Source organism: Hydrogenophaga sp. FW305-3-2-15-A-LB1 (genome assembly GCF_058787875.1).
On sequence record NZ_JBYTAE010000009.1, the window covers coordinates 1 to 55,336 of the forward strand.

The 55,336-nt window shown below is 69.5% G+C and carries 51 protein-coding genes (1 of these 51 cut by a window edge); 25 read left to right on the forward strand and 26 right to left on the reverse strand.

Annotation, left to right across the window (positions count from 1 at the left end):
• The 5 genes from AC3WPZ_RS04180 to AC3WPZ_RS04200 form a co-directional block, all read right to left on the reverse strand.
• Positions 1-700 (reverse strand): Bug family tripartite tricarboxylate transporter substrate binding protein (locus AC3WPZ_RS04180; protein WP_492438316.1); only part of this gene is annotated, 700 nt, incomplete at its 3' end.
• Positions 697-1,890: a DUF5624 domain-containing protein gene (locus tag AC3WPZ_RS04185; protein WP_492438318.1), complete on the reverse strand. Its 1,194-nt coding sequence runs from the start codon at positions 1,888-1,890 to the stop codon at positions 697-699. The genes AC3WPZ_RS04180 and AC3WPZ_RS04185, both read right to left, overlap by 4 nt.
• Complete coding sequence (locus AC3WPZ_RS04190) at positions 1,887-2,960, reverse strand: hypothetical protein (RefSeq protein ID WP_492438320.1); 1,074 nt, start codon at positions 2,958-2,960, stop codon at positions 1,887-1,889. Before AC3WPZ_RS04190 ends, AC3WPZ_RS04185 begins: the two co-directional genes overlap by 4 nt.
• Positions 2,957-3,850, reverse strand: coding sequence for an amidohydrolase family protein (locus tag AC3WPZ_RS04195; protein ID WP_492438322.1), 894 nt, complete (start codon positions 3,848-3,850; stop codon positions 2,957-2,959). Before AC3WPZ_RS04195 ends, AC3WPZ_RS04190 begins: the two co-directional genes overlap by 4 nt.
• Entirely contained in the window at positions 3,847-4,674 is an 828-nt protein-coding gene (locus AC3WPZ_RS04200; protein WP_492438324.1) for an HpcH/HpaI aldolase family protein, read from the reverse strand. Before AC3WPZ_RS04200 ends, AC3WPZ_RS04195 begins: the two co-directional genes overlap by 4 nt.
• Positions 4,675-4,957: 283 nt before the next feature.
• Between AC3WPZ_RS04200 and AC3WPZ_RS04205 the strand changes: the two genes are divergently transcribed.
• From AC3WPZ_RS04205 to AC3WPZ_RS04215, 3 genes are all read left to right on the forward strand, one after another.
• Entirely contained in the window at positions 4,958-5,998 is a 1,041-nt protein-coding gene (locus AC3WPZ_RS04205) for a porin (protein ID WP_492438326.1), read from the forward strand.
• 111 nt (positions 5,999-6,109) lie between these two features.
• A complete protein-coding gene (locus AC3WPZ_RS04210) occupies positions 6,110-6,499 on the forward strand; it encodes a nuclear transport factor 2 family protein (RefSeq protein ID WP_492438328.1) in 390 nt (129 codons plus the stop codon).
• A gap of 116 nt (positions 6,500-6,615) precedes the next feature.
• On the forward strand, positions 6,616-7,023 hold the full coding sequence (locus tag AC3WPZ_RS04215; protein ID WP_492438330.1) for a YybH family protein: 408 nt from the start codon (positions 6,616-6,618) through the stop codon (positions 7,021-7,023).
• 3 nt (positions 7,024-7,026) lie between these two features.
• On the opposite strand, the gene AC3WPZ_RS04220 is transcribed toward AC3WPZ_RS04215, so the two are convergent.
• Genes AC3WPZ_RS04220 through AC3WPZ_RS04230 form a run of 3 tightly spaced genes read right to left on the reverse strand, consistent with a single transcriptional unit; the run spans position 7,027 to position 9,464 of the window.
• Complete coding sequence (locus tag AC3WPZ_RS04220; protein ID WP_492438332.1) at positions 7,027-7,740, reverse strand: Crp/Fnr family transcriptional regulator; 714 nt, start codon at positions 7,738-7,740, stop codon at positions 7,027-7,029.
• Between the two features lie 45 nt (positions 7,741-7,785).
• Complete coding sequence (locus AC3WPZ_RS04225) at positions 7,786-8,979, reverse strand: acyl-CoA dehydrogenase family protein (protein ID WP_492438334.1); 1,194 nt, start codon at positions 8,977-8,979, stop codon at positions 7,786-7,788.
• Positions 8,976-9,464: a flavin reductase family protein gene (locus AC3WPZ_RS04230; protein WP_492438336.1), complete on the reverse strand. Its 489-nt coding sequence runs from the start codon at positions 9,462-9,464 to the stop codon at positions 8,976-8,978. Before AC3WPZ_RS04230 ends, AC3WPZ_RS04225 begins: the two co-directional genes overlap by 4 nt.
• 189 nt (positions 9,465-9,653) lie before the next feature.
• Here AC3WPZ_RS04230 and AC3WPZ_RS04235 point away from each other — a divergent pair, with 189 nt between their 5' ends.
• From AC3WPZ_RS04235 to AC3WPZ_RS04315, 17 genes are all read left to right on the forward strand, one after another.
• Positions 9,654-10,844 carry an ABC transporter substrate-binding protein gene (locus tag AC3WPZ_RS04235; protein WP_492438338.1) on the forward strand — a complete coding sequence of 397 codons (1,191 nt, stop codon included), beginning with the start codon at positions 9,654-9,656 and terminating at the stop codon, positions 10,842-10,844.
• 3 nt (positions 10,845-10,847) lie between these two features.
• Positions 10,848-11,891 carry a branched-chain amino acid ABC transporter permease gene (locus tag AC3WPZ_RS04240; protein WP_492438340.1) on the forward strand — a complete coding sequence of 348 codons (1,044 nt, stop codon included), beginning with the start codon at positions 10,848-10,850 and terminating at the stop codon, positions 11,889-11,891.
• On the forward strand, positions 11,881-13,635 hold the full coding sequence (locus AC3WPZ_RS04245; RefSeq protein ID WP_492438342.1) for a branched-chain amino acid ABC transporter ATP-binding protein/permease: 1,755 nt from the start codon (positions 11,881-11,883) through the stop codon (positions 13,633-13,635). Before AC3WPZ_RS04240 ends, AC3WPZ_RS04245 begins: the two co-directional genes overlap by 11 nt.
• A complete protein-coding gene (locus AC3WPZ_RS04250; protein ID WP_492438344.1) occupies positions 13,629-14,354 on the forward strand; it encodes an ABC transporter ATP-binding protein in 726 nt (241 codons plus the stop codon). Before AC3WPZ_RS04245 ends, AC3WPZ_RS04250 begins: the two co-directional genes overlap by 7 nt.
• Complete coding sequence (locus AC3WPZ_RS04255; protein ID WP_492438346.1) at positions 14,347-15,957, forward strand: amidohydrolase; 1,611 nt, start codon at positions 14,347-14,349, stop codon at positions 15,955-15,957. Before AC3WPZ_RS04250 ends, AC3WPZ_RS04255 begins: the two co-directional genes overlap by 8 nt.
• 87 nt (positions 15,958-16,044) lie before the next feature.
• Positions 16,045-16,461 carry a Zn-ribbon domain-containing OB-fold protein gene (locus tag AC3WPZ_RS04260; RefSeq protein WP_492438348.1) on the forward strand — a complete coding sequence of 139 codons (417 nt, stop codon included), beginning with the start codon at positions 16,045-16,047 and terminating at the stop codon, positions 16,459-16,461.
• 17 nt (positions 16,462-16,478) lie between these two features.
• A complete protein-coding gene (locus AC3WPZ_RS04265; protein ID WP_492438405.1) occupies positions 16,479-17,624 on the forward strand; it encodes a thiolase family protein in 1,146 nt (381 codons plus the stop codon).
• The gene (locus AC3WPZ_RS04270) at positions 17,624-18,436 is read left to right on the forward strand and encodes an IclR family transcriptional regulator (RefSeq protein ID WP_492438350.1); all 813 of its coding nucleotides are present in this window, start codon (positions 17,624-17,626) and stop codon (positions 18,434-18,436) included. The genes AC3WPZ_RS04265 and AC3WPZ_RS04270 overlap by 1 nt, the downstream gene beginning before the upstream one ends.
• The gene (locus AC3WPZ_RS04275; protein WP_492438352.1) at positions 18,433-19,590 is read left to right on the forward strand and encodes a CaiB/BaiF CoA transferase family protein; all 1,158 of its coding nucleotides are present in this window, start codon (positions 18,433-18,435) and stop codon (positions 19,588-19,590) included. The genes AC3WPZ_RS04270 and AC3WPZ_RS04275 overlap by 4 nt, the downstream gene beginning before the upstream one ends.
• Positions 19,591-19,620: 30 nt before the next feature.
• Positions 19,621-20,466, forward strand: a complete 846-nt coding sequence (locus AC3WPZ_RS04280; protein ID WP_492438354.1) for an alpha/beta fold hydrolase — start codon at positions 19,621-19,623, stop codon at positions 20,464-20,466.
• A gap of 2 nt (positions 20,467-20,468) precedes the next feature.
• Positions 20,469-21,809, forward strand: a complete 1,341-nt coding sequence (locus tag AC3WPZ_RS04285; RefSeq protein WP_492438356.1) for a metal-dependent hydrolase family protein — start codon at positions 20,469-20,471, stop codon at positions 21,807-21,809.
• A gap of 30 nt (positions 21,810-21,839) precedes the next feature.
• Positions 21,840-22,805, forward strand: a complete 966-nt coding sequence (locus AC3WPZ_RS04290) for a Bug family tripartite tricarboxylate transporter substrate binding protein (RefSeq protein WP_492438358.1) — start codon at positions 21,840-21,842, stop codon at positions 22,803-22,805.
• Between the two features lie 14 nt (positions 22,806-22,819).
• A complete protein-coding gene (locus AC3WPZ_RS04295; protein ID WP_492438360.1) occupies positions 22,820-23,611 on the forward strand; it encodes a short-chain dehydrogenase/reductase in 792 nt (263 codons plus the stop codon).
• A 10-nt stretch (positions 23,612-23,621) separates the two neighbouring features.
• Positions 23,622-24,494, forward strand: a complete 873-nt coding sequence (locus tag AC3WPZ_RS04300; RefSeq protein WP_492438362.1) for a fumarylacetoacetate hydrolase family protein — start codon at positions 23,622-23,624, stop codon at positions 24,492-24,494.
• A 28-nt stretch (positions 24,495-24,522) separates the two neighbouring features.
• Positions 24,523-25,485, forward strand: coding sequence for a Bug family tripartite tricarboxylate transporter substrate binding protein (locus AC3WPZ_RS04305; protein ID WP_492438364.1), 963 nt, complete (start codon positions 24,523-24,525; stop codon positions 25,483-25,485).
• Positions 25,486-25,496: 11 nt separating this feature from the next.
• Positions 25,497-26,771, forward strand: a complete 1,275-nt coding sequence (locus AC3WPZ_RS04310) for an MmgE/PrpD family protein (RefSeq protein WP_492438366.1) — start codon at positions 25,497-25,499, stop codon at positions 26,769-26,771.
• A complete protein-coding gene (locus AC3WPZ_RS04315; protein ID WP_492438368.1) occupies positions 26,768-27,736 on the forward strand; it encodes a zinc-binding dehydrogenase in 969 nt (322 codons plus the stop codon). The genes AC3WPZ_RS04310 and AC3WPZ_RS04315 overlap by 4 nt, the downstream gene beginning before the upstream one ends.
• Before the next feature lie 79 nt (positions 27,737-27,815).
• Here the strand turns inward: AC3WPZ_RS04315 and AC3WPZ_RS04320 are convergent, their stop codons facing one another.
• Positions 27,816-28,382 carry a DUF4148 domain-containing protein gene (locus AC3WPZ_RS04320; protein WP_444688856.1) on the reverse strand — a complete coding sequence of 189 codons (567 nt, stop codon included), beginning with the start codon at positions 28,380-28,382 and terminating at the stop codon, positions 27,816-27,818.
• 213 nt (positions 28,383-28,595) lie between these two features.
• Here AC3WPZ_RS04320 and AC3WPZ_RS04325 point away from each other — a divergent pair, with 213 nt between their 5' ends.
• On the forward strand, positions 28,596-29,546 hold the full coding sequence (locus tag AC3WPZ_RS04325; protein ID WP_382322453.1) for a LysR family transcriptional regulator: 951 nt from the start codon (positions 28,596-28,598) through the stop codon (positions 29,544-29,546).
• Positions 29,547-29,556: 10 nt separating this feature from the next.
• Here the strand turns inward: AC3WPZ_RS04325 and AC3WPZ_RS04330 are convergent, their stop codons facing one another.
• The 9 genes from AC3WPZ_RS04330 to AC3WPZ_RS04370 all read right to left on the reverse strand — a co-directional run bounded on the left by AC3WPZ_RS04330 (position 29,557) and on the right by AC3WPZ_RS04370 (position 41,875).
• Positions 29,557-31,566, reverse strand: coding sequence for an acetoacetate--CoA ligase (locus AC3WPZ_RS04330; protein WP_492438371.1), 2,010 nt, complete (start codon positions 31,564-31,566; stop codon positions 29,557-29,559).
• 2 nt (positions 31,567-31,568) lie between these two features.
• On the reverse strand, positions 31,569-32,684 hold the full coding sequence (locus AC3WPZ_RS04335; protein ID WP_444688858.1) for a porin: 1,116 nt from the start codon (positions 32,682-32,684) through the stop codon (positions 31,569-31,571).
• 191 nt (positions 32,685-32,875) lie between these two features.
• Positions 32,876-33,922 (reverse strand): phosphotriesterase family protein, encoded by a 1,047-nt coding sequence (locus AC3WPZ_RS04340; RefSeq protein WP_492438374.1) that lies wholly within the window; start codon positions 33,920-33,922, stop codon positions 32,876-32,878.
• Complete coding sequence (locus AC3WPZ_RS04345) at positions 33,919-35,211, reverse strand: aspartate aminotransferase family protein (RefSeq protein ID WP_492438376.1); 1,293 nt, start codon at positions 35,209-35,211, stop codon at positions 33,919-33,921. Before AC3WPZ_RS04345 ends, AC3WPZ_RS04340 begins: the two co-directional genes overlap by 4 nt.
• Positions 35,212-35,237: 26 nt before the next feature.
• A complete protein-coding gene (locus AC3WPZ_RS04350; protein WP_492438378.1) occupies positions 35,238-36,734 on the reverse strand; it encodes a M81 family metallopeptidase in 1,497 nt (498 codons plus the stop codon).
• The gene (locus AC3WPZ_RS04355; RefSeq protein ID WP_492438380.1) at positions 36,731-38,368 is read right to left on the reverse strand and encodes an ABC transporter ATP-binding protein; all 1,638 of its coding nucleotides are present in this window, start codon (positions 38,366-38,368) and stop codon (positions 36,731-36,733) included. The genes AC3WPZ_RS04350 and AC3WPZ_RS04355 overlap by 4 nt, the downstream gene beginning before the upstream one ends.
• A gap of 2 nt (positions 38,369-38,370) precedes the next feature.
• Positions 38,371-39,312: an ABC transporter permease gene (locus tag AC3WPZ_RS04360; protein ID WP_382327902.1), complete on the reverse strand. Its 942-nt coding sequence runs from the start codon at positions 39,310-39,312 to the stop codon at positions 38,371-38,373.
• A gap of 22 nt (positions 39,313-39,334) precedes the next feature.
• Positions 39,335-40,276: an ABC transporter permease gene (locus AC3WPZ_RS04365; protein WP_492438382.1), complete on the reverse strand. Its 942-nt coding sequence runs from the start codon at positions 40,274-40,276 to the stop codon at positions 39,335-39,337.
• Positions 40,277-40,297: 21 nt separating this feature from the next.
• On the reverse strand, positions 40,298-41,875 hold the full coding sequence (locus AC3WPZ_RS04370) for an ABC transporter substrate-binding protein (RefSeq protein ID WP_444688861.1): 1,578 nt from the start codon (positions 41,873-41,875) through the stop codon (positions 40,298-40,300).
• Positions 41,876-42,153: 278 nt separating this feature from the next.
• Between AC3WPZ_RS04370 and AC3WPZ_RS04375 the strand changes: the two genes are divergently transcribed.
• Entirely contained in the window at positions 42,154-42,897 is a 744-nt protein-coding gene (locus tag AC3WPZ_RS04375; RefSeq protein ID WP_382322444.1) for a TetR/AcrR family transcriptional regulator, read from the forward strand.
• Positions 42,898-42,970: 73 nt separating this feature from the next.
• Here AC3WPZ_RS04375 and AC3WPZ_RS04380 read toward each other — a convergent pair whose 3' ends face one another.
• Genes AC3WPZ_RS04380 through AC3WPZ_RS04390 form a run of 3 tightly spaced genes read right to left on the reverse strand, consistent with a single transcriptional unit; the run spans position 42,971 to position 45,724 of the window.
• Complete coding sequence (locus AC3WPZ_RS04380) at positions 42,971-43,630, reverse strand: hypothetical protein (RefSeq protein WP_382322443.1); 660 nt, start codon at positions 43,628-43,630, stop codon at positions 42,971-42,973.
• Between the two features lie 48 nt (positions 43,631-43,678).
• Positions 43,679-44,419: an SDR family oxidoreductase gene (locus tag AC3WPZ_RS04385; protein ID WP_492438385.1), complete on the reverse strand. Its 741-nt coding sequence runs from the start codon at positions 44,417-44,419 to the stop codon at positions 43,679-43,681.
• A 48-nt stretch (positions 44,420-44,467) separates the two neighbouring features.
• Positions 44,468-45,724, reverse strand: a complete 1,257-nt coding sequence (locus AC3WPZ_RS04390) for an FAD-binding oxidoreductase (protein WP_492438387.1) — start codon at positions 45,722-45,724, stop codon at positions 44,468-44,470.
• 258 nt (positions 45,725-45,982) lie between these two features.
• Between AC3WPZ_RS04390 and AC3WPZ_RS04395 the strand changes: the two genes are divergently transcribed.
• Complete coding sequence (locus AC3WPZ_RS04395) at positions 45,983-47,872, forward strand: hypothetical protein (RefSeq protein ID WP_492438389.1); 1,890 nt, start codon at positions 45,983-45,985, stop codon at positions 47,870-47,872.
• Positions 47,873-48,217: 345 nt separating this feature from the next.
• Here the strand turns inward: AC3WPZ_RS04395 and AC3WPZ_RS04400 are convergent, their stop codons facing one another.
• Positions 48,218-49,195, reverse strand: coding sequence for a Bug family tripartite tricarboxylate transporter substrate binding protein (locus tag AC3WPZ_RS04400; RefSeq protein ID WP_382327906.1), 978 nt, complete (start codon positions 49,193-49,195; stop codon positions 48,218-48,220).
• Between the two features lie 134 nt (positions 49,196-49,329).
• On the opposite strand from AC3WPZ_RS04400, the gene AC3WPZ_RS04405 reads away from it, so the two are divergent.
• Positions 49,330-50,280 (forward strand): LysR family transcriptional regulator, encoded by a 951-nt coding sequence (locus AC3WPZ_RS04405; RefSeq protein ID WP_382322438.1) that lies wholly within the window; start codon positions 49,330-49,332, stop codon positions 50,278-50,280.
• Here AC3WPZ_RS04405 and pcaB read toward each other — a convergent pair.
• The 4 genes from pcaB to AC3WPZ_RS04425 are packed head-to-tail and all read right to left on the reverse strand — an operon-like array spanning position 50,246 to position 54,573.
• Positions 50,246-51,592, reverse strand: a complete 1,347-nt coding sequence (gene pcaB / locus AC3WPZ_RS04410) for a 3-carboxy-cis,cis-muconate cycloisomerase (RefSeq protein WP_492438391.1) — start codon at positions 51,590-51,592, stop codon at positions 50,246-50,248. The genes AC3WPZ_RS04405 and pcaB overlap by 35 nt on opposite strands.
• A 44-nt stretch (positions 51,593-51,636) precedes the next feature.
• Complete coding sequence (locus tag AC3WPZ_RS04415) at positions 51,637-52,467, reverse strand: HpcH/HpaI aldolase/citrate lyase family protein (protein ID WP_382322437.1); 831 nt, start codon at positions 52,465-52,467, stop codon at positions 51,637-51,639.
• 15 nt (positions 52,468-52,482) lie between these two features.
• A complete protein-coding gene (locus tag AC3WPZ_RS04420; RefSeq protein ID WP_444688868.1) occupies positions 52,483-53,682 on the reverse strand; it encodes a CaiB/BaiF CoA transferase family protein in 1,200 nt (399 codons plus the stop codon).
• 30 nt (positions 53,683-53,712) lie between these two features.
• Positions 53,713-54,573 carry an HTD2 family dehydratase gene (locus AC3WPZ_RS04425; protein ID WP_382322435.1) on the reverse strand — a complete coding sequence of 287 codons (861 nt, stop codon included), beginning with the start codon at positions 54,571-54,573 and terminating at the stop codon, positions 53,713-53,715.
• Between the two features lie 207 nt (positions 54,574-54,780).
• Between AC3WPZ_RS04425 and AC3WPZ_RS04430 the strand changes: the two genes are divergently transcribed.
• Positions 54,781-55,336: the 5' end (the start) of a 4-oxalomesaconate tautomerase gene (locus tag AC3WPZ_RS04430; RefSeq protein ID WP_492438393.1), read on the forward strand. It continues 1,451 nt past the right edge of the window; the window shows 556 of its 2,007 coding nt (coding positions 1-556); the start codon lies at positions 54,781-54,783; the stop codon falls past the right edge of the window.

Consider the following 55,336-nt stretch of genomic DNA (forward strand, 5'->3'; position numbering starts at 1 on the left):
CGTCGGGCAGGGCGGGACTGCGCTTGCTTCCCGTGTAGGCCAGGGCACGCACACGACCGGATTTGATGTTGGGCAATGCCGAGATGGGGGGTTCGAAACCCAGCATCACTTGTCCGCTCATGAGATCGGGCAAGACGCCTTGCTTGTAGGGCACGTGCAGCATCTCGATGCCGGCCGCCTCCTGGATCAACTCGAAGCCGAGGTGCGAGGTCGTCCCCAGCCCATAGGACGCAAACGAGATTTTGCCCGGTTGCGATTTGGCCAATGCCACCAGTTCCGCCATCGATCGCGCGGGCAGCGTGTTGCTCGCGACGATGAACGATCCGCCTCTCAAGGCCTGCATGACGGGGATCAGGTCTGTCTTCGGATCGTAGGGAATCTTGGGCAAGAGGAAGGGCACGGTCGTGAACGGATTGCTGGTGGAAAACAGCAGCGTGTATCCATCGGGCGCGGCTTTGGCGACCGTGTCGGTGCCCAGGGTGGCGAGGGCGCCGGGCTTGTTCTCCACCACCACCCCCACATTCAAGGCCTTGGTCAACTTGTCGGCATAGGCGCGGGCGAAGGCGTCCGAGCCCACCCCTGCCGGTGTCGGCGTCACGATCTTGATCGAGCGGCTGGGCCAATCGGTCGTCTGGGCCCAGGTGGCTGCACCCACCAAAGTCATGCTGGTCGCGAGCAGCAAAGCACGGGGGAATTTCATGGTTTGTCTCCTGTTGTGGGATATGAAGTGCCATCGAGGCCGGGTACGGTGACGCGGCCGGGGTCGTTGCCATGCGCGACCAGCTGGTCTACCGCATAGTCGGTCACGCAGCCCGAGAGCAGTTGGCGCGGGTCTTCCAGCACCACCCGCAATCGGGTGTTCAGCGCACGCCAGTCCTCCGGCCCGCCGATCTCGGGCATCTCACTGACTTCCAGCGTGTGTTCATCGAGCACGGGCCGCGACTGGCCGGAAGCGGCGTACCGGGCGTAGCCCTCGTACATGAGCGGGCCGAGTTCGCTGACCGCGCGGGTCTGGCACCAGAGCTGGCGCAGCGGCGTCTCGAACGCGCGCACGGTCGCGTCGTCCATCGGCTGCTGTGGCGCGGCGAAGCCCGGGGCATGGGGGGCGATGTAGAGGCGGTCCAGGCCCAGCCGCTGGCGCGAGGCGCCCAGCAGCATGGCGCACACCGAGTTGCTGGTCCAGGTCACGCCGGCGGTGGGCCGGCCCTGGCGCCCGACGATCAGCGCCATCGCGCGCGACCAGTCGATGTCATGGCGGTCGAACCAGGTGATGACGCGGTGGGCGATGTCCATGCCCACCAGGAAGAAGGTGGCGATCATCACCTTGTTCATGGGCACCGTGGCGCCCACGGCGGTGCCGGTGGCTTCCAGGAAATGCACACGCAGGTCGTCGCGCGTGAAGCACGCGGGGTCGGCCAGCACGCGCTCGATGTAGCGCTCCGTCACGATGCAGGCGTAGTCCACCATGTCGGCGATGCGCTGTTCGCGGCCTCGGTAGGCCTCCACCGCGATCTGGTCGCGCCACAGCTCCATGGAATTCGCGGCGCGCGCGACGCGCGTGCTCTCCAGCAGGCGCTGCGCCTCGGTGCGCCAGAGCGTGCCCTGCGGATCGATCTCCCGCATGCGCAGCAGCGTGGCCACGGCCGGGCCGTGGTGCGAGATGCCGGCCAGCTCCTTGAAGCCGCGCGTGCCGAGCCGGAAGCCCACGACCTCGGGCGCCCGGCCGCCGCCGGGGTAGAGCATGAAGTCGCCGCTGGTGGCGACGATCAGCGGGTCGTTCTGGGTGGCGTTGGCCGTCAGCGCGGCCAGGCGGGCGCCCATGCTCTCGGGGCCGGCCGTGTAGGTCTCGAACAGGCGCAGCAGTTCGGGGTTCTGGTAGGGCTGGTTCATGGCGTGTAGACCTTGCTCGGTGTGCGGAAGCGCACCTCGGCGCTGAGGCTTTCGGTCACCACCAGGTAGGTGGTGCCGTGGTCCGTGAAGTGGGTGGCATCGGTGCCGCCCAGCGTGTCGAACCATTGATCGACCACCAGCTGCCCGTTCTCGAAGCGGTAGGTGCAGGACTGCAGCGCGGTGATGGGCGCTTCGCGCGTGCCGAGCAGGAAGTTGACCTGCACCAGGCGCCCGCCCTGGGCCGTTTCGATCCAGCAGAACTCGCGCCCGCCGGGCCCGCTGAGCACCTGGTGGACCACGAAGCGGCCATCGACCCAGCGGTGCAGCAGCGTCTGGCCGTGCAGGTTCGCGAAGGCCAGCCACGACTCACCTTGCGCCTCGAAGAAACAGAAGGCGCGCCCGCTCTGGCCTTCGAGTTGTTGGAAGGGCTCGAAGGCGCGGCCATTCCAGCGCAGCAGGCGGGAGGGCTCCACATGGTCGGCGTGCGCCAGCAGCGTCTCGCCGCCCACCTCGAAGAACGCCCAGTTGTAGCCCCAGGCGGAAGGCACGGTCTGGAACGGCACGAATTGCGCGCCGTCCCATTCGAAGACGGTGGATTGCGTGTGGGGGTGCTTGGCCGCCACCCCGTCCATCTTCACGCCCAGCGCGAGCGCGAGGAACTCGCGCTCGCCGATGCGGAAGTGCTTGCACTGTTTCGCGGCGAAGGTGGGGATCTGCTGGAAGGGCACGAAGCGGCCGTCGATCAGCTCGAAAATCGTCGACAGCGCGTCCAGCGAGTACGGGCCCGCGCCGGTGCGCAGGCTGGCGGTGGCGAGGAAGGCGCGGTCGCCGATGGTGAAGAACTCGGCGTCCTCCCCGCCCGGCACCGGCAGCGTGCCGTGGGGCTGGAAACGGCCGCCTTCCCAGCGGTAGACCAGGGCCTCGGTGTCGCTGTTGCCCAGCGTCATCTGCGCGGGCTGGCCGGGGATGTCGGTGCACAGCTGAGGCACCACGAGGTAACGCACGCCGCCGTGCACGAAGGTTTCGGCCGCGCGCGCGCCGCTGGTGTCGAGGGTCTGGACGAGGTTCATCGCTGCGGGCTTTCGAACCCGAACAGGCGCGCCGGGTTGTCGCTCAGGATGCGCTGGCGAGCGTCCTTCTCGGGCACCCAGTCGCCCAGCAGGTTGAGCAGCTCGCCAGTGTCGCGCCCGCCTTCCGGGATGTGCGGCCAGTCGCTGCCCCAGATCACGCGGTCCGGCACCGTCTCGACGATCGCGCGGGCCAGCGGGCGCAGCTTGGCGTAGTTGCCGTCCTTGGCCAGCCGGTAGGGGCCGGAGAGCTTGAACCAGCCGCGCCCGTCCGCCACCGCCCGCAGCAGGCGGTCGAAGTCGCTGCGGTTGAGGCCATCGCTTTCCAGCATGTAGCCCATGTGGTCGATCACGAAGTCGCACTCGACATCGGCCAGGTAGGGGATGAGGTCGCGCACCACCCAGCCCGGCGTGTAGAACTGCACGTGCCAGCCCATGGCGCTCACGCGCTTGACGCTGCGCTGGATGTAGGCCGCGAGTTCGGCCGTCGGCAGGGGCGAGCGCAGGAACAGGTCGAGCCGCAGGGCCCGCACGCCCAGCCGGTGCATGTCTTCCAGCTCCGCGTCGCTCACGTGGTCCTCGACCATGGCCACGCCGCGCGCCTGGCTGCCCGCGATCTTCAGCGCGTCGAGCATGCAGCGGTTGTCGGTGCCGTAGAAGCTGGGCTGCACGATCACGAAGCGCTGGATGTCCAGCGCCGAGAGGGCCGACTGGAGCTGCGGCAGGTTGCCGTCCGGCAGGGTGTAGTGGGGCCGGGCCACGTGCGGGTAGCGGTCGGCCGGGCCGAACACGTGCACATGGCTGTCGCAGGCGCCAGCGGGAACGGGGAAGGTGGGGCGCGTGAGCGTGTGCGCCGCGCGCATGGGTTTGGAGGTGAGGACGTCGTGGCTCATGAGGAGGTCGAAGGAGAAGAGGCCAGGGCCTGTTGGACGCGTTCGTGCAGCGCCGCCAGGAGGATGTCGCTGTCGATGCCGGTCATCAGGAAGGGCGCCGCGCCGCGCTGGATCAGCTCGGCGGAATAGGCGTTGTCCGGGATGCCGCCGATCGCCAGAGGCTTGCCGGCGCGCGCGCAGGCGGCCAGCACGTGCTCATGGGCTTCGCGCACACGGGGGTGCTTGTGCTCGCCCGGGACGCCGAGTTCCGCGCACAGGTCGTTCGTGCCCATGCCGACGATGTCGACCCCGGGGGTGGACGCGATCGCTTCCGCGTTCTGCACGCCCAGCGGGCTTTCGATCAGCACCTTGAGCGCGGTGGCGCGGTTCATGGATTCGTACAGCCGCGCGGCCGCCACCTTGCGAAAGCCCAGCTGGGGCAGCGAGCCGATGGCGGAGCGGTGGCCCAGCGGCGGGAAGCGGCAGGCGGCCACGAGGTCGGCGGCCTGGGCCGCGGTCTCGATGCGGGGCGCGATGATGCCGAGCGCCCCGCCGTCCAGCAGGCGCCCGATCACGCCGTATTCGCGTTCGGGCACCCGCACGAAGCCGACCAGGCCCAGGTCCAGCGCGGTGGAGCAGATCTGCGCGGCGGTGTCGATGGCCATGCTGCTGTGCTCCAGGTCCACCCAGATGGCGTGGTGGCCGCTGGCGTGCGCGTAACGGGCGATGTCGCCGGTGCGCGAGGACCGCACGCCCAGGGCCAGGACCGGCTGCCGCCGGGCCAGGCGCTCCAGCACGGGGTTGAGGGACCGGGCCGCCAGCCAGGTGTCGAGTTCGGCGTTCATGGAAGGTGGGGGGAGGGATGGGACATGCGGGCATCCTAGAGAGGACCATCCATATCTGCAAATACCGAATACAGATCGGCATCCATACGCATCGGGTATCAATTGGCGGCGGCCGATCCATCTGACAGGTTTCCATGGGGTCGGAAACCAGTCATACGAACGAAGTATCGATACCTGCCTAAAAAGAGTATTGGTCGATACGGATCGCCCCTCCTAGGATTCGCCAGCCCACCCTGTTCCGCAGAGACGGTGAGGCCCATTCCCCTTATCCCTTGGAGACAAAATGAACCAACCCACATGGCCCCGTGGCCTCACTTTCGCTCTGGCCGCGGCCGCCTGCGCCGCGCTCAGCCCGGCGGCCCTCGCCCAGTCTTCCGTGCAGATCTTCGGCACGGTGGACCTGAACCTGACCTCCACCAAAGCCGGTGGCACCTCCAACAACGCGATGGACCAGGGCGCGAACATCTTCCCGAGCCGTTTCGGTTTCCGGGGCACGGAAGACCTGGGCGGGGGCCTGTCGGCGAGCTTCTGGCTGGAGTCCGCCTTCCTGGCCGACACCGGCCAGTTGCAGGGCGCGTTCTTCTCGCGCCGCTCCACGCTCAGCCTGGCCAGCCAGAGCCTGGGTGAGCTGCGCCTGGGCCGCGACTACACGCCGACCTTCTGGAACCTCTCGCAGTTCTCGCCCTTCGGCACGGTGGGCGTGGGCGGCTCCAGCAACATCATCGAAGGCTGGCCCTTCGGCGTGGGCGGCGCGCGCACCCTGGTGCGCTCGGACAACTCCATCGGCTACTTCACGCCCAGGACCCTGGGCGGTTTCTACGGGCAGGCCATGATGACCCTGGCCGAAGGCATGGCGGGCGCGAAGTACCGCGGCTTTCGGGTGGGTTATGCCGCCGGTCCGTTCGACGTGGCGGGCGCCTACGCCACGACCGACACGCCGGCGGGGCGCTACAAGACGGCCAGCCTGGGCGGCACCTACGACTTCACGGCCGCCAAGCTGTTCGCGAACTACTACACGCAGCAGGTGCCCAACGACAAACAGGTCAACCTGATGGTGGGCGTGTCCGTGCCGGTGGGCGTGGGCAGCATCAAGCTCTCCCTGGCGCGCTCCGACCGCTCCGGCCCCGGCCTGGAGGCGGACGACGCGAGCCAGCTCGCCGTGGGCTACGTGCACCGGCTGAGCAAGCGCACCTCGGTCTACGCCATGCACGGCAACATCCGCAACAAGGGCGGGGCGGCCTACGTCACCGCCGACAGCTCGCCCGCCGCCACCCCCGGCGGCTCGGCCCGCGGCACGCAGGTGGGCATCTCGCACAACTTCTGATCGCCCCCGATCCCTGGCCGTGTCTCGAACACGGCCAGGCTGGTATCGGGCGATACAGCCGGGTGGCTTGAAGCTGCGCAGAATCGGCGCACCTTCTTCTAGAGACCCACCATGAACGAACTCGAGCTGGCGCGCCAAGGGATCGGGCGCTTCATCCAGGCCGTCAACGACGGCGATGCCCCGCGCGCGCAAGCCTGCCTGGCGCCGGGCGCCCGCCTGGTCTTTCCCGGCCCCACGGTGTTCCACCAGGTGGCCGACTTCCTCGAATGGAGCGGGCCGCGCTACGAAAAGGTGCTGTACACCTACGGCCCGATGGAGCTGGTGGCGGGGGCCGGCCGCACGGTCGTGTATGCCCAGGGCGCCGTGTCTGGTGTCTTCGCCGGTGGCGTGGGCTTCGAAGGCGTTCGTTATGTGGACCGCTTCGAGATCGAGAACGGCCTGATCGTGTCCAAGGAGGTCTGGTCGGACATGGGGGACCGGCTGCGCAAACTGGGCCGCTGAGCGCCGCGCGCGGCACCTCGTTGCCCGCCTGGTATCTGTCGATACAGACGCCCGGGCGTTCAGCCAGCACCATGGGCTGGTGCGGAAAAGGCCGCACAGCAACCATTGGAGATTTCATGAACACCCATCAGGACGCCGTCGCGGCGATCACCCAGCGTTACCAGGAATGGATGAAGGCCATTCGCGATCGTGACCTCGAGACGATTCTTTCCATCTACGCCGAAGACGCCACCTACATGCCGCCGGGCCGTCCCCTGGCCACGGGGCGGGAGCACCTGCGCGCCGTCTGGGGCGGGTACCTGCAGCGCAAGGACTTCGTGGCCGAGTACACGCCGACCCTGCACGTGTCCGACGCGGGCGACATGGCCTACGACATCGGCCACTACCGCATCCGCATGACCAAGGACGAAGGCCCCGTGAGCTTTGTCGGCAAGTACGTGGTGGTGTGGAAGAAGGTGGCGGGCCAGTGGCGCGCCATGCTCGACATGGACAACGACAACGGGCCCGCCCCGACCCAGGCGTAAGCCTCAGCGCGTGTTGGAGGCCTCGGCCCGGGTCTCGGGCCAGGCCTCCGCGCCGGACGCGCTCGAGCCGTCGGGGGGGATGACGAAGCGCTGGTCCCGGACAAGGAGCTGCGCGCGGCGGCGCAGGCGGTTGATGACCCGCGTCACCGTCACGCGCGACGTGCCCGTCATGCGCCCCACCTGCTCGTGCGTCAGGTGGACCGTGATCTCCCGGCCCTCGGGCGTCGTGGTGCCGAACGTGGCCGCCACCCGCCGCAGCAGATGGAAGATGCGCTCCTCCGGCGGGTAGGAGAAGGCGTACTCCAGGCGGATGGCCAGCACCCGCTGCTTGATGCTGACGATGCGCAGCAGCGACAGCGCCAGCTCCGGGTGGGTGGCGAAGGCGTCGCGCAGGCGCCGCGCGTCGTAGCGCAGCACCTCCGAGTCCCGCAGCGCGACGGCGGTCGAGAAGCGCGGCAGGCCATCGAAGGCGGGGGCGTCGCCGCAGAGGGCATTGGGCCCCATCACTTCGATGGTGATCTCCTGGCCGTTTTCCTCGAAGCACGACACCCGGACCTCGCCCGAGACGATCAGGAAGAAGTGGGGCGAGACCTCCCCCTGGCCGTACAGCAGGTTGCCCTTGCGGATGCGCAGGCGGTCGGCCAGGTAGTCGTGGCGGTGCCACAGCGCCACGTCGTCGGGCGACAGCCCCCAGGTTTCGTGTCGGCGTTCGTTCATGGAGGGGTAATCTAGCCGTCGGGCCGCCGCACCGTCAAACATGGTTCACAGCCGGGTGTGGGGGGGAAGTTCCAGGCCGTACAGCGCCTTGCCGTACAACTCGCCGCCGACCTCGGCCTGCAGCAGGAAGTGCGAGGCCATGCCGTGCAGGTCGTGGAAGAAGCGCTGCACCGGGCCGTGCGGCAGGATGGCGCCGCCGCAGGTCGCCACCAGCCGCGTCGAGGCCGCCAGGGCCATGCGCGAGGCCAGCGCGGCATCGGCGCGGTACCTGGCGCGCTGCTCCACCGTGAACGGCACCTCGCGCGTGGCCTGCTCGTGCATCTCGTCCACGTCGGACAGGATCAGGCGGTACGCCATGTGGATCTGCGCCGCCCCCTGGCCGAGCTCGATCTGGTTGTAGCGGTCCTCGGCCTGGGCGAGGGAGGTGGCGTTGGCGATGCGCTTGCGGCCCAGTTCCACGACCGCGTCGAGCAAGCCGAACGCGCCGCCCACCACGCCCATGGCGGTGCACAGCGCGAAGACGGCGTTGAGCGGCATGCGGTACATCGGCCCGGCGTTGCGCACCGCACCGGGGTAGATGCCCCGCTGCGCGTCCGGCCAGGACAGGGTGCGGTAGAGCGGCACGCGCACGTCGGACAGGGTGACGTCCTTGCTGCCGGTGCCGCGCATGCTGGACACCTGCCAGGACGCTTCGTCCACCTCGAAGGCCGACCGCGGCACCGCGGCCAGGCGCTGTTCGACCTCGCCGTGGGCATCGGGCACCGGCACCATCACGCACAGCCAGTCCGCCACGTCCACGCCGGAGGCATAGAGCCAGCGGCCTGAGAGGCGGATCGCCTGGTCTTCCCGCGCGACCTGCACGCCGCGCCCGACCCCGCCGCTCAACACGGGCACGACGGCGTCGCGGCCCTGCGCGAACACCTCGTCCTGGAACCGGGGCTCGAACATGCCCAGCAGCCAGGGGTGGACACCGGCCAGGCAGAGGATCCAGCCGCTGGCCGTGTCGGCCCGCGCGATCTCGCGCGCCACCTCGAACAGCGCGCGCGGGTGCATGTCCCAGCCCGCGCAGGCCGCGGGTTGCATGATGCGGAACAGGCCGGCCTCGCGCATGGCGGCGATGGCTTCGTCGGACACCCTGCGCGACGCCTCGTGCCGGGGCGCCCAGGCCCGCAGCAGCGGTGCGAGCGCCCGGGCGCTTTCCACCAGCGCCGGCAGTGTGGGTGGGCTCGCCGTGCTCATGCCGTGACCCCCGCCAGTTCGTGGTAACGACCGCGCAGGAAGACCAGCGCGTTGTGGTCCGTGTCCGACTCGCGCATGGCCGTGACCCTGCCGATCACGATGGTGTGGTCGCCCGCCGAATGCAAGGTGCTCACCTCGCAGACCAGCGCGGCGCTGGCGCCTTCGAGCACCGGTGCCTCGCTGGCGCCGTCCCAACGCGCGCCGCAGCCGGCATCCGGCCGCCCCGCATAGTGCTGCGAGATGCGCTGCTGGTCGGCGTTCAGCACGTTGACCGAGAAGTGCCCATGGGCTTGCAGGCAACCCAGCCACCGGCTCGCGTTGCGCACGCACACCAGCAACAGGGGCGGCTCCAGGCTCACCGATGTCACCGAGTTGGCCGTCATGGCCGCGGGGGCCTGCGCCGGGCCGCAGGCCACGATCGTCACACCGGTGGGCAGGCGGCCCATCACGGCCCTGAAATTTCTGCTGTCCTCTTTCGTTTCCATCAATAGACCTCCGTTCTGCTTGAGATGGTGGACAGCAGTCTCGCCAGCGGGGCCCGCGCTGTCTGTATCGGTCGATACGTCTTGCGCCGCGTGGGCTAGGGCATTCCCCAACGCCGCTTGTATCGGCCGATACCGCCAGAAAACCGCGCGCCTCTTAACGTTGCGGCCTCAACCATGAGGAGCATTTCGATGAAGAACATCTTGCGCACGCTGACCACGGCCTTGCTGGCCGTGTCGGCCCATCTGCCGTCCACCGCCCAGACCCCCGACAAGCCGACGCTGGTGATCGGCGTGGTGGCCTCCGCCAGCGGACCCGCGGCGGCCCTGGGCCTGCCCGAAAAGAAGGCCGTGGAGCTGGTCGAAGACCTGGCCCGGTCGCGGCCGGACCTGCCCTTCACACCGAAGTTCATCTACCACGACGACGGCTCCGACCCGACGCGGGCGGTGAACGCCGTGCGCAAGCTCGCCGGCGAGGATGCCGCGGCGGTCGTGATCTGCTGCACCACCACGCCGGCCTCCATGGCGGTGCTCGACACCGTCAAGTCGTCTGGCGTGCTCAACATCTCGATGGCGTCGGCGGCCACGGTGGTGGAGCCCGTGGGCGAGCGCTTCTGGACCTTCAAGACACCGATGACGGACCGCATGCAGATCGCCTTCACGCTGGACCGGCTGAAAAAAAGCGGCGCCCGGCGCGTGGCCTATTTCGGGCTGGAAGACGCCTACGGCGAAGCCGGCTGGAACGAGCTGCGCAAGCTGGCGCCCGAGCACGGCATGCAGATCGTGGCCAACGAGCGCTTCTCCCGCGCCGACACCAACTTCACGCCGCAGGCGCTGCGCATCCGCCAGTCGGGCGCCGACGCCGTCTACCTGCACGCCATCCCGCCGGCCAGCGTGCTGGCGCACCAGGCCCTGATCCGGGTCGGCATCGATCGCCCGATCTTCCACAGCGCGGGCGCGGCCAACGCCGGTTTCCTGTCGCTCGCCAAGGGATCGGTCGACGGGGCCTACGTGGTGAGTGGGGCGCTGCAGGTGCACGACCAGCTGGCGGCCTCGCACCCCCTGAAGGCGCCGCTGCAGCAGTTCATCCAGGCGTACGCCCGGAAGTACCCCGGTGAGTCGGCGGACCTGTTCGCGGGCCAGGGCTGGGACGCGGGACAGCTGGCGCTCAGCGCCTTGTCCTCGGCCGTGCGCGCCTCGCCGCCGGGCACCGCGCTGCCCGCGCTGAGGGCCTCGGCTCGGGACCACATGGAGCGCATCCGCAACCACCCCGGTGCCAACGGCATCTTCAACCTGTCGAAGGACGACCACCTGGGCCTCGACAACGTGGGCCTGGTGATGCTGCGGGTCGAACAAGGCCGCTTCAAGCTGCTGGAGAACTGACCCGTGGCGGCTTGGGACACCTTTCTGTTTCTGGCGGTGGACGGGCTCACCAGCGGCGCCGTCTACGCGCTGCTGGGCCTGGGGATCGTGCTGATCTACCTGGTCACGCGCGTCATCAACATCGCCCATGGCGACTTCGCGATGCTGGCCGCGATGACCCTGGTCAGCCTGGAGCAGGGTCGCCTGCCCGGCACCAGCTACCTGCTGGTGGCGGGCGTGTCCCTCTGGGGGCTGCTCGCGATCTGGTCGCGGCGCCGCGCGGGCTGGGCGGCTATGTGCGCCCCGGTGCTGCCCACGGTGGCGGTGGCCGCCGCGGCCGTTCTGCTGCCGCTGGGGCTGGCCGCGCTGCAGGCGCCCGCGCTGTTGAACGCGGCCGCCGCGGTGCTGCTGGTGGCCGCGCTCGGGCCGGTGTTCCACCGCATCGCGATCGAGCCGATCCCGCGCGCCAGCGTGCTGGTCTACATCATCGTCACGCTGGGCATGCACCTGGTGCTGCAGGGCCTCACCTTGCAGCTGTGGGGGCCTCAGGCGCATTCGGTGGCGCCCTTGCTCAGTGGAAGCTTCAGCCTGGGCATGGTGGTGGTGAGTTACCAATCCCTGCTGGTCTTGGCCAGCACCGCGGTGCTGGTGGCGGCGCTGTACCTCTGTTTCGCCCACACGCTGGCGGGCAAGGCGCTGCGGGCCTGCGCGGTCAACCGGACCGGGGCCGACCTCTGCGGCATCCAGGTCGCCAGCGCGGGCCGGCGGGCTTTCTTCCTCGGCGCCGGGCTGGCCGCGGTGGCGGGCGTGCTGATCGCGCCCGTCGTGGGCGTGCACTACGAGATGGGCTTCCTCATCGGGCTCAAGGGTTTTGTCGGCGCCACGCTGGGCGGGCTGGTCACCTACCCGGGGGCGATCCTGGGCGGCTTGTTGATCGGCAGCTTCGAGTCCTGGTTCTCCTACCTCAGCAGCGCCTACCGCGACGCGCTGGTGTTCCTGCTGATCATTCCCCTGTTGCTGATTCAGACCGCGCGGATGAAGCGCCGTGGAGCCGTTCATGAGCATTGAAATGCGCCTGCTGGCGCTGACCGCCGCGCTGCTGGGGGCGCTGGCGCTGTTCGGCGCCGAGTTCCACGCTTCCGTGCTCGCCACCATGGGCATCTACGGTTTGCTGGGGCTGTCCCTGGTCGTGCTGGCCCTCTCGGGCCAGGTGTCGCTGGGGCACGCCGCCTTCATGGGCCTGGGCGCTTATGCCAGCGCGCTGCTGGTCCTGCGCACCGGCCTGCCGGCCTGGGCCGGTCTGGCCGCCGGGGTCGCCATCGCGGCGCTGGCGGCGCTGCTGATCGGCGGCGTGACCAGCAGCCTGCGGGGCCATTTCCTGGCCTTGACCACCCTCGCCTGGGGCATCGCGCTGGCGGTGTGTTTCCGCGCGGCCGGCGAATGGACCGGCGGGGCTTCGGGCTTGAGCGGCATACCACCGCTCACCGTGTTCGGCCAACCGTTGAATGGGCCACGTTCCATGGCGGTCCTGAGCTGGGGCTGCGCGCTGCTGGTCGTCTTCGCCGTGGTGCGCGTGCAGCGATCGCGGGTCGGCCGGGCCCTCAGCGCGGTGCGCCAGCAGGAGCTGATGGCCGAGAGCTTCGGCATCTCCGTGGGCGGCATGCGGTTGCGCGCGCTGGTGGCCTCGGCCATGGTGGCCGGCCTGGCGGGCGGTCTGTACGCCCACTACCTCGGCTTCATCAGCCCCTCGCCGTTCGATCTGTCCGGCTCGATCAAGGGGCTGATGATCGCGGTGGTGGGCGGTGAGCTGAGCGCCTTCGGTGCGCTGGCCGGCACCGGGATCGTCGAGGGCCTGAACTGGGTGCTCCAGTCCGTGCTGCCGGCGGTCTCGTCGTCCGCCAGCGGCCTGGAGCCCTTGTTCTACGGCCTGCTCATCATGGCGGTGATGCGGTTCTTCCCGGAGGGCCTGTGGACGCGCATCGACCGCGCGCTCGCGGCGCGCTGGGTGCCCGCCACAGGCGTTGCGCTGCCGGCCCGGGGCGTGGCCAGCGCCACCGACGAGGTGGTGCTGGAGGTGGACCGGGTGGGTGTGGCCTTTGGCGGCGTGCAGGCCCTGGCGGACGTGAGTTTTCGCTTGCGGCGTGGCGAGGTGCTCGGCCTGATCGGCCCCAACGGCGCCGGCAAGTCCACCTGCTTCGACGTCATCAGCGGCGTCAACCCCGACCACGCCGGGCAGGTGCGCCTGCAGGGCGCCCCGCTCGCGCAGGCGCGGCAGGCGGGCCGGCTGGCCCGCAGCTTCCAGCACACCCGCCTGCTCGAAGACCGGTCGGTGCGGGACAACGTCATGCTGGGCGCCTTTCGCCGCACGCGCACGGGCTGGCTCGCGGCGTTGACGGGTCGGGATGCGGGCGACGAATCCAGGGTGGCCGCTTCGGCGCACCGGTGCCTGGAGCAGGTGGGCCTGGCGGCGCACGCGGCCCGCACGGTGTCGACGCTGTCCCTGGGCGAGCGGCGGCTGGTGGAGGTCGCGCGGGCCCTGATCGCGGACCCCGACGTGCTGCTGCTCGACGAGCCCGCCGCGGGCCTGCGGCGCGCCGACCGGGTCCGCCTGGTGGAACTCATCCGTGCCCTGCACCTGCAGGGCCGCACGATCGTTTTGGTGGAGCACGACATGGACATCATCATGGCGCTGGCCACCCGGGTGGTCGTGCTGGACCGCGGGCGGGTGATCGCCGATGGCGCGCCCGCCGAGGTGCGGCGCCACCCGCGCGTGCTCGATGCCTATCTGGGAACAGGAGATGCCCCATGCTAGTGGTTCGTGAGCTCAACGCCGGCTATGGGCGTTCCGAAGTGATCCGGGGCCTGTCCCTGCGCGTGGACGCGGGCGAGGCCGTGGCGGTGATCGGCCCCAACGGCGCCGGCAAGACCACGCTGCTCAATGCGGTGATGGGCACCCACGCCGAAACGGGCGGCGAGGTGCAGGTCGACGGCCGGAGCCTGGCGCGGACGACGGGCGCGCGCCTGCGCGCCGGCATGGCGCTGGTGCCCGAGCGCCGCGAGTTGTTCGGCAGCATGTCCGTGCGGGACAACCTGCGCCTGGGCGCCTACCTGCGCAGGCGCACGCCGTCGGAGCGCCTGCGCGAAGACATCGCTTTTGTCTTCTCGCTGTTTCCGGTGCTGCAGGAACGCCAGACCCAGTGGGCGCAGACCCTCTCGGGGGGTGAGCAGCAGATGCTGGCGATTGGCCGCGCGCTGATGTCGCGGCCTCGGCTGCTGCTGCTGGATGAACCGTCCACCGGCCTGGCCCCGCGCATCACGCTGCAGATCCTGCAGGCGCTCGATCGTCTGCGGACCAGCCAGGGCCTGTCGCTGCTGCTGGTGGAACAGAATGCGCGGCTGGCCCTGCAGTTCACCACCCGCGCCTATGTGCTGGAGATGGGCGAGGTCGCGCTCGACGGGCCATCGCACGAACTGAGCCAGGACCCGCGCGTGGTCGACAGTTACCTGGGAAGTGAAGCCAGCCATGCCTGAACCGCGTGCCACCGCCCCGCACCGCCTGCTGATCCACAACGCGCGGATCTACCCCGACGCCTCGGGCGCCACGGCGGCGGCGATGCTCTTCGAAGGTGGGCGCGTTCGCTGGCTGGGCCAGGCGGGTGATGCGCTGCCACCGGCGGAACAAATCATCGATGCCCAGGGCAAGACCCTTCTGCCCGGTTTGATCGACGCCCACGCGCACCTGCTGTGGATGGCGATCGACCGCTTGACGTGGAACCTGGCCGGGCCGCACGGGCCCCGCTCCCTGGCCGAGCTGCTGGATGGGCTGCGGGATCGCCGGCTCGATGCGGGCGAGTGGATCGTCGCCAATGGATTGTCGGAAGCCCGTCTCGCGGAACAGCGGCTGCCCACGCGGTGGGAACTCGATGCGGTGGTGCCGGACCGGCCCGTGGTGCTGCGCCGCGCGTGCGGCCATGCCGCCGTGGTGAACAGCGTGGCCCTGCGGCGCGCGGGGTACCGGGACGATGCGGTGGACCCGATGGGCGGGCTGCTGGAGCGCCGCGAGGATGGGGTGCCCAATGGGGTGCTGCGCGAGGCGGCCGCGGCGGTGCTGTACCCGATGCTGCCGTCACCCGCGTGGGCCGAGGTGCAGACCTCCCTGGGCGCCGTGGCGCAGGACTGCCTTGCGCTGGGCCTGAGCACGGTGGTGGAGGCGGCGGTCGGCTTCACCTACGGGTTCGAGACCGAATGGACGCTCTGGCATGCCTTGCGCGCTGCGGCGCCGTTTCCGCTGCGCATGGGCTTCATGCTGGCCATCGGCCCGACGGAAGCGGCGATGCGGGGCCTGCGGCCCACGCGGGATCCCGACTGGCAGGTGGCCACCCTCAAGTTCTTCAGCGACGGCACCCTGGGCAGCCGCACGGCGGCCCTGCAGGCGCCCTACTGCGCGTGCGGTCAGCGCAAGGGCCTGCTCATGAACGCGCCGCAGGCCCTGCGCCGCCACGTGGCCCAGGCCGCGCGGGACGGCTGGCAGGTGGCCGTGCATGCCATCGGAGACCAGGGGGTGGAGGAGGCCGTCGCGGCGATCGAAGGCGCGCCGGCGCCGCAGGGCATGCCCCATCGGCTGGAGCACCTGGGGCTGGCATCGGACCGGCTCTGCGACCGGCTGGCGCAAGCCCGCATCGCGGTTGTCACGCAGTCGAGCTTCATCGAACGCATGGGCGACAGCTTCGAGGCGGCGTTGGGCCCGCAGCGCAGCCAGGCGCTGTACCGTGCGCGCGCCTTGCTCGAGCGCGGCGTGCTGCTGGCCGGCAGCTCCGATGCGCCCGCGGGGGCGCTGTCGCCTTTCGTGTCCATGGCCGATGCGCGGGAGCGCCGCACGGCGCGCGGCACCGTGCTGGGCGCGGACGAACGCTTGAGCGCGTCGCAGGCGGTCCGGTGCCACACGGAAAACGCGGCGGCGGTGCTGGGCAGGGCCGAGGACCTGGGCCACCTGCGGGTGGGCGCGGCGGCGGACGCCATCCTGGTGGACACCGACCCCTATCGGGCCGGTGCCGGCGAGGTGCGTGAGACCCGGCTCCTGCTCCACGTGCGCGGCGGCGCGGTGGTCCTGGAGCGGGCCACTTCGACTGAGTGAAACGGAGGGTTTTCCACGGTTTTCATGAGGGTTGCCTGCTTTTAAGATTCCTTTCAGAGGAAATGACTTCCACTGAATGGAACCTGAATGAATCGCTCTCTTTCTCCCTCGCCGGCCCGGCCGGCGCACCACGGCGCCACCGTGGGACCGGCCCAGGTCGTCGAAGCCGACGGCGTGTGGTCGCTGCGTGCCAGCCGCTGCGCGGACTGCCAGCGCGCCGTGTTTCCGCCCGCGCCGCGCTGCCCGTTCTGCGCGTCAGAGGCCTGCACCGGCGAGGCGCTCTCGGGCCCCGGCACGCTCTACAGCTTCACGCGCGTGCACATCGCGCCGCCCCATTGGCAGACCCCGTACCTCGTGGGCTACGCCGACTTCGAGGGCGACGTGCGCGTCTTCGCCAAGCTCGACCCCGAGGTGGACTGGGCCTTCGGCGCGCCCGTGCGCCTGCGGGTGCAGTCCCTCGCTGACGGCGCCGCCGGCTTCCACTACTTCCTGGGGGCGGCATGAGCACCGGCATCCAGAACCTGCGGCCGGTGGACGTGATCGGCACCGGCATCGTGCCCTTCGGCAAGTACCCCGACCTGACCCTGCCGCGCCTGGCCCAGCCGGCCGTGCTGGAGGCGCTGCGCGAGTCGGGCCTGGCGCGCGAGCGCGTCCAGAAGCTGTACTGCGGTTCGGCCCTGGGCGGCTGGATGGCGGGCCAGCGGGTCGCGCGCGAAACCGGCCTGAGCGGCATCGCCGTGGTCAACGTGGAGAACGCCTGCTCGTCGAGCGCCACCGCCTTCCACGAAGCGGTGATCGCCATCGGCAGCGGCCTGATCGACTACGCGGTGGTGGTGGGCGTGGAAAAACTCTCGGCCCTGGGCGGCGGCACCCTGCCGCTGGACCACGAGGACCACGAGGTGGCCAACGGCATGGTGATGCCCGCGCTCTACGCAATGCGCGCGAACCGCTACCTGCACGAGCACGGTTACACGCCGAAGGACCTGGCCGCCGTGTCGGTGAAATCGCGCCGCCACGGCGCGCTCACGCCCTACGCGCAGTACCGCGAGCCGGTGACCATCGAGCAGGTGCTGGCCTCGCGCCCGATTGCCGACCCCATCACCCTGCTGCAGTGCTGCCCGGCGAACGACGGTGCCGCCGCCGTGGTGCTCGGCCCGGGCGACGACCGCCACCGGCCGGGACCGCCGCGCGTGCGCGTGCTCGGCAGCCACCTCGCCTCGGGCCGCTACACCAGCGGCTTTCGCGACATGACCTCGCCCGAGATCACGGTGCGCTGCGCCGCCGAGGTGTACGAAGAGGCGGGCCTGGGCGCGGCGGACATCGACGTGCTCGAGTGCCACGACGCCTTCAGCGTGGCCGAGCTGCTGTATTACGAGGCGCTGGGCCTGTGCGCGAGCGGCGAGGCGCCGCGCCTGCTGCACGAAGGCGCCACCTCGCTCGGCGGCCGGGTGGTGGTCAACCCCAGCGGCGGCCTGCTGTCCAAGGGGCACCCGGTGGGCGCCAGCGGCGCGGCCCAGATCGTGGAGATCGTGCGCCAGCTGCAGGGCCGCGCCGACGCGCGCCAGGTGCGCGGCGCGCGGCGCGGCCTCACCCACGTCACGGGCGGCGGCACCGCGGGCTTCGACCACGGCGCCTGCTGCATCAACGTTTTCGGGAGCATGGACTGATGGAACGAGAAACCGGCACCACCGCGCGCGTGCTCATGGTGCTGCGCGCGATCGCGCAGGCGCAGGGCGAGCCCACGATGAAGGAGCTGTCCGACCAGCTCAACCTGCCCCTGTCGACCATGCACCGCCTGCTCGAAATGCTGGCCGAAGAGGGCATGGTGGAGCGCGACGACCTGACCCGCGCCTTCCGCCCCGGCCCGGACTTCTTCCGCATGGCCGCGATGGTGGTCAACCGCATGCCGATCCGCACGGTGGCGCGGCCCTTCCTCGCCGCCGCGATGCGCGCCGCCGACGAATCGGCCTACCTCTGCCTGCTGGACGCGGGCAGCGGCCGCATGACCTTCGCCGCCACCGCGCCCTGCAGCCACATGCTGGACTACCGCGTGCCCATGGACACGCCGTTCAGCCTGGTGGTGGGCGCCTCGGGCCTGTCCATCCTGGCCTGGCTCGACGACGTGCACCGCGCCGAGATCGTGCGCGCCGAAACCGCCGCTGGCGCGCTGCTGGACCGCGCCGCGCTGGCCCGCCTGCCCGAGGCCCTGAAGCAGATCCGCGCCGACGGTTACGCGCAGACCTTCGGGCAGCGCATCAAGGGCGCGGTGGGCGTCTTCGCGCCGGTGTTCGACGCCTCCTCGGCGGTGTGCGGCAGCTTCGGCTTCACGGTGCCCGAGGTGCGTTACCAGCCCGCGATGCAGAAGAAGCTGGCCTCGGCGGCGGTGCAGCAGGCGCTGGCGCTTTCGCGCGCGCTCGGTTACCCGGGCGAGCAGGCCCAGGCCGTGGCGGTGCGGCGACCCGGAGGGCGGCGCGCATGAGCCACGCTGGACCTTTGCACGGCCTGCGCGTGCTGGACTTCACCCAATTCCTCTCGGGCCCGTTCGGCACCATGGTGCTGGGCGACCTGGGGGCCGACGTGGTGAAGGTCGAGCCGCCCGCGGGCGAGCTCTCGCGCACCATCCCGCCGCACTTCGTCGGCGAGGACAGCGTGTACTACCTGAGCGTGAACCGCAACAAGCGCAGCGTGGTGGCCGACCTGAAGAACCCGGTGGACCTGGAGCGCATCCGCGCGCTCGCGCTCACGGCCGACGTGGTGGTGGAGAACTTCAAGCCCGGCGTGCTGGAGCGCCTGGGCCTGCGCTACGAAGACCTCGCGGCCGAGCGGCCCGGCCTGGTGTGGTGCTCCATCAGCGGCTTCGGCCAGACCGGCCCGTGGCGCGACTGGCCGGCCTACGACATGATGGTGCAGGCCCTCTCGGGCGGCATGAGCCTCACCGGCGAACCGGGCCAGCAGCCGGTGCGCTCGGGCATTCCGCTGGCCGACATTTCGGCCGGGCTGTTCGGCGTGATCGGCATCCTGTCGGCGCTGCACGAGGCGCGCACCACGGGCCAGGGGCGCTGGGTGGACGTGGCCATGCTCGACTGCCAGCTCTCCATGCTCAGCTACCAGGCCGCCTACCACCTGCATTCGGGCGTGGTGCCGGGGCCGCAGGGCCGGGCCCACGATTCGATCCCCACCTACCGCGCCTTCGCCGCGGGCGACGGCGCGAGCGTGGTGGTCACCGCCAACACCGAGTCGATGTGGCGCGAGATGGCGCGCGTGCTGGGCTGCGCCGACCTGCTGACCGACCCGCGCTACGCGAGCAACGCGGACCGCTTCCAGCACCGCGAGGCCTTGTGGGCCGTGCTCGACGCCGCCTTCCTCGCGCGGCCCGCGCGCGAGTGGGTGGAGCGCCTGCTGGCGGTCAACGTGCCGGCCGGGCTGGTGAACACGCTGGACGCGGCGCTGTCCAGCGAGCACGCGGGCGCGCGCGGCATGGTGATGCCGCTCACCGACGAGCAGGATCCCGCGCGCCAGATCCGCGTGGCGGGCAACCCGATCCGCTTCGAGGGCGAGCCGGCGGCCCCATCGCGCTTCCCGCCCTGGTTGGGGCAACACACCACCGAGGTCGCCAGCGACTGGCTGGGCTGATTTTTTTTCATTCAAGCAAAAGGTCTTTCGATGATTTCCTATCCCGTGGCGGTTGACGGTGTCGTCAGCCGCGTGCTCCAGGCCGGTGCGGCCGGAACCCCCGTCGTCTTTGTGCATGGCACGGCCACGCGCGCGGACCGCTGGGCGATGAACCTCGATGCGCAGGCGGCCGCGGGCCGGCGCGCGTTCGCCATCGACCTGCCCGGCCACGGCTTCGCGCAAAAGGGTGCTGGCGTGTCCTGCAGCGTGCCGGCCTATGCCGAGTTCGTGGGCCGCTTCATCGCCGACACCTTCGATGGCGAGCCCGTGGTGCTGGTGGGCACCTCGCTCGGCGGCCACGTGGCCGCGCGCCTGGCGGTGGCCCGGCCGCAGGCCCTGCGCGGCCTGGTGCTGGTGGGCAGCATGGGCCTGGCACCGCTGGGCGACGAGCTGCGCGCGCGCATCGGCGGCGGCGCCGGCAACCAGACGCGCGAGGCGATCGCGATGAAGTTCACGCGCGTGGTGCGCGACCAGGCCTTGGTGACCCCCGAGTTGATCGACGAGGAATACCGCGTCAACAACTCGCCGGGCGCGGCCGAGTCGCTGGCGGCGCTGGGCCGCTACATCGCGCAGCGGCTCGACGACGACCTCGCCGGCCCGGCGCTGGCCGCGCTGGACCTGCCCAAGCTGCTGGTCTGGGGCGACGTGGATCCGGTGGTGCCGCCGGCCATCGGCGGGCAGGCGCACGCGCTGCTGGCCGGCAGCCGGCTCGCGCTGATCGCGGGCACGGCGCACACGCCCTACCTGGAACAGCCCGAGGCCTTCAACCGGCTGCTCGATGCCTTCCTCGACGGCTCGCTCGGCCGCCAGGCCATCCCCGGCGTGGAGGTGCGTTGACCATGGCCGCCCGCTGCATCGTCAACGGCCAGCTGATCGACGGCACCGGCGCGCCGCCGCGCCCGCTGGCCTGGCTGGAGATGGACGCCGGCCGCGTGGGGCGCGTGCAGCTGGCCGGCCCCGGGGCCGAACCACTGCCCGAGGGCGCCACCGTGGCGCTCGACGCCACCGGCTGCACGGTCATGCCCGGCCTGATCGACGCCCACTGCCACCTGAGCTACGGCGACGCGCGCACCATCGAGGAGCAGGACCTGTACGCTTCGGCCGAGTACCGCGCGCTGCGCGCCGGCTGGCACGCGGGCAAGGTGCTGCGCGCGGGCGTCACCTCCATCAGCGACCCCGGCGGCAGCTGGAACATCGCGGTGGCGGTGCGCGACGCGATCCGCGCCGGCATCGTGCCCGGCCCGCGCATGAGCGCGGCCGGGCGCTACCTCACGACCCACACCGGCCTGGCCGACTACTTCCCGGCCTGGGTCGGCGAGCTCCCCTCGGGCGTGGGCGCCCAGACCTTCGATGCCTCGGCGATGCTCACCGAGGTGCGCCGCCAGGCGAAGAACGGCGTGGACTTCATCAAGGTCGCGGCCAGCGGCGAGTCGGCCACGCTGACCCCGGGCGGCGGCAGCGTGCCGGCGTTCCGGCGCGAGGAGTTGATGGTCATCGTCGACGAGGCGCACCGCCTGGGCAAGCGCGTGGCCGCGCACGCGCGCAGCGGCGTGGCGGTGCACGACTGCATCGACGCCGGCATGGACTGGATCATGCACGGCGACTACATGACCCGCGAGCACTGCGAGCGCCTGGCCGAGAGCGGCATCCCGCTCTGCCCCACGCTCACCTTTCTCGCCAACATCGCGGACTGGGGCCACCTCGCGGGCTGCTCGCCGGCGCGCATCGAGCGCCTGCGCCGCAACTACGAGACCGCGATCGAGGCGCTGGGCCACGCGCGCGAACTGGGCGTGCAGCTGATCACCGGCACCGACACCGGTTTCGCCATCACGCCGTTCGGCGAATGGCACGCGCGCGAACTGGAGATCTTTGTCGACCGCCTGGGCATGACACCGCTGGAGGCGATCACCTGCGCCACGCGCAACGCCGGCTTCACGGTCGACCCGGGGCAGGTGGGCACGCTGCAGAGCGGCTGGTGGGCCGACGTGCTGGTGGTCGCGGGCGACCCCTCGCGCGACATCCGGCTGCTGCAGCGCAAGAGCGCGATCCGCGCGGTCTTCAAGTCGGGCAAGGCGGTGGACCTGCAAGCCGATCCCGACCGCATCGAGCGCTGGGCCTGGGAGAGAACGATGGCCGTCTCGGCCAGCGAGCTCACCTGGGACATGGTCCACGGCACCTGAGCCGTTTTCACACCTACAAGGAGAACCCCGATGAGACACACCCTGAAATTGGCATTGGCCTGCGCGCTGGTCGCGGCCAGCGGCGCCGCGATGGCCCAGTTCCCGACGGCCGGCAAGGCCATCACCATCGTGAATCCCTACCCGCCCGGCGGCCTGGGCGATCTGCTGGCGCGCGCCATCGCGCGCCAGATGAGCGAGTCCCTGGGCACGCCCGTCATCGTCGAGAACAAGCCCGGTGCCAACGGCGCCATCGGCACGGCCTACGTGGCGCGCGCCCAGCCCGACGGCTACACCATCGGCTCGGTGCCGATGAGCACGCTGACCATCAACCCCATCATCTACAAGGACCTGGGTTACCAGCCGAAGGAACTCACGCCCCTGACCCAGGCGGTGACCTTCGCCAACGTGCTCGTGGCCAACAGCAGCGTGCCGGTCAACAGCCTGGCCGAACTGCCGGCGTACCTGAAGGCCAGCGCCGCGAACCTGAACTTCGCCTCGCAGGGCAACGGCTCCAGCGGCCACCTCGAAGGCTCGCTGCTGAACATGGCGGCGGGCACCAAGATCACGCACGTGCCCTACAACGGCAGCGGCCCGGCGCTGCAGGGCCTGCTCGCGGGCGAGGTGCAGTTCATGTTCGAGACCTTGCCGGCGGCGATCCCGCTCATCAAGTCGGGCCGGCTCAAGGCGCTGGGCGTGGCCAGCGCCACGCCCCAGCCGCTGGCGCCCGAGATTCCGCCGATCGCCAGCGTCATCAAGGGCTTCGAGGCCAGCAACTGGATCGGCCTGATCGCCCCGCCCCGCCTGCCCGCCGACGTGCAGGCCAAGCTCAACGAGCACATCGTGCGCGCGCTCAAGACGCCCGAGCTGCAGCGGCTGGCGGCGGACCGTGGCGTGACCCTGGTCGCGAGCAACCCCGAGGGGCTGGCCAAAGCCATCGAGGCCGACACGAAGAAGTGGACCGAGGTGGTGCGCGAATCCAAGATCACCAAAGACTGACGGGAAAGCCTGCCGTGGACCTGCATCTGCATGGAAAAAAAGTGGCGGTGACCGGTGCCTCGCGCGGCATCGGCGCCGCGATCGCGCGCGCCTTCGCGCGCGAAGGGGCGAACCTGGTGCTGCTCGCGCGGGACGGCGCGGCGCTCGAGGGCCTGGCCGGGGAGCTGCGGGGCGCGCACGGCGTGCGCGTGGCCGTGCGCGCGGCCGACCTGAGCGATGGCGCCGGCATCGGCGCGCTGGCCGATGCGCTGGCCGACGTGGACGTGCTGGTGAACAACGCCGGCGACATCCCCGGCGGCACGCTGTCGCAGGTGGACGAGGCGCGCTGGCGCCAGGGCTGGGACCTCAAGGTCTTCGGCTACATCAACCTCATGCGCGCGGTCTACGAACACATGCGCGGGCGTGGCGGCGGCGGTGTGATCGTCAACAACATCGGCCAGGCCGGCGAGACCGCGAACTTCGGCTACATCGCGGGCGCGGCGGGCAACGCGGCGCTCATGAGCGTGACGCGCTCGCTCGGCTCCATGAGCCTGTTCGACGGCATCCGCGTGCTGGGCGTGAACCCGGGCTCGGTCGACACCGAGCGCTCGCGCCGGCTCAAGCGCGCCGAGGCCGTGCGCCGCTGGGGCGACGAGCAGCGCCACCAGGAGCTGTTCGACGAATTGCCCCTGGGCCGGCCCGCCTCGCCCGACGAGGTGGCCGACCTGATCGTGTTCCTCGCTTCGCCCCGGGCCGCGTACATCAGCGGCTCCATCCACACCATCGATGGCGGCGGCGGCAAACGGCCGCCCAAGCCCAACCCCTGAGCTTCAACACATGAAACTGGTTTCCTTTCACACGCCGGATGGCATCCGGCTGGGCGCGGTCGTCTCTCGCGACGGCACCGAGCAGGTGGTGGACCTGCACCAGGCCGACCCGCGCATCCCGGCCGATCTCGGCGCCGCGCTGGCCCTGGGGCTGGACGCGCCCGCGTTCGCCCGCGCCGCCGCTTCGGCCACGGCCCGGGCCGTGCCGCTGGCCGGCATCGAGTTCGCCCCGCTGGTCCCCCGGCCCGGCAAGGTGGTGTGCCTGGGCCTGAACTACGCCGACCACGCGAAGGAGGGCGGCCGCGACCGGCCGGCCTACCCCTGGTTCTTCCTGCGCGGCGCGAGTTCGCTGCTGGGCCACGGCCAGCCCGCGCTGCGCCCGCGCGTGTCCGAACAGTTCGACTACGAGGCCGAGCTCGCGCTGGTGATCGGCCGGCGCATCCGCCACGCCCGGGGCGCGGCCGCGCTGGACGCGGTGTTCGGCTACAGCTGCTTCAACGACATCTCGGTGCGCGACTACCAGCGCCGCACGCCGCAGTGGACCGTCGGCAAGAACTTCGACGCCACGGGCGCCTTCGGCCCGGTGCTGGTGACCGCCGACGAGCTGCCGCCCGGCGCGACCGGCCTGGGCATCGCGGCGCGGCTCAACGGCCAGACCGTGCAGCAGGCCAACACCGCCGACATGCTGTTCGGCGTGCAGGAAACCATCGAGCTGCTCAGCGAGTGCATGACGCTGGAGCCCGGGGACGTGATCGTGATGGGCACGCCCGCCGGCGTGGGCGTCGCGCGCACACCGCCGCTGTGGATGCGCCACGGCGACGTGATCGAGGTGGAGATCGAAGGCATCGGCACGCTGCGCAACGCCATCGAAGACGAGCGCTGAGTGCCCCTTTAACCAGGAGAACCGCATCATGGACCGTCGACAGACTTTGAAGACCTTGGGTGGGGCCGCCGCCGTGGCCGGCGCCTGGCCCGCGTTCGCCCAGGAGCGGCCCGTGCGCATCGTGCTGCCCTACGCGGCCGGTGGCCAGTCGGACACGGCCTCGCGCCTGCTCGGCGAGCACATGGCGCGCACGCTGGGCCGGCCCGTCATCACCGAGAACCGGCCGGGCGGCGGCGCGCTGATCGCGACGCGCTACGTGCAGTCGGCGCCGCCCGATGGCGACACGGTGCTGTTCTACAACTGGGGCTTCGTGACCCTGCCCATGTTGCAGAAGGCCGCGACCTACGACCCCACCAAGGACTTCGATCCGGTCTGCCGGGTGGGCAACGGCCCCAACTTCCTGATGGTCAACGACAGCGTGCCGGCCAAGACCCTGCCGGAGTTCCTGGCCTATGCGCGCACCTTGCCCCAGCCCATCGAATGCGCCAACTCCGGCATCAACACGGGTGGTCACATCGCGGCCGTGCTGCTGGAGAAGCTGGCCAAGGTGCCCATGCTGCACGTGCCGTACAAAGGCTCGTCGGAGGTCACCACCGCCTTGATCACCCACCAGGTGAAGATGCAGGTCAGCGTCACCACCGATTCGCTCAACCCCCACATCCAGTCGGGCAAGGTGCGCGTGCTCGGCATCGCGACCCGCCAGCGGTCCCCGCTCGCGCCCGAGCTGCCCACCATCGGCGAGTTCGTGCCCGGTTACGCGGTCGATGGCTGGTACGGCATCCTGGCGCCCGCGCGCACGCCGCTGGCGCGGCGCGAGGCGCTGTCGGCGGCCTTCCGCGCCGCGCTGGAAGACCCGAAGATCAAGGAGCGCCTGACCCAGCTCTACCTGGAGGTGGCGCACGCGGGGCCGAAGGAGTTTGCCGAGGAGGTGGCGGCCTCCGAGGCCAACTTCCGCAAGATCGTGCAGACCACGGGCCTGCAGGCCCAGTAGCCCGCGTTCGCATGGGCCCGGACCTGCTGCCCGCGCTCGGCCGCCTGGCCACCGCCACGCCGCCGCTGGAGGCCGCGCTGCGCACCGACGTGGCCGACAGTTTTCTCGACACGCTCGCGGTGGCCCACGCCGGGCGACACGAGCCGGTGGTGCGCAAGCTGACGGCCTGCCACGGCGAACACCCCGCGTTGGCCGAGCACGCCGCGCTGCGGCAGGCCACGGCCGCGCACGCGCTGGACTTCGACGACGTGCAGCTCGCCAGCGTGGTGCACCTCAGCGCGGTGGTGGTGCCGGCCCTGATCGCGGTCGCGCGGACCGCCGCCGAACGGCCCGCGCCGCAGGACATGGTGGCGGCCTACCTCGCCGGCCTGCGCGTGGCGCGGCGGCTGGGCCGGGCGCTCGGGCCCGCGCACTACGCGGCGGGCTGGCATGCCACCAGCACCATCGGCCCCGTGGCGGCGGCCGCCGCCGTGGCCCGCCTGGGGCGCGCGCCTTCCGAGGTGGCGGTGAACGCCATCGCCCTCGCGCTGTGCCAGGCCAGCGGCCTGCAGAAGAGCTTCGGCTCCATGGCCAAGCCCTTGCAGGCCGGCCTGGCCGCGGCCGCGGGCGTGCGCTCGGCGCTGTGGGCGCGCGCGGGCCTCCAGGGCCCGGCGGACCCCTTCGGCCCGGGCGGTTTCCTCGCGCTGTATGGGGGGGCTGCGGAGGGCCTCGACGCGCCGGGCGACGAGGCCTTCACGGTCGATGTCGCGCGCAAAGGTTTTGCTTGTTGTTACGGCGCCCACCGCCTCATCGCCGCCGCGCTGGACCTGCACCGGCAACTCGGCGGGCGCGCGTTCGAGGCGGTCACCGTCACGGCGCAGACCGGCACGCTGCGGCCCTTGCGCGCGGCACCGCCCACCAACGGCAACGAAGCAAGGTTCTGCGCCGAGCACCTGATCGCGGTGGCGCTGGTGGACGGCGAGGTCGCGCGGCGGCATTTCGAGGACCCGAGCCTGCAGCGGCCGGACCTGCTGGCCGCGCGCCGCCGCGTGACGGTGATCGAGAGCGGTCCCACCGCCACCGCGCTGGGCGACGGCGTGGTGACGGCCCGCTGCGCGCTCGCCGACGGCAGCGCGCTGCAGAGCGCGCCCGTGTTGTTCTTTCCAGGATCGCCCGAGTCGCCGCTCAGCGCGGCGGCGTTCGAGGCCAAGCTGCTCGACTGCCTCGACGGTTCGCCGTCGGCGCTCGCCGCCCTGCGGCGCGAGGTCGCGGCAATGTTGGATACCCCCACAGGAGTTCATGCATGAAAGCAGCCGTGGTCACCGAGGCCGGCGTCCGGATCCGCGACCTTCCCACGCCCCACCCCTTGTCCCACGAGGTGCTGGTGCGCGTGCGCGCCAGCGCGCTCAACCGCATCGACCTCGCGGTCGCGGCCGGGCAGCACCATGGCAGCGTGGGCGGGCCGGGCAGCCCGATGGGCCTGGAGTTCGCCGGTGAGGTCGTGGAAGTCGGCCCTGAGGTGCCGCACCTGCGGCCGGGCGACCGGGTCATGGGCTCGGGGCGCGCGGCGCACGCCGAGTACGCCGTCACCGACTGGGGGCGGGTCTACCCGCTGCCCGAGCACCTGAGCTTCGAACAGGGCGCCACGCTGCCCGTGGCGCTGCAGACCATGCACGACGCCCTCGTCACCCACGGGCGGCTGCGGAAAGGTGAAAGCGTGCTGATCCAGGGCGCCAGTTCGGCCGTGGGCCTGATGGGCCTGCAGATCGCGAAACACCTGGGCGCCGCGACCGTGCTGGGCACCTCGACCCAGCGTTCGCGGCTCGAACAGCTCCAGGCCTGGGGCGCCGATCGGGCCATCGACACCAGCGACCCGGCCTGGGCCGAGCAGGTGATCGAAGCGACACAAGGCCAGGGCGTGCACCTGATCGTCGACCAGGTCTCGGCCTCGGTGGCGAACGCCAACCTGAAGGCGGCGCGCGTGCAGGGCCGCATCGTCAACGTCGGCCGGCTGGGCGGTGACCGGGGCGAGTTCGACTTCGAGCTGCACGCCTTGAAGCGCATCCAGTACGTGGGCGTGAGCTTTCGCACCCGCTCGGTGGAGGAGGTGCGCGAGATCAGCCGCCGCGTGCGCGAAGACCTGTGGGACGCGGTGGCGGCCGGTCAGCTGCGCCTGCCCATCCACCGCACGTTCGCGCTCGGCGAGGTCGCCGAAGCGCTGGCCTGCATGGGCGCCAACGCGCATTTCGGCAAGCTGGTGCTCGCGATGTGAACCCGAAAAAGCCGATGGCCGCCGTGGACGGATCGTCCATCGGCGGCCATCGGCCAGGGGGCGTGGTCAGAACCGCGGTTTAGCCGCCGTTGCTGCTGCGCGATTCCACGCGTTCGGCGCGCACGTCACCCCGTGCCTTGCTGTCGGCCAGCACCGGCTGGGCGTATTGGCCGGAGAACAGTTCGTTGGCCTTGACACCGGTCTGGCCGTCGATCACGTAGTCGCCCGTGCGGATGGCTTCGGCCACTTCGGCCTTCACTTCGGCGCGGGTCTTGCCCACGGCGGCGGTGGCGGCCACGGCCTTGTCGGCGCGGGCTTGGGCGTACTGGGCGGGGAACAGCTCGTTGGCCTTGGCGCCGGTCTGGCCGTCGGCCACGATGTCACCGGTGCGGATGGCTTCGGCCAGCTCGGCCTTCACCTCAGCGCGGCTCTTGCTCACGGCCACGGGCTGGGCGTAGAGGTGGGGGGCGAGGTCCTTGTAACGGGCACCGGTTTGGCCGTCGGCGATCAGGTCACCGTTGCGTTGGGCCTGGATCAGTTCGGCGCGGACTTGTTCGCGGGTCTTGCCCACGGAGGCATCGGCGGCGAAGGCGTGGCCGGCAACGAGGGTGGAGAGGGCGATGGCAACAACAGACAGCTTTTTCATGACAGTTTCCTTGGAGAGGGTTGAACATGCCGGTCGGTCCGTTGTGCGGTCTGGCCGGCTTCGATGCCTCTGCGGAGGGGTTTGCGTGCATCGATGGGATGAAATGTAAAGTTTCTGAATCAGAAGAAAAACAGCACTGGAAGGCTTTATGTATTGCTGAATTGGCAACAATGAGGGCAAATTTCTCCGGGAAAACCCTTTAAATTGGGTCTCATGGACCGTCTGACTTCAATGCGTGTTTTTCAGAAAGTGACCGACGAAGGCGGCTTCGCGGCCGCCGCCCGGGCGCTCGACCTGTCGCCCGCCGTGGTCACGCGACTGGTGGCCGATCTGGAAGACCACCTGGGCACCCGCCTGCTGCACCGCACGACGCGCCGCGTCTCCCTCACCGACGCGGGCGAGAACTACCTCGACCGGGTGCGCGTGATCCTGCAGGAGCTCGACGAAGCGCACGCGCTGGTGAGCTCGCAGACCAGCGAACTCGCGGGCGTGCTGCGCCTGCTGGCGCCACCCGTGCTCGCCACGCACGTGCTCGCGCCCCTGGTCAGCGGCTTTCGGCAGGCCTACCCCAAGATCCTGCTCGACATCGACGTGGAGTCGCACCGCGAGCCGCCGATCCAGGACTACGACATCACGCTCATGGGTACGCCCGCCTCGTTCGACGCCAACGTGATCGCGCGCAAGGTGCTCTCCAGCGTCACCGTGCTGCTGGCCTCGCCCGCCTATCTCCAGCGCAAGGGCACGCCCGCGCGGCCCGAGGACCTGGCGCAACACGACTGCCTGCGCTACAGGGCTGCGGTGGGCCGGGGCCGCAGCTGGCGCCTGCTGCACGAGACGGACGAAGCCCGCTTCGTCGACATCGAGGTGCGGCCCGTGCTCTGGGTCAACCACCCCGACACCCTGATGCACGCCGCGCTCGATGGCGCCGGCATCGGTGCCTGCGCCATCGGCCTGGCCGCGCCCTTCATCGAAAGCGGCGAGCTGGTGCGCGTGCTCAACCCCTGGATCACCGACCGGCTGACGATGTACGCGGCCCTGCCCAGCCGCAAGTTCATGCCGCGCCGCACCGAGGTGTTCCTGGACTACCTCGTCGAGCAGACCCGTGCCCGCGTGGGCAGCGCGCTCACCACCTGCACACCTGCCGAGGCCAGTCTGGCGGTCTAGGTCGCGCGGTTCAGGTGGGCACCCTCTTTTTCGCGTAGTCGACGAAGAAGTCGAAGCTGCCCGGGTTCTGCATGGCATCGGGGCTGGCCACCTGGTCGGGTGGCGCGCCGAGCAGCAGCTTGCGCACCGGCACCTCCATCTTCTTGCCGCTGAGCGTGCGCGGGATGTCGGCCACCTGCAGCACCTCGTTGGGCACGTGCCGCGAAGAGGCCTTCGACCGGATCTGCTCGACGATGCGCGCCTTGAGCGCCCCGTCCAGCGCCAGGCCCGGCTGCAGCACCACGAACAGGGGCATGAAGGAGGGCCGGCCGAGGTACTCCAGGTCCACCACCATGCTGTCGCGCACCTCGGGCAGCTCTTCCACCACCCGGTAGATCTCGGCGGTGCCCATGCGGATGCCGAAGCGGTTGATGGTGCTGTCGGAGCGGCCGTAGATCACCGAGGTGCGGCGCTCGGTGAAGCGGATCCAGTCGCCGTGGCGCCAGACGCCGGGGAAGGTGTCGAAGTAGCTTTCCCGGTAGCGCCGGCCGTCCGGGTCGTTCCAGAAGAAGACCGGCATGGAAGGCATGGGCTGGGTGATGACCAGCTCGCCCACCTCGTTGACCACCGGCTGGCCCGCGTCGTTGTAGGCCTGGGCGGCCACGCCCAGTTCGGGGCACTGGATCTCGCCCGCGTGCACCGGCAGCGAGGGCGCGCAGGCCACGAAGCCGGCCGCGATGTCGGTGCCGCCGCTGATCGAGGCGAGCCAGACGTCGGGTTTGACCGCGCTGTAGACCCAGCGGTAGGCATCGATGGGCAGGGGCGAACCGGTGGCGTTGATGGCGCGCAGGTGCTGGAGCGAACAGAAGTCGCGCGGCCGCAGGCCGTCCTTCATGGCGTTGATGAGGAAGGCCGCGCCGCAGCCGAACAGGGTGACGCCCTGTTCGTCGAGGAAGCGCCAGAGCGCCTGGGTGTCCGGCCAGCTGGGGTTGCCGTCGTAGAGCACGATGGAGGCGCCCGTGAGCAGCGCGCCGACCTGCCAGTTCCAGACGATCCAGCCCGTGCTGCCCAGGAACAGCAGCCGGTCGCCCGCGCGCAGGTCGTGCTGCAGGGCCATGGTCTTGAGGTGCGTGAGCACGATGCCGCCGTGGCTGTGCACCATGGCCTTGGGCAGGCCGGTGGTGCCGGAGGAGTACACGATCCAGAGCGGGTGCGCGAAGGGCACCCGCTCGTAGCGCGGCGCCGCCGCGTGCTGGATGCACTCGGACCAGTCCAGGCGGTCGCGCCAGCCCACGGCGCGGGTGGTGTGCGCCGGGCCGTGCACGTGCACCACGTGCCGCACGCTGGGCAGTTCGGCGAGCAGGCTCTCGACCTGGGGCGCGCGGTCGTGCGCCTTGCCGTTGTAGCGGTAGCTGTCGGTGGCGAACAGCACCTTGGGTTCGATCTGGCGCAACCGGTCCAGCACCACGGTGGGCCCCATGTCGGGCGCGCAGCTGGACCAGATGGCGCCCACGCTCGCGCAGGCCAGGAAGGCGATCACCGTCTCGGGCCGGTTCGGCAGGTAGCTGGCCACGCGGTCGCCGGGGCCGACGCCGAGCGAGCGCAGGGTGGCGGCGAGCGCGGCGGTGTCGCGCTCCAGCGAGGCCCACGAGAGGCTCAGCAAGGGTTCGTCTTCGGCGTGCGCGAGGATGGCGGGGCGCTCGGCGGTGGCGTTGCGGAAGATGTGCTCGGCGTAGTTCAGGCGCGCATTCGGAAACCACTGCGCATGCGGCATTCGCCGCTCGCCGAGCACGGGTTGCGGGCTGCCCTCGGCCACCACCTCGAAGTGTTCCCAGATGGATTGCCAGAAGCCGTCGAGGTTTTCGGTGGACCAGCGCCAGAGCTCGTCGTAGGACGTGGTGCGCACGCCCTTGTGTTCGCCCAGCCAGGCCTGGTAGTGGGCCAGGCGGCTGGACCGCACCTGCTCGGCGGTGGGCGACCAGAGCAACTCGCCGGCGCCGTCCGGCAAGGGGTGGGCGTTCGAAGCGGTGGTGGTCGCCATGATCAGAAGCGGTGGCGGATGCCCACGCGCAGCGCGTTCTGGCTGTCGTCGGACGACGGGCCGTTGGTCACCAGCACCGCGCGCGTGTTCGGGCCCGAGGCCTTGCGCGCGTTGTAGGTCACGTACACGTCGGTGCGCTTGGAGAGGTAGTAGTCGGCGCCCAGCGTCACGGTGGTCCAGGCGGAAGACTCCAGCTTGGCGCGCTGCACGCCCGAGGACAGGATCAGCTCGCCGAGCTTGTACGACAGCGAGAGGCCGACCGTCTTCATCGCGTCCGAGGCGCCGTTGGCCAGCTCGAACGTCGAGCGCGTGGTCAGGGCCGCCACGGTGGCCGGCCCGAAGGCGTAGGAGGCGCCGATGCCGGTGGCCTGGTACTCGGGCAGCACGAAGGCGGTGGCCGCGGTGGCCAGCGGGGTGCCGAGGAACTGCGACACGCCGTAGCTGCTGCCCGGGCGCACGGTGTGGCCCTGGATGCTGGTGGTGGCCACGCCCAGGTTGAACGGGCCGTTGCCGTAGGTCGCGCTGGCGCTCCAGGCGTTGCCCGCATTGGTCGCGCTGGTGCCGCCTTCGGAGAGCGCGCGCTGCACCGCGACCTTGAAGCCGGCGAGGTCGGGGCTCACGTAGGTGATCTGGTTGTCCAGCCAGGCGCCGGCCACGCGGTCGGCGTCGCCCGGCGTCATGCCGTAGATGCCGGTGTTGAAGCCCGGGTGGTAACGCAGCAGGGCACCCACCATCTGGTCGAACTGGCGGCCCACCGTGAACTGGCCCAGCTTCTGGTCGGACAGGCCGACGAAGGCCGCGCGGCCGAACGCCAGGCCGCCCTGGCGCAGCGTGCCGTTGTCGGTCGCCACGCCCATCTCCAGGTTGAAGATCGCGGCCAGACCACCACCGAGGTCTTCGCGCCCACGAAAGCCGATGCGGCTGCCCTGGGACACGCCGTCGTCCACGCGCGTGACGCCGCTGCCGCCGACGTTGCTCACCCGGCTCAGGCCGATGTCCAGCACCCCATAGAGGCTGACGCTGGACGTGGGCGCGGGGGCCGTTTGCGCGAAGGCGCTGAGCGGGCTCAGCGCGACCATGCCGAGGCAGGCCAGACCAACGAGTTTCGAATGTTTCACAGTGCTTGCTCCATTTGCCAGTGGTGGCGCCTGCGTGGCGCCGGTTGCGATTCCGGAGCGGGTGCTCCGGGCCTTGGGTGGGCCTTGCGGCCGTTTTCGGGCAACAGAAGCCCCGGCACGTGCGCCCTGGGGCGCGCGCGCAGCGCTCTGTCGGGGAGGGGGAAAGGAAATGGCTTGCGGGTGCGCTTGGCTCAGATCAACGTCAGCAGGCGGCGCGGGGTCTTCACCAGGATGGTGTCCACGTCGGCCTGGGTGAATCCGCGGCGCAGCATGCGCGGCGCGATGTTGGCGAAGATGTGCTGGTAGCCGTGGCCGCCGTAGCGGCCCAGCCGCGTGCGGGTGCAGATGTCGTGGCTGATCAGCACCTGATCGCGGTGGCCCCGGTCGACCAGCAGTTTGACCATGCGCAGCCGCGCGCCGTCGTTGGGCATGTCGATGTCGGCCGCCGGGTAGGCGGTCTGCTCCCAGCCGAACAGGTCGAACTCGATCACGCAGCCGGTGTCGGCCAGGCGCAGCAGCCGCTCGTCGTCGAAGATGGTGCGGTCGATGTGGCTGATGACCACGCGGTCCACCGGCAGGCCACGCGCGCGAATGAAGTCCACCACCTCCATCGGCTGGTCGGCGTCGCGCCCGGGGTGCACGTTGAGCGCGGCCCCGGTGGCCTGCATCGCGGTGAGCGCGCCGTGCATGACGCGCCGCTCCAGGTCCGTCCACGGGGCCTGGCAACCGATCTCGCCGATGATGCCGGCGCGCACCTGGGTGCCCCAGGCGCCCACGGTGAGTTGCTCCACCATCTCGCGCGCGAAGTCGTCGGCCGTTCGCGTGTGGTTGGCCGGGTGCTGGTAGTCGTTCACGTAGTGGCCGCAGCCCATGACGATGTGCACGCCGGTGGCCCGCGCCACCTCCACCAGCCGATCGGGCTGGGGGTTGAGGCCGCCCACCGTGAGGTCCACCAGCGAGGCGCCGCCCGCGGCCTTCATGTCGCGCAACTCGGCCACGGCCACGTCGGTCTCGTCCAGCCGGTAGTTGCGCATGAAGGGCTTCTGGCCGTAGGCGATGCCCCAGCAGTTGCAGAGCTCGATGTCGGCTTCCTGCTCGGCCGGCGGGTTCAGGCGCAGCGGGGGCGGCGTGAGGTCGATGAAGACGTGCTCGTGCATGAGCGTGGGCCCCAGCTCGGCGGGGTCCACCAGGCCGAGCACGGTCTGCACGCGGCCTTGGCGCGGCTCGGCGGCGCTCATGGCTGAAGGCCCTGGCCGTAGCGGTCCACGAAGGCTTCGAAGGCGCCGTGGAAGCGGTCCAGGTCCTCGTCGGTCAGCGGCAGCGACAGCACGATGAAGCCGCGCCGCGCGACGTAGAAGCCGTGGGCCAGCATGTGGAAGAAGAACAGGTCCTTGACGATCTGTTCGGCGGCGGGGATGTCGTCGCAGTGGCGGATCTCGCCCGGCGTGGCGTGCAGGTTCATGAGCGTGCCCAGGCCGGTGAACTGCAGGCGGGTGCCGCGCGCCCGGGCGGTCGCGTTCAGGCGCTCGCGCAGCGCGTCGCCGCGCGCGTTGAAGGCCACCGCCACCTCGGGCGTGTAGACCTGGCTCAGGCCCGCGATGCCGGCCGACATGGTCATCACGTTGTTGTTGAAGGTGCCGGCGTGGCCCAGGTGGCCCGGCACGCGCGGGTCGAACAGCGCCATCACGTCCTGGCGGCCACCGAAGGCGCCGAAGGACATGCCGCCGCCGATGTACTTGCCCAGCGTGGTCAGGTCCGGTGCGATGCCCAGGGCGGCCTGGCGCCCGCCCGGCGTCAGGCGCGAGGTCATCACCTCGTCGAACACCAGCAGCGCGCCGGTCTCGGTGGCGAGGCGGCGCAGGTCGGCCAGGAACTCGGGGCGCCCGACGATGCAGCCCCCGGCGCCCTGCATGGGCTCGACCAGGATGGCGGCCAGGTCTTTCGCGTGCTCGGCCACCAGCGCGGCGGTGCCGGCCTGGTCGTTGTAGGTGCCCAGCACGAAGTCGTGCGGCACGTTGATCGGCGAGTGGCCGGCGGCGAAGGTGAGCACGCCGCCGTGGTAACCGCCCTTGAACACGAGGATCTTCTGCCGCCCGGTGAAGTGTTTGGCCGCCGCAATGGCCAGCAGGTTGGCCTCGGTGCCGGAGTTGGTGAAGCGCAGGCGCTGCACCGAGGGGAAGCGGCTGGTCACGAGTTGCGCCAGCCGCGCTTCGAGCAGGTTGTGGCCGGTGAGGTTGATGCCGCCGTCCAGCGCCGCCTGGATGGCTTCGCGGATCACCGGGTGGCTGTGGCCGTACAGGCCGGCCGTGAACTCGCCCAGGAAGTCGAGGTATGGATGGCCGTCCGCGTCCCAGAGGCGGGCGCCTTCGCCGCGGGCCATGGCCAGCGGAAAGGGCTCGTAGTAGAGCACCGAGCGGGTGTTGCCGCCGGGCATGACGGCGGTGGCCGCCTGGTAGCGGCTTTGGCTCTGGGGGTGGCGCGCCACGTAGGCGTCGCGCAGCTGGCTCAGTTCGGTGTCGAGGTTCATGTGATGGTCAGAGAAGGCAGGGGAAATCAGCCGGCGGTGTCGTCCAGCGGCCAGAGGGGGCGCCGCACGTTGCGGTAAGGCAGGGTGCGCAGGTCGGTGGCGTGGATGCCGCCCGATTCCACGAACACGATGCCGCGCGCGATGGGTTCGAGGTCGGCGCGGAAATGGTTGATGCCCTTGAGGGCGAGCACGTTGAGCCGCTCGACGTCCACGCCGAGCACGCGGTACTGGCCGCGCTCCTCGGCCTGCACGCGGTTGCTGGCGACGATGACCTGCACCTCGCCGCATTGCAGCAGGGCGCTGGCGCCGATGGAGGCCGGTGTGCCGGTCTTGAAGGGGCCGGTGCGCACGAAGCGGCCGTCGGACACCGCGAGCACCTGGGCGCGCACGGCCACGGGCCCGCCGCCGAAGGCCGGGTCGGTCTTGCCGCCGATGCGCAGGTCCAGCGCCTGGCCCACGCCGGCTTCGATCGCCTGGCGGGCGCTCTCGGGGTCGTGGAGCAGCCCCACCAGCGTGCCCGGCAGGTTGGCGGCCAGCAGGGCCTGCAGCAGGGCGGTGGCGTCGCCGTAGCCGCCGCCGCCCGGGCCGTCGGTGTAGTCGGCCAGGATCAGCGGGCCGCGGCCCTGGGCCGGCTCGCGGCAGCGCGCCAGCGCCTCGTCGACGCTTTGCAGGTGCACGGTCTTCTGGTCGCGCCAGCGGTAGGCGTCGTCGATCAGCTCGTCCGCCACGCGCTGGCACAGCGCGGCGTCGCCGTCGCCGACCACCAGCACCGAGGGGCCGGCTTCGTAGACGTCGCCCATGTAGTAGCCCGCGTTCAGGCTCACATCGAGCACGGCCGCCTCGCGCTGCTCCCAGGCCCGCGCGCGGGCGTGCAGGCGCGTCATGGGGCCCTCGCGCAGCGTGCGGCCCAGGTCCATGCCGGCGATCATGTCGCGCCGCGCGAGGTGCACGCGCGGGCAGATCTCGCCGGCCAGGGCGCGCCCCACCAGCGCGCAGGCCCGCTGGCCGGCCTCGTACTGGTCCACGTGCGGCGTGGTGCGGTAGCTGGTGAGGATGTCGGCGTAGCGCACCATGGCGTCGGTGACGTTGGCGTGCAGGTCCAGCGTGGCCGCGACCACCACGCGCGGGCCGACCTGCTGGCGGATGCGGCACAGCAGATCGCCTTCGGGGTCGGGCAGGCCTTCGACGAACATCGCGCCGTGCAGCGACAGCACCACGGCGGCCACGTGAGGATGCTCGGCCAGCGCGCGCAGCATGGGCTCGGTGAGCGCGTCGTAGGCCGCGCGGGTGACGGGCCCGGCGGTGGAGGCGCAGGCGCTGACCGTGGGCACGAGCTGCCAGCCCTGCGCCTGCGCGGCGTCGATGATGCCGCCCAGCTCGGTGCGCGTGCCGCGCATGCGCTCGACGAGCTCGTCGCCGAACAGCAGCTCCTCGCGGCCGAACTCGGCCAGCGTGGTGCGCAGCCGGCTGAAGGCGTGGCTCTCGTGGCTGAGCCGGGCCACCACCACTTGGGGGGCGTTCATGCCGTGGCTCCGTGGAAGGCGAAGCCGCGGCCGGGCACCGAGTCCAGCAGGGCGCGGGTGTAGGCGTGGGCCGGGTCGGCGAACACCTGGTGCGCCGGCCCTTCCTCGACGATGGCGCCCTGGTGCATCACGATGATGCGGTCGCAGATCTGGTTGGCCACGCGCAGGTCGTGGGTGATGAACAGCAGACCGATGCGCAGGCGTTGCTGGATGTCGTCGAGCAGCTCGAGGATCTGCGCCTGCACCGACACGTCCAGCGCCGAGACCGCTTCGTCGGCGATCAGCACCTGCGGGTTGCAGGCCAGCGCGCGCGCGATGCAGATGCGCTGGCGCTGGCCGCCCGAGAACTCGTGCGGGTAGCGGTGCAGCGCGTCCGGGCGCAGGCGCACCAGGCGCATCAGCTCCTCGGCGCGGGCCCAGGCCTGTTCGTGGCGCTGGCCGGCGTTGACCGCGCCTTCGATGATGGACTCGCCCACGGTCTGGCGCGGGTTGAGCGAGCGGTAGGGGTCCTGGAACACCACCTGCACCTGCTCGCGGAACGCCTTGAGCCGGCGCCCGCTGGCTTTCTCCACGGCCTCGCCGTGCGACAGCACCTCGCCCGCGCTGGGGTCGATCAGGCGCGCGATGCAGCGCGCCACGGTGGACTTGCCCGAACCCGATTCGCCCACGATGCCCACCGTCTCGCCGGGGCGCACGCGCAGCGACACGTCGCGCGCGGCGTGCACGTCCTTGCGGCCGCCGAAGAGGCGCCGCGTGCTGTAGGTCTTGGCCAGGCCACGCGCCTCGATCAGGGGCGCGGCCTCGGCCACGGGCGCGCGCCGCACCGGCTCGAGACCCGGCACGGCCGAGAGCAGCATGCGGGTGTAGGGCTCGCGCGGGGCCTGCAGCACCGCGAGCTTGGGGCCCTGTTCGACCATCTCGCCCAGTCGCATCACCACCACGTGGTCGGCGATCTCGGCCACCACGCCGAAGTCGTGCGTGATGAAGAGCACGGCGGTGCCGTTCTCGCGCTGCAGTTCCCGGATGAGCTTGAGGATCTCGGACTGCGTGGTCACGTCCAGCGCGGTGGTGGGCTCGTCGCAGATCAGCAGCGCGGGCTTGAGGATCAGCGCCATGGCGATCATCACGCGCTGGCGCTGGCCGCCCGAGAGCTGGTGCGGGTAGGCGCCGAAGATGCGCGGGGGCGAGGGCAGGCGCGTGCGGCCGAACACCTCGAGGATGCGCTCGCGCCGCTCGGCGGGCGAGAGATCGGTGTGCACGGCCAGCATCTCGTCGAGCTGCTGGCCGCAGGTCATGACCGGGTTGAGCGCGGTCATGGGCTCCTGGAAGATCATGGCCATGCGCTCGCCGCGCACGCGGCGCAGGCGCTCCGACGGCATGGCCAGCACGTCTTCGCCGAGCAGGCGCACGCTGCCGCGCACGGGCGACACGGCGGGCGGCAGCAGGCGCATCACGGTCTGCGCGATGACGGATTTGCCCGAGCCCGATTCACCCAGCAGGCAGGTGGTCCGGCCGGCGAAGACCTCGAAGCTGATGCGCTCGACCGCATGGGGCCGGTCGGCGTTGGGGGGCAGTTGCACCGTGAGGTCGTGGACCGTCAGCACGGGCTCGATGGCGGCGTGGGAAAGGGTCATGGTCAGGCTCCGCGGCGGCGCAGTTTGGGGTCCAGCGTGTCGCGCAGGCCGTCCCCGAGGATGTTCACGGCCAGCACCGTCAGCGCCAGGAAGGCGCCCGGGAACAGCACGTTCTCGGGGTGTTCGTTGAAGTTGACGCGGCCCTCGGACATGATGTTTCCCCAGGTCGGGATCTCGGGCGAGAGGCCGATGCCGAGGAAGGAGAGGATGGCCTCGACCAGCATGGCCGAACCGCAGACGTAGGTGGCGTGCACGATCAGCGGGGCCACGGCGTTGGGCAGGATGTGGCGCCAGAGGATCTTCCAGGTCGGTGTGTTCAGCGCGGCGGCGGCTTCCACGTACGGTTCCTCGCGCACCGAGAGCACGATGGAGCGCAGCAGCCGCGCCACGCGCGGGATCTCGGGAATGGCGATGGCCACCACGATGGTCAGCAGGCTGGCGCGCCACATCGAGACCAGCGCGATGGCCAGCAGGATGTTGGGGATGGCCATGAAGCCGTCCATGAGGCGCATCAGCACGCCGTCGAGGCGGCGGAAGTAGCCGGCCACCAGGCCGATCAGGCCGCCGCCCAGCATGGCGAGCACGGCCACCGCCACGCCCACCAGCAGCGAGACGCGCGCGCCGTAGGCGATGCGGCTCCAGGTGTCGCGCCCGAAGCCGTCGGCCCCGAGCAGGAAGAGGTGGTCCCTGGCGTCGCCGGCCAGGTCGGTGAAGGGCGCGCGCGTGCCGGGCGCGATGTTGATGCTGGCCGGGTCGATGGCGGAGGGGTCCACCGTGCCCAGCCAGGGCGCGGCCAGGGCCACGAAGGTCAGCAGGGCCAGCGCGCAGGCGCCGACGCGCACGGCGCCGTTGGCGCGCACCAGGCGCCAGGTGGAGGGCCGTTGGCGAGCCGGCGTGGCTTCTTCGGGGGCCACGGAGGGCAGGTCGCGGGGATCGGAGGTCATGGTCGTCATTCGGGCAGGTCGGTCAGTAGCGGATGCGCGGATCCAGCAGCACGTAGCTCAGGTCGATCAGCAGGTTGATGAGCACGTAGACCACCGAGAACAGCAGGATCACGCCCTGGATGACCGGGAAGTCGCGCGAGAGCACCGCGTCCACGGTGAGCTGGCCCAGGCCGGGGATGGCGAACACGGTCTCGGTGACCACCACGCCACCGATCAGCAGCGCGATGCCGATGCCGATCACCGTGACGATGGGCACGGCGGCGTTGGCCAGCGCGTGCCGCATGAGGACGGCGCGCTCGGCCAGGCCCTTGGCCCGCGCGGTGCGGATGTGGTCTTCGGTCAAGGCCTCCGACACCGCCGCGCGCGTGACCCGCGCGATCAACGCGGTGTAGACCAGCGAGAGCGTGATGGCGGGCAGCACCAGGTTCGCGAGCCAGGGGCCCACGCCCGAAGAGAGGCGCGCATAACCCTGCACCGGCAGCCAGCCCAGCTTGAGGGCGAACAGCCAGATCAGCGCGTAGCCGATGACGAACACCGGCACCGAAAAGCCCAGCACCGAGAAGCCCATCAGCATGCGGTCGAGCCAGCCGCCGTGGCGCGCCGCCGCGAGCACGCCCAGCGGCACGGCGATCAGCACGGCCAGCACGATGGTGAGCGCGGCCAGCGAGAGCGTGGGCTCCAGGCGCTGCGCGATCAGCGTGGCCACGCTGGTCTTGAAGTAGTAGGACTCGCCCAGGTCGCCGCGCAGCAGCTCCCCGATCCAGATCAGGAACTGCGAGGGCAGCGAACCGTCCAGCCCCAGGTTCTGGCGCACGCGGGCGAGGTCGGCCTCGGTGCCCATGTCGCCCACGATGAGCGCCGCGGGGTCGCCGGGCGTCAAACGCAGGATCAGGAACACGAAGACCGCGACGAAGATCAGGACCGGCAGCGTCGAAAGCAGCCGGCGGGCGATGAAGGTGTACATGGCGTGGGGACCGGCGGTGCGTCAGGGCTTGCTGATGTTCCAGTAGACGTTGGTCGCTCCGACGAGCACGCCGCTGACCACGCCTTTGCGGAAGGCCACCGGGCGCAGCAGCTCGCCCATGGGGGCGAAGGCGCCGATCTCGTAGGCGCGCACCTGGATGTCGTCGGCCAGCTGCTTGCGCTGCGCTTCGGTGGTGGCGCGCGCGTAGGCGGAGCGGAGCTGCTCCAGGCGCTCGTCGCTGGCCCAACCGAACCAGCCGGCTTCGCCGTTGGCCGACAGCGGGGCGTAGTTGATCGGGTTCAGCGCGTCCTCGGTGCCCCAGTAGGTCACGAAGGCGTCCCAGCCTCCCTGGCTCGCCGGCTCCTTCTTGGCGCGGCGCGCCACCACCGAGCCCCAGTCCATCGACTTCATGTCGACGGTGAAGCCGCCCTGGCGCAGCAGCTGCGCCACCACCGGCGGCAGCTTGGCCAGCAGGCTGTTGTCGGTGGCGTGCAGCAGCACCACCGGCTGGCCCTTGTAGCCCGCGGCCTTCAGCAGCTCACGCGCCTTGGCGAACTGCGGCTTGTCGGTGAAGCCCAGGCTCTTGGTCGAGGCCAATGGCGAGCCGCAGGGGTAGACCGACATGCAGGTCTTGTACAGCTCGGGAATGCCGACCTGCGTGCGCAGCAGCGCGTCCTGGTTCATGGACAGCATGGCGGCCTGGCGCACCCGCACGTCGTTGAACGGCGGCACCAGGTGGTTGAAGCGCAGCAGGTACTGCCCGCCGGCCGCGGCTGCGGTGGTGATGCGGTTGTTGGCCTTCAGGGCGTTGTAGTGCTCGAAGGGCACGGACTCGAGCATGTCGACCTCGCCGTTGACCAGGGCATTGACCTGCGTCTGCGCGTCCTTGAGCACCACCCACTCCACGCGATCGACCTTCACCGTCTTGCCGCCGGTGGTGCCCGAGGGGGCTTCGGTGCGCGGCACGTACTTGTCGTTCTTCAGGTAAACGGCGCGCTCGCCCGGGCGGAACTCGTCGGCCTTGAAGACGTACGGGCCCGAGCCGATGTGCTCGGCGATCTGCTTGTCGGCCGGTGTGTCGGCGATGCGCTTGGGCATGATGAAGGGCACCAGGGACGAGGGCTTGCCCAGGGACTCGAGCACCACGCCATACGGTTCGGTGAACACCAGGCGGAAGCTGCCGGCCGACACCGCCTCGGCCTTGTCCAGCACCGCGTACATGCGCTGGCCCATGGGGTCGCGCTTGGCCCAGCGCGCCAGCGAGGCGAGCACATCCTCGGCCGTCACCGGCTGGCCGTCGTGGAAGGCCAGGCCGGCGCGCAGCTTGAACGTCCAGCTCTTGCCATCGCTGCTCACGCTGTGGGACTCGACCATCTGCGGCTGGATGCGCCCTTTGGCGTCGGTGCCGAAGAGCGTGTCGTAAATCATGTAGCCGTGGTTGCGGGTGACCACGGCCGTGGTCCAGACCGGGTCCAGCACCTTCAGATCGGACGAAGGCACCAGGCGGAACGTGCTGCCCTGCGCCAGGGCGGACGACGCCGCGAGGACGAGGGCAGCCCCCAGGGTGGAGGCGAACATGAAGCGGCGCGTGAAGGGCATGGGCATTCCTTGGTGGACACGTTGAGTGGGGACGTTCAGCTTCAAGCAAGCAATATGCCACGCATGACAATTACTTTATTGTTCACTGGATAATTAGATTTTGTCGGATGGAGCATGGCGACAGGAGAGGGATAACCCTAGGCGGCAGGCTGGAGCCCTTGCCCGACAACGGTGCGCGCAACGCACCAAACGGGCCGCTGGGGCGCCCGGGAAGGGTGCATGGCGCGGGGGTGGAGCGTGTACCATCGGCCCGGCATCCTCAACGCCGTCTCGACGCCATGCCCCCCTCAGCTTCCTCCAAGCCCGCCCGCAAGACGGCGGGAAGGCCCACCAACAGCACCATCACGCGCGAGCTCATCGTCGAGGTGGCGCTTGCCCAGATCGACCGGGTGGGCATCCATGCGTTCAGCATGCGGGACGTGGCGCGGTCGCTGGACGTGTACCCCAGCACCATCTACTGGCACCTGGCGTCGAAGGACGCGCTGCTGGCCGAGGTGTCGAACCTGGTGATGGCCGGTGTGGTGCCGCCACGCGGCGAAGGCGACTGGCGCGCCTGGATGCGCAAGCTGTTCAACCGCTACCGCAAGTCCGTGCGCAAGCACCCCAACGTGGCGCAGTTGATCGGTGCGCAGCTGGCGTCGAACGGCGCCTTGAGCACCGACCTGATCGAAGGCGTCATCCAGGCCCTGCTGGAAGCGGGCGCCACCGAGGCCAACCTGCGCGAGGCCTACAACTGCGTCATCTCCGCGATGATGGGTTTCATGACGATGGAACTGGCGCCCCTGCCCACCGACGATCCCGAGGGCTGGGCCACCGCGCTGGAAGGCCGGGTGCGCTCCATCGACCCGCTGGCCAATCCCACGCTGGTGCGCTACCTGCCCTTGCTGGCCAACCGCGCTTTCATCCTGCGCTGGCAGAACGGCACCGACGTGCCGCTCAACAGCAGCTTCGATGCCCACGTCGAGATTTTTCTCGGGGGCCTCGAGGTCTTTCTGCGCGGCGAGGCGCCCCAGGCGAGCTGAGGCGGTCGCCGCCGGGCGCCAAAGTGTCTGCTTTGGCGTGCCACCGCTCGCGCTGTTGAAGGGCTGAGCCCTGTCAGAGCCTGAACGCCGTCAAGCGCGCCTTGGCGGCCTGCAAGAGACCACCGCGCCCGCTGGGCGCCTGGGCTTTGGTCTCGCCCGGGGCGAGGATCTGCATCGCTTCGCCCGAGGCCAGGCGCCGCGCCAACTGGGTTCGCGCCGCATGGGCCTCGAAGGAGGCGTGGCTCAGCACGTGCACCTGAAGGTGGCGCCCCAGCGTGCCCCGCAGCTTCTGGCAGGCCGCGGCCATGGCGGCGGCATCGGGCAGGCGTTCGCCGTGCACGATGAGCAGGTTCAGCGTGCCCTCGGCGTCCTCGCCCAGCAGCACGGCCTGCAGCACCGAGTCCTTGAACTTGGTGCGCAGCATGGCGCGCAGCGGCTCCGCCGCGGCGAAGGACTTGAGCGCGATGCGGCGCAGCTCGGCGTAGAAGACGAAGCCGGTGTTCGCGCTCACCGGCCCGGCCTCGCCATCGGCTTCGGCGGGGTGCTGGATCAGAATGCCGCTCTGCAGCAGGTGCTGCTGCGTGCGCTCGACATCGTCGGGCGTCAGCCGCGTCGCCTTGGCGAGCGCGGACCTCGAGTGCGGTTGGGTGGGGTTGGCGAAAACGGTTTTGAGGATCTGTTGAACCTCAGGCGCCAGAAGGAAATCGGCGGCGCTGCTCGTGCGGGAAGTCATGACCGCGACTTTGACACAAGCGCCGACCTCGCCGCCGGTCGGCAAGGGTTAGAGCGACAACCTCTTGAAGAGGCGCTCGGGAATGGACCTGATGATGGCCATCACGCCCCACCAGAACCAGGGCGCGTAAACGACATCGCGTCGCTTGGCGATGCCGCGAAGAATCTCTTGGGCGATGGCATCGGGAGAACTCCAAAGCGGCCCCTTCTTGTCGAATGCCGCCGTCATCGGTGTGTCCACGAACCCCGGCTTGATCGTCAAGACCTGGACGCCCGACTTGTGCAATCGGTTGCGCAGGCCTTGCAGGAACGTCGCCACGGCACTTTTCGCGGTGCCGTACACGTAGTTGGATTGCCTGCCGCGATCGCCGGCCACCGAACCGAGAACGACGATGGCGCCCTGCTTTTGCGCTTCAAATTGGTTCGCCAGATGGGTTAGCAACGAGATGACGCTGATGGCGTTGGTGTTCAGTTCCTGGAGCGCGGTCTGGAAATCCTGCTCACAGGCTTTTTGATCGCCCAATGTGCCGTGGGCAATCAGGGCCACGTCGAGCCCCCCGAGGGCGCCTGCGGCGGCGTCGATCACAGCGGCATGCTGTGCAAAGTCGTTCACGTCCAGCGCCGCACACTGGACCGACTGAGCGCCGCGAACTTTCAGATCGCCCGCGATCTCGTGCAGATGATCCCTGTCGCGCCCGACCAGATAGAGCTCATGCCCCTCGCGCGCCCAGCGACGCGCCGTCGCTTTCGCGATGGCTGAAGTCGCACCGATGATCAAAATTCTCGTCATGATTTGTTGGGTACAGATGAATCTGAAGGGCGTGCCTGCGTGCAGCGCTTATGCCAAACCCAGTCGACGGGACTGGGTCGACATGAATTTGCCGTGGGCATGCCAGCGTGCGCGCACGTCCTCGAACTCCTGCCACCGTGGGTAACTCGCCTTGAACATGGCTTCGCTCATCCGGGCATCCTTGGCCAGATACAGCCGCCCGCCATGCGCGGCAACGATGCTGTCCAGCACGTCGAGCAGTTCAAATGTCGCGGCTTCCGCTTTGAAATCCACCGCCAGCGAATACCCTTTCAGGGGGAAACTCAACGGGTTGGCATTGGCGTCGCCAAACAATTTCAGAACAGCGAGGAAAGCACCGAGTCTGGATTGACCGATGTGTTGGAGTATTTCCCGCAATCCGTCCGCACCGGATGCCTTGGGCAATACAAACTGGTATTGCAGAAATCCAGGGCGGCCATACAAGCTGCTCCACCCGGCAATGGCATCCAGCGGGGCAATAAATGACTCGAACGGCTTGCGCGACTTTTGTGCATTGGCGCGTGCCCGGCCGTAATAGGCGGCATTGAACATCTTGGCCACCGCTCGATTGAGCAAACCCGAGGGCATTTCGGCAGGTATTCCAAGGGCCTTGACCTGTTGTGCGACCAGCGGGCCTTCGGTGCATTGCTCCCCCATGACGAGAATGGAGCGGCCCAGGTGGGTGCCACGCGCCATGCAGTCGATCCAGGCGACCGAATAGGCGCTTGCGGCGTGCGCGTCAAAGGCTTCGAGCACCGCGTCCAGGCTGGGTGTCTTGATCCTGGTCTCCAGGATGTCGCTGGCGGTGATGGCTTTGAGCCGCAACACGGCGGACACGATGACGCCGGTCAGGCCCATCCCGCCACAGGTGGCGTGGAAAAGCTCGGCCTTGTCGGATGGGGACGCACCCACGCACTCCCCGTTGCCCAAAAGAATCCGAATCGACGCAACATGGGCGCTGAAGGTGCCGTCACGGTGGTGGTTCTTTCCGTGGACGTCACTGGCAATGGCACCGCCGACGGTGATGAAGCGTGTGCCGGGCATGACGGGCAGGAACCAGCCGCGTGGCACGAAGGTTCGCAGAATGTCATCCAGCGAAACACCTGCATCGCAGCAAAGCACACCCGTCTCCGGATCAAAGTCATGAAACCGATCCAGATAGCGGGTTGAAAGAACCTGGGGGCCCAGCGCACTGTCGCCATAGCTTCGCCCCCGCCCGCGAGCGATCAGTGGCAAGGCGCCAGGCACGGCACGCATGCACTGCTGTCTCGACAGCGGCTCGGCCACATGGGCTTCTTGCCTCGGATAGCGACCCCAGCCATGCAACTCCATCAGGCCGCCTGGGGTGCAACGCTTTCGCGGTGGATGGTGCAGTCCAATGCCAGGCCGATGGCACCACCAATGCATCGCATGGTGATGGAGAGGCGAGGTGGACGCATGGCGGCGATGCTAGCATGGGAGTTGTCCATGCCACGGGCTGGAATGGACAACGGCCGCAGGGTTCGCCGATAAAAAAAACAGTTCTCGCTCGACGTCCATCCATCCATGAAAACCCGACTTCTCTCTTTCGCGGTGCCGCTTGCCGGAACGCTGTTCATGCTCGGGTATTTGCTGTACGGGGATTTCGCACCATCAATGCGCGGGCTCGATTTGTCTTGGCACGTGATGCTGGGGTACGCCCATGAAAATAAACTTCAGCACGGCAGTCAGATCCTATTCAACTACGGGCCGTTGTCTTTCATCGAGTCGGTCATTTACTTCGAACAATCCCATCAGCAAAGGCTGCTCTACAAGGCCGCCTTCCTGCTGATGGTGGGCATCGGTTGTTTCCTGGTACTGCAAATCAGGAGCGCAGGGGCTTTGCTGGCCTGGGGGAGCCTCACCCTGCTGATGGGCATCTGGCGGGATGTGTACCTGCTCCTGCCGGCCTTGCTGCTGTGCCACCATGAATGCCGCAGACAGCAGGGCAATGCCGCGCAACTCGCGCTTTCGGTTCTGCTCGCGTTCGCCGCCGCGTTTGCATGCCTGGTCAAGGCGAACGCCCTGTTCTTTACCTTGCCCGCCCTTGTCCTGGCGAGCATCTACCGCTTCACCGTGCGGGACTACCGGCCCATTGTCCCCGTGTGTTTTGTCTTGTCCTTCGTCCTGCTGTTCTGGTTGTCCGGTCAGGATGTCTCAGGCGTGTTCGCCTTTCTGCGCGGCTATGTCGATGTCTCGCTGGCCTACAACGCGGACATGGGACTGCCCGCGCCGCTCGCGCTGCATGGCGCCTACATCGTTGGCGCCGCAGTCCTTCTCGCTGCGACGCTGCGCATGACCCAGCCTGCCAGCACCGTGCTCAGCCTCCTCACGCTGGGGTATCTGCTGGTGGCCTACAAGATGGGTTTTGTTCGGCATGGCGCGAATCCCGGAGCTTCGTTTCTCGCGCTGGCCTTGCTGTGCGCCGTGCAACTTGGGAGCCCAAGCGTCGACATCCCGACCCGCCACCACCGGCGTGTGATTGCCGCGGTGGCGATGGCAGCGGCTTTGCTGGTCATCCACATCTCGGCATCCGTGCTCCCGCAGGGGGGCTACATCACAGGATACGTCCACGCTGTGGAGAATCGCATCCGCTATGTGCTGGACCCAGGATACCGGGCCGCCTCGGATGCCGACAGGCGCCGTCACCACGAGACGGCGCTCACGGAGGCGCGCTCAGCCCTGCCATTTGTGGGCGTTGAAGGCCCCATCGATGTCTTCCCCTTCGAGTTCAGTCTGGCTTACGCGTCGGGGTTACCGATCGCCTCGCGGCCCGCATTTCAGTCCTACTTTGCCACCAGCCGCTACATGTCGGCGCGCAACGCGGATTTCCTCGCCAGCCCGCAGGCTCCGCGGTCGGTGGTTTTCAGCGTCGTGCCCATCGATGGCCGCTACGCAGCCCAGGAAGATCCGCTCACCCTGGGAGCCTACCGACGGCAGTACCAAGTTGACCGGCAGACGCCGAACGCCCTGCTGTTGACGCGCCGTGCTTCGCCGCTGGCGCAGTCCGAGCGGTGCCGCACGTCTGAAACGGAGTTCGATCTGCCCCTGCTGATTCCCTCCGTGGGCCCGGATCAAGCGGTTTGGGCCGAGATGGACGTGGAAACCACCTGGTTCGGACGGATCCTGGGCGTGTTGACCGGTCCCCCCGTTCTTCGCATGACGATCGCCACCCCGATGGGGAGCACCGATTTCCGGTATCTGCGCGAGGCGGGCCAGACCGGTTTCCTGTTGTCACCCGCGCTGGTCTCGACCGAAGCGGCCGCGCATTTTTTCAATGCCGAGAGCCGCCTGGAAGACAAGGTCCTGGGTCTTTCGATCCACCAGCCCGGTGGCGCAATGCCTTGGTTTGAGGAGAGGATCTCCGTCAGGCTGTGCGTGCTTTCCTGGGGTTCAGCAGACAAAGCGGGCCCATGACGGCGGGCCGTTGATTCGTCACGTAGGGCGCCACGGTAATTGCTCTGGCGCATTCCAACAATCAAGAACTTACGAGACCTCGTGCCATAGGGCTGGCTCGGTTCGGGTCGAAGTTGGTGCGACTGGCCTACTTCGGTGCCAAAGTTCCTGAGACTGGACTTCCGGTGTCAAACCAGTCCAAGTAAACGTCCGCATCACCCCCCCCCGAGGGGTGCGGACAAATACGTGGACTGGTTTATGCCGCAAGTCAAAGTTTTCGTCCGCATCTCCACTGGGTCAGTTTTCAATGGAAGACAACACAATCACGTGAAAAAATGCGTGAGAGCAGCTGCGTCGAGTGGAACTTTAGTCGGCCTTCAGTTTCGCGGCCTGCACCACCTGCTTCCACTTCACCTGCTCGGCCTGTAGGAAGCCACGCATCTCGTCCAGGCCCATCGCGTCGACTTCAGCCCCATGCTCTTCAAGGCGTTTGACGACGCTGGGGTCGGCGAGCACCTGGTTCAGCGCCTTGTTCAACTGCTCCAGCACCGGCTTGGGTGTCTTGGCGGGCGCGAAGATGGCGTACCACTGCGACACGTCCACGTTGTTGATGCCCTGCTCCTTGAGCGTGGGCACGTCGGGCATCAGCGGTGACCGCTTGGAGCCGGCCAGTCCCAGGGCCTTGAGCTTGCCGTTCTTCACGTTCGGCATCGCCGTGAACAGGCTGGGGAACATCACTTGCGTCTGGCCCGCGATGGTGTCGGTCACGGCCGGTGCGGAGCCCTTGTAAGGTACGTGCGTCATCGCGGTGCCGGTGGACAGCTTGAACATCTCGGCCGCGAAGTGCGGTGCCGTGCCGTTGCCCGCCGACGCGTAGTTGATCTTGTCCGGGTTGGCCTTCATAAAGGTCACCAGCTCCTTCGCGTTGTTGGCGGGCACCTGGGTGTTGGCCACCATGAGCGTGGCGGAGTAGCCCACCATGCCCACCGGTTCGAAGTCCTTGACGGGGTCGTAGCGCAGCTTCTGCAGCGCGGGGTTCATCGCATGGGTGGCGATGTAGCCCAGCATCAGCGTGTAGCCATCGGGTGCGGCGCGTGCCACGAACTCGCTGGCGATCGCGCCATTGCCGCCGGCCTTGTTGTCCACGATGAAGGACTGCTTGAGCAGCAGCGACAGGGCCTGGCCGATGGTCCGGGCCATGGCGTCGTTGGCGCCGCCCGCCGACGTCGGCACCACGATGCTGATGGTCCTTTCAGGGTACGCCGCCAGCGCGCTGCCACACGCCCAGGTGGCGGTGATCGCAAGGGCCACGGTGCTGAGCACGCGTCTTTTCTGAATCTGCATTTGTCTTCTCCGATGGGTGGGGGTGGCTTTGAATCTCGGAACGTATCGTCGCTGTTGTCCTATGCCAAGTAAATTGCATGTTTGTGAAGCATTGATGCACAATTTGGATCAACCAGAACACCCTCCAAGCTGCCATGGCCATCAACTTCAACCTTAACGACCTGCAGGCGTTCCGCGCCGTGGCCGAACTCAGCAGCTTTCGCAAGGCCGCCAACGCGCTGCACGTGTCGCAGCCCGCGTTCAGCCGGCGCATCGAGAAGCTGGAAGAGGCCCTGGGGGTCAAGCTGCTGGAGCGCACCACGCGCAAGGTCGAACTCACAGCCGTCGGCCGCGACTTCGACCGAAAAGTGCAGCAGTTGCTGGACGAGCTGGACAACACCTTGCTGGGCATTCGCGGGGTGGGCAGCACCCGCATGGGCGAGGTCACGATCGCCTGCGTGCCGTCCACGGTGTACTACTTCATCTCGCACGTGATCTCGCGCTACCGCGAACAGTACCCCAAGATCCGGGTGAAGATCTTCGACGCCAGCGCGAACGAGGTGCTGTCCGCCGTGTCGCGCGGCGAGGCGGATTTCGGGCTCAACTTCATGGGCAGCCAGGAACCCGACATCGAGTTCAAGCCGCTGCTGGAGGAGCGCTTCGTGGCGGCCTGCCGCCGCGATCACGCCATTGCCAAGAAGCGCCGCGTGTCCTGGGCCGAACTGGCCAAGTACGACTACATCTCGGTGAGCAAGGCCTCGGGCAACCGCCTGTTGATCGACCAGGCGTTGTCCGGCCAGCCCGGCCTGCCGCAGAACATCTACGAAGCCCAGCATGTGACGACCATGCTGGGCCTGGTCGAAGCGGGCCTGGGCGTGGCGGCGGTGCCGTCGATGGCCATGCCCGCCCCCGGCCACCCGCTGCTGGTGAGCGTGCCGCTGGTGGATCCGATCGTCACCCGCAAAGTCGGGCTGATCCGGCGCAAGGGCCGCTCGCTTTCTCCGGCGGCGCTGCAGCTGTATGAATTCTTCGCGGAGATGAAGGCGAAACGCGGCAAGGCCGCCGAGGGCCTCAGCGCCGCGCCGCGAGCACGCGATCGACCATGACGCCGGCCTGGCCCAGGTGGTTGGCCGGTTCGCACATGGCTTCGAGCTGGGCCCGGGTCACGTGGGCGGTGATCTCCGGGTGCACGGCCAGGATCTCGATCAGAGGCTGGTTTTCCTTCAAGGCTTGGCGGCACAGGTCGTAGACCAGGTCGTGCGCGTATTCGCGGCCGATGTAGGGCCCCAGGCCCATCATCACCGCCTCCGACATCACCAGACCGTGGGTGATGTCGATGTTGGCGCGCATGCGGGTGGCGTCCACTTCGAGGCCCTTGAGCACGAACTTGGTCTGTTTCAGCGCGCCGGACATCAGGCAGAAGATCTCGGGCAGCGACACCCACTCGATCTCCCAAGGGCCGGTGGAGCGCTCGTGGTCGGCGACCATCGCGTCCATCAGGGCGGCGGCGTGCTGCCGTGCAACCGAGATGTTGGCATGGATGTAGAGGCAGGAAATCGGGTTGCGCTTCTGCGGCATGGTGGAGGAAGAGCCGCGCCCCGGCGCATAAGGCTCGAACACCTCGGCCACTTCGGTCTGCATCATGAGCTTGACGTCCATCGCGATCTTGCCGAGCGAGCCACCGACGAGCCCCAGGAAGGCGCCGACCTCGGCGATGGTGTCGCGCACCGTGTGCCAGGAGATCAGCGGCTGGGCGAGGCCCAGCTCCTTCATCAACCCCGCCTGCGTTTCCATCGCGCCCTTCTCCAGCGACGACAAGGTGCCCGAGGCGCCACCGAATTCGCCCATCAGCACGCGCGGTTTGAGTTGCTGCAGCCGCTCGCGGTGCCGGTCGATGCCGGCCAGGATGCTGGCCATCTTGTAGCCGAAGGTGATGGGCGTGGCCTGCTGCAGGTTGGAGCGGCCGATCACGGGTGTGTCCCGGTACTTGCGGGCCAGCGCGGCCAGCGCGTCGCCGATCTCGTCCAGGTCCTGCTCCACCAGCGCGAGGCCTTCGCGCATCTGAAGGACGGCGGCGGTGTCGGTGATGTCCTGGGTGGTGGCGCCCCAGTGGCAGTACTCGCCCAGCTTGTCGCGGCAGTTGGCGTTGATCTGGTTGACGACCGCGATGATCGGGTAGCCGATCTGTTCGGTCTTGGCCTTGAGCTTGACCCAGTCGATCTGCGACAGCTCGCAGTTCTTCACGATCTCGTCGGCCGCTTCCTGCGGAATGATGCCGAGTTGTCCCTGGACCTTGGCCAGCGCGCGCTCGATGTCGAGGTACTTGGCCGTGCGGTTCTCGTCGGACCAGACCTCGCGCATGCGCGCGTCGCTGAACATGTCGCCGAAGATGCGCGAATCGATGATGGTGGATGCCATGGTGTGTCTTTCTCTGGGGTGATCGGTGGGGATGAAAGCCGGGGTCAGTGCCCTGCGGCCCGCAGCGTGCGGCGCGCCTGGCGCACCACAGGCGCATCGACCATGCGGCCGTCGAGTCGGGCCGCGCCGGGCGACGCCGCATCGGCCGCCAGCACGCGCCGGGCCCAGGCCAGCTCGGCCGCGTCGGGCTGCAGCGCGCGGTGGATCGGCAGGACCTGGTTGGGGTGAATGCACAGCTTGGCGCCGAAGCCGTGGCAACGGGCCCAGGCCAGGTCGGCCATGAGCCGTGCCTCGTCGTCCAGTTGCGGGGTAACGCCAGCCACGGGCGCGGGGAGGTCGGCCAAGCGCGATGCCAGCGCGATGCGCGCCGCCGCGTGACTCAGGCCGATGGCGTCGTGGCGGATGTCCAGGTCCAGGTCGAGGGCGAAATCCAGGGTGCCGAACACCAGCCGGGCCACGCCGACGGCACCCGCCACCTCGTCCACCTGGGCCACGCCCCTGGCGCTTTCGATGAGGGCCAGCACCTGAACACCCGGCACAGCCGCCACGACGAAGCCGACCTGCTGTGCCTGCTCGGCCTTGGGGAGCATGATCTGAGCCACGCCGGTGCCGGGCAGGGCGGCCAGGTCGTCCGCAAACCCGTCCGATGTCGAATCGTTGATGCGCACCACGCAGCGGGCCCGGTCGGCCGGTGCGGCGCTGTGCAACCAGCCGGCCACGTGGGCACGCGCGGCGGCCTTGTGCTCGGGCGCCACGGCGTCTTCAAGATCCAGCACCACCGCATCGGCGCCGCTGGCGAGGGCTTTGTCGAAGCGATCGGGCCGCGAGCCGGGCACGAAGAGGTAGGTGCGTGCGGGGGTGAGGGACGCCGACATGGTCGCGCCCTCAGCTCAGATGGCCTGGGCCGCGCGCAGCGCGGCAATGCCGTCCGCGCCGTAGCCGAGCTCGGCCAGGATGGCATCGGTGTGCTCGCCGAGCGCTGGCACCGGGTCCATGCGCGGGCCTTCGTTCCAGGTGCCCGGTGGCAGCAGGGCCGGCAGCGGCCCCTGGGGTGAACCCACCTCGGTCCAGCGCTGGCGCGCCTGGAGTTGCGGGTGTGCCCAGACGTCGGCCATGGTGTTCACGCGGGCGTTGGCGATCTGCGCCACCTCCAGCCGCGCCTCCACCTCGGCCACCGTCAGCGGCCGAAAGGTGTCCACGATGATCTGGCGCAGGGCGGTGCGTTCGGCGACGCGCTTGAAGTTGGCGGTGAAGCGCGGGTCGGTGGCCAAGGCCGGCTGGAGCAGCACCTTCTCACAGAAGCTGAGCCATTCGCGCTCGTTCTGCAGGCCCAGCATCACGTGGGCGCCGTGTTCCGCCGGTCCGACCGGGAAAGGGCCGTACGGATAGATCGTGGCGTGGCTGGCGCCGGTGCGCGGTGGTGGCGCGGCGCCTTCGAACGCGTAATACAGCGGGTAGCTGGTCCATTCGGTCAGCGATTCCAGCATGGAGATGTCGATGCGCTGGCCGCGGCCGGTCTGGCTGCGCTGCATCAGGGCCGCGAGGATGTTGCTGTAGGCGTACATGCCTGCGGCGATGTCCGCGATCGACGGGCCGGCCTTGCAGGGTTCGTCGGCGGTGCCGGTCACCGACACGAACCCGGCTTCGCTCTGGATCAGCAGGTCGTAAGCCTTCTTGTCGCGGTACGGCCCCGGGTTCTCCCGGTCGTCGCCGTAGCCCGAGATGTCGCAGACGATCAGCCCGGGCTTGATGGCCGACAGCGCCTCGTGGCCCAGGCCGAGCCGGGCCGCCGCGCCGGGCGCGAGGTTCTGCACCACCACGTCGGCCTTCTCCAGCACCAGCCGTTCCAGGACGCGGGCGGCCTCCGGGTGTTTGACGTCGAGCGTGAGGCTTTCCTTGGAGCGGTTGGTCCAGACGAAGTGCGATGCCAGGCCGCGCACCCGCTGGTCGTAGCCGCGCGCGAAATCGCCCGTGCCGGGGCGCTCGATCTTGATGACGCGCGCACCCAGGTCGGCCAGCTGGCGCGTGGCGAAGGGCGCGGCGATGGCGTGTTCCAGGGTGACGACGGTGATGCCTGCGAGTGGCTGCATGAGGGTCTCGGGTGATCGTGGAGAAAAGAATCAGCGCAGCACGGCGGTGGCATCCATCGTGAGCCAGCCTTCGTGGTCGCTCGCCCACAGGCGCACGGTCTTGCCGTCGGCGGACGGCTCCCCTTGCACCTGAAAGGCGTGCAGGTCGAAGGTGGGGCGCACCGCCTTGAAGCGGAAGCTGGCCACGTCGGCCGTGGGCATCTCCCGGCGCAACAGGTCCAGCAGCAGCGTGGCGATCAGCGGGCCGTGCACGATGAGGCCCGGGTAGCCTTCGACCTGGGTCACGTACTGCCGGTCGTAGTGGATGCGGTGGCCGTTGAAGGTGAGCGCCGAGTAGCGGAACAGCAGCACGTCGTCCGGCACGACCTGGCGACGCCAGGTCGCCTGTTCCGGGGCGGCCAGCGGGGGCGGCGCCACATCGCCGGGTTGCTGGGCGTCGCGGTAGACGATGTCGTGGAACTCCACCAGGGCCGGTTCAGCCGCACCGTTGCACCGCATCTCGTGACGCACCTTCACGAACACCAGCGGGCCCGTGCGGCCTTCCTTGCGGCTCACGTCGTCGATGGTGGACGTGCGGGCCACCTGGTCGCCCACGCGGATCGGGGAGCGGAATTCGAACTGGCTGCCGGCCCACATGCGGCGCGGCAACGGCACCGGAGGCAGAAAGCCGCCGCGCCGGGCGTGGCCGTCGGCGCCGATGTCGGATTGCCGATGCAGGGGCAGGAAGTACAGCCAGTGCCAGAGCGGTGGCAGCAGCGTGCCGGGCGCGGTGTCGGCCGCAGGGTGGTCGAGCGTGGCGGTCAGGGCGGCCACGGGCGTTGGGTTCACGGTGTCGTGCACCGTCTCGCTGCGACCGATCCATGCGCGCAGGTCGTCGGTGGTCTGGGTCATGAGGATGTCCTTCGCTCTCAGGGCTGGAATGGCGGGTGCCGAGCAGGCAGTTTCGGCGCATCCGGTGGCGAAGTAAATTGCAATGTTGAGAACAAGTGATGCCTTTGGTGCATCAATGAACGGCTTGCCTGTTTATTGCAAACCATGGATCAATGCTTCTCAACTATGCAATTCACAGAATCAAAGCGGCTCTTGAGAATGCGGCCCATGAACAAAGTCATTCCCTGTGTCCTCATGCGCGCCGGCACCTCGCGCGGCCCCTTCTTTCTGCGTGAGTGGTTGCCCGACGGTGACGAGGCCCGCGACCAGGCCCTGATCGGGGCGATCGGGGCTTCGGACCCGTTGCAGCTGGACGGCGTCGGTGGCGGCAGCACCTTGAACAGCAAGGTGGCCATCGTTTCGCGCTCCACCCAGCCCGACTGCGACCTCGACTACCTGTTCGCGCAGGTCGGCGTGGGCCACCGTTCCGTCGACACCCGGCCTAACTGCGGCAACATGCTGTCGGGTGTGGCGCCGTTCGGCATCGAGCAGGGCCTGGTGAAGGCGCAGGACGGCGTGACCCGGGTGCGCGTGTTCAATGTCAACACCCGTTCTCGCATCGATGTGACGGTGCGCACGCCGAACGGTCGCGTCACGTACGAGGGCGACGCTCGCATCGACGGCGTTGCCGGCACGGCCGCTCCCATCCTGCTGGACTTCCTGGACGCGTGGGGCGCGGTGACGGGCCAGGTTTTTCCGACGGGCCAGCGCATCGACCACATCG

What these genes read in the sequence shown, in the direction of transcription:
- AC3WPZ_RS04185 (WP_492438318.1), bottom strand. Translation starts at nt 1,890, where the DNA reads ATGAACCAGCCCTACCAGAACCCCGAACTGCTGCGCCTGTTCGAGACC.
- AC3WPZ_RS04190 (WP_492438320.1), bottom strand. Translation starts at nt 2,960, where the DNA reads ATGAACCTCGTCCAGACCCTCGACACCAGCGGCGCGCGCGCGGCCGAA.
- AC3WPZ_RS04195 (WP_492438322.1), bottom strand. Translation starts at nt 3,850, where the DNA reads ATGAGCCACGACGTCCTCACCTCCAAACCCATGCGCGCGGCGCACACG.
- AC3WPZ_RS04200 (WP_492438324.1), bottom strand. Translation starts at nt 4,674, where the DNA reads ATGAACGCCGAACTCGACACCTGGCTGGCGGCCCGGTCCCTCAACCCC.
- AC3WPZ_RS04205 (WP_492438326.1), top strand. Translation starts at nt 4,958, where the DNA reads ATGAACCAACCCACATGGCCCCGTGGCCTCACTTTCGCTCTGGCCGCG.
- AC3WPZ_RS04210 (WP_492438328.1), top strand. Translation starts at nt 6,110, where the DNA reads ATGAACGAACTCGAGCTGGCGCGCCAAGGGATCGGGCGCTTCATCCAG.
- AC3WPZ_RS04215 (WP_492438330.1), top strand. Translation starts at nt 6,616, where the DNA reads ATGAACACCCATCAGGACGCCGTCGCGGCGATCACCCAGCGTTACCAG.
- AC3WPZ_RS04220 (WP_492438332.1), bottom strand. Translation starts at nt 7,740, where the DNA reads ATGAACGAACGCCGACACGAAACCTGGGGGCTGTCGCCCGACGACGTG.
- AC3WPZ_RS04225 (WP_492438334.1), bottom strand. Translation starts at nt 8,979, where the DNA reads ATGAGCACGGCGAGCCCACCCACACTGCCGGCGCTGGTGGAAAGCGCC.
- AC3WPZ_RS04230 (WP_492438336.1), bottom strand. Translation starts at nt 9,464, where the DNA reads ATGGAAACGAAAGAGGACAGCAGAAATTTCAGGGCCGTGATGGGCCGC.
- AC3WPZ_RS04235 (WP_492438338.1), top strand. Translation starts at nt 9,654, where the DNA reads ATGAAGAACATCTTGCGCACGCTGACCACGGCCTTGCTGGCCGTGTCG.
- AC3WPZ_RS04245 (WP_492438342.1), top strand. Translation starts at nt 11,881, where the DNA reads ATGAGCATTGAAATGCGCCTGCTGGCGCTGACCGCCGCGCTGCTGGGG.
- AC3WPZ_RS04250 (WP_492438344.1), top strand. Translation starts at nt 13,629, where the DNA reads ATGCTAGTGGTTCGTGAGCTCAACGCCGGCTATGGGCGTTCCGAAGTG.
- AC3WPZ_RS04255 (WP_492438346.1), top strand. Translation starts at nt 14,347, where the DNA reads ATGCCTGAACCGCGTGCCACCGCCCCGCACCGCCTGCTGATCCACAAC.
- AC3WPZ_RS04260 (WP_492438348.1), top strand. Translation starts at nt 16,045, where the DNA reads ATGAATCGCTCTCTTTCTCCCTCGCCGGCCCGGCCGGCGCACCACGGC.
- AC3WPZ_RS04270 (WP_492438350.1), top strand. Translation starts at nt 17,624, where the DNA reads ATGGAACGAGAAACCGGCACCACCGCGCGCGTGCTCATGGTGCTGCGC.
- AC3WPZ_RS04275 (WP_492438352.1), top strand. Translation starts at nt 18,433, where the DNA reads ATGAGCCACGCTGGACCTTTGCACGGCCTGCGCGTGCTGGACTTCACC.
- AC3WPZ_RS04280 (WP_492438354.1), top strand. Translation starts at nt 19,621, where the DNA reads ATGATTTCCTATCCCGTGGCGGTTGACGGTGTCGTCAGCCGCGTGCTC.
- AC3WPZ_RS04285 (WP_492438356.1), top strand. Translation starts at nt 20,469, where the DNA reads ATGGCCGCCCGCTGCATCGTCAACGGCCAGCTGATCGACGGCACCGGC.
- AC3WPZ_RS04290 (WP_492438358.1), top strand. Translation starts at nt 21,840, where the DNA reads ATGAGACACACCCTGAAATTGGCATTGGCCTGCGCGCTGGTCGCGGCC.
- AC3WPZ_RS04300 (WP_492438362.1), top strand. Translation starts at nt 23,622, where the DNA reads ATGAAACTGGTTTCCTTTCACACGCCGGATGGCATCCGGCTGGGCGCG.
- AC3WPZ_RS04305 (WP_492438364.1), top strand. Translation starts at nt 24,523, where the DNA reads ATGGACCGTCGACAGACTTTGAAGACCTTGGGTGGGGCCGCCGCCGTG.
- AC3WPZ_RS04310 (WP_492438366.1), top strand. Translation starts at nt 25,497, where the DNA reads ATGGGCCCGGACCTGCTGCCCGCGCTCGGCCGCCTGGCCACCGCCACG.
- AC3WPZ_RS04315 (WP_492438368.1), top strand. Translation starts at nt 26,768, where the DNA reads ATGAAAGCAGCCGTGGTCACCGAGGCCGGCGTCCGGATCCGCGACCTT.
- AC3WPZ_RS04320 (WP_444688856.1), bottom strand. Translation starts at nt 28,382, where the DNA reads ATGAAAAAGCTGTCTGTTGTTGCCATCGCCCTCTCCACCCTCGTTGCC.
- AC3WPZ_RS04325 (WP_382322453.1), top strand. Translation starts at nt 28,596, where the DNA reads ATGGACCGTCTGACTTCAATGCGTGTTTTTCAGAAAGTGACCGACGAA.
- AC3WPZ_RS04330 (WP_492438371.1), bottom strand. Translation starts at nt 31,566, where the DNA reads ATGGCGACCACCACCGCTTCGAACGCCCACCCCTTGCCGGACGGCGCC.
- AC3WPZ_RS04340 (WP_492438374.1), bottom strand. Translation starts at nt 33,922, where the DNA reads ATGAGCGCCGCCGAGCCGCGCCAAGGCCGCGTGCAGACCGTGCTCGGC.
- AC3WPZ_RS04345 (WP_492438376.1), bottom strand. Translation starts at nt 35,211, where the DNA reads ATGAACCTCGACACCGAACTGAGCCAGCTGCGCGACGCCTACGTGGCG.
- AC3WPZ_RS04350 (WP_492438378.1), bottom strand. Translation starts at nt 36,734, where the DNA reads ATGAACGCCCCCCAAGTGGTGGTGGCCCGGCTCAGCCACGAGAGCCAC.
- AC3WPZ_RS04355 (WP_492438380.1), bottom strand. Translation starts at nt 38,368, where the DNA reads ATGACCCTTTCCCACGCCGCCATCGAGCCCGTGCTGACGGTCCACGAC.
- AC3WPZ_RS04360 (WP_382327902.1), bottom strand. Translation starts at nt 39,312, where the DNA reads ATGACCTCCGATCCCCGCGACCTGCCCTCCGTGGCCCCCGAAGAAGCC.
- AC3WPZ_RS04365 (WP_492438382.1), bottom strand. Translation starts at nt 40,276, where the DNA reads ATGTACACCTTCATCGCCCGCCGGCTGCTTTCGACGCTGCCGGTCCTG.
- AC3WPZ_RS04370 (WP_444688861.1), bottom strand. Translation starts at nt 41,875, where the DNA reads ATGCCCTTCACGCGCCGCTTCATGTTCGCCTCCACCCTGGGGGCTGCC.
- AC3WPZ_RS04375 (WP_382322444.1), top strand. Translation starts at nt 42,154, where the DNA reads ATGCCCCCCTCAGCTTCCTCCAAGCCCGCCCGCAAGACGGCGGGAAGG.
- AC3WPZ_RS04380 (WP_382322443.1), bottom strand. Translation starts at nt 43,630, where the DNA reads ATGACTTCCCGCACGAGCAGCGCCGCCGATTTCCTTCTGGCGCCTGAG.
- AC3WPZ_RS04385 (WP_492438385.1), bottom strand. Translation starts at nt 44,419, where the DNA reads ATGACGAGAATTTTGATCATCGGTGCGACTTCAGCCATCGCGAAAGCG.
- AC3WPZ_RS04395 (WP_492438389.1), top strand. Translation starts at nt 45,983, where the DNA reads ATGAAAACCCGACTTCTCTCTTTCGCGGTGCCGCTTGCCGGAACGCTG.
- AC3WPZ_RS04400 (WP_382327906.1), bottom strand. Translation starts at nt 49,195, where the DNA reads ATGCAGATTCAGAAAAGACGCGTGCTCAGCACCGTGGCCCTTGCGATC.
- AC3WPZ_RS04405 (WP_382322438.1), top strand. Translation starts at nt 49,330, where the DNA reads ATGGCCATCAACTTCAACCTTAACGACCTGCAGGCGTTCCGCGCCGTG.
- pcaB (WP_492438391.1), bottom strand. Translation starts at nt 51,592, where the DNA reads ATGGCATCCACCATCATCGATTCGCGCATCTTCGGCGACATGTTCAGC.
- AC3WPZ_RS04415 (WP_382322437.1), bottom strand. Translation starts at nt 52,467, where the DNA reads ATGTCGGCGTCCCTCACCCCCGCACGCACCTACCTCTTCGTGCCCGGC.
- AC3WPZ_RS04420 (WP_444688868.1), bottom strand. Translation starts at nt 53,682, where the DNA reads ATGCAGCCACTCGCAGGCATCACCGTCGTCACCCTGGAACACGCCATC.
- AC3WPZ_RS04425 (WP_382322435.1), bottom strand. Translation starts at nt 54,573, where the DNA reads ATGACCCAGACCACCGACGACCTGCGCGCATGGATCGGTCGCAGCGAG.